This window comes from Pseudonocardia sp. ZF1, from assembly GCF_056835605.1.
On record NZ_JAJNBY010000001.1, the window covers coordinates 1,584,691 to 1,640,506 of the forward strand.

57 protein-coding genes (2 of these 57 running past the window's edge) are annotated in these 55,816 nt (G+C 75.3%); 48 read left to right on the top strand and 9 right to left on the bottom strand.

Annotated elements, in window-relative coordinates:
• Window positions 1-212, top strand: the final stretch of a protein-coding gene (locus ZF1_RS07855) for a DivIVA domain-containing protein (protein WP_062400965.1). It extends 541 nt beyond the left edge of the window; the window shows 212 of its 753 coding nt (coding positions 542-753); its start codon lies off the left edge, out of view; it ends in the stop codon at window positions 210-212.
• A gap of 46 nt (window positions 213-258) precedes the next feature.
• Here the strand turns inward: ZF1_RS07855 and ZF1_RS07860 are convergent, their stop codons facing one another.
• On the bottom strand, window positions 259-1,404 hold the full coding sequence (locus tag ZF1_RS07860; protein ID WP_482636884.1) for an MFS transporter: 1,146 nt from the start codon (window positions 1,402-1,404) through the stop codon (window positions 259-261).
• Window positions 1,405-1,597: 193 nt separating this feature from the next.
• Entirely contained in the window at window positions 1,598-2,095 is a 498-nt protein-coding gene (locus tag ZF1_RS07865) for a VOC family protein (RefSeq protein WP_062400968.1), read from the bottom strand.
• A 61-nt stretch (window positions 2,096-2,156) separates the two neighbouring features.
• On the opposite strand from ZF1_RS07865, the gene ZF1_RS07870 reads away from it, so the two are divergent.
• From ZF1_RS07870 to mutM, 6 genes are all read left to right on the top strand, one after another.
• Entirely contained in the window at window positions 2,157-2,924 is a 768-nt protein-coding gene (locus tag ZF1_RS07870; protein WP_482636885.1) for a helix-turn-helix domain-containing protein, read from the top strand.
• 105 nt (window positions 2,925-3,029) lie between these two features.
• Window positions 3,030-4,121 carry a MinD/ParA family ATP-binding protein gene (locus tag ZF1_RS07875; protein ID WP_482636886.1) on the top strand — a complete coding sequence of 364 codons (1,092 nt, stop codon included), beginning with the start codon at window positions 3,030-3,032 and terminating at the stop codon, window positions 4,119-4,121.
• 26 nt (window positions 4,122-4,147) lie between these two features.
• On the top strand, window positions 4,148-4,723 hold the full coding sequence (locus tag ZF1_RS07880) for a YceD family protein (RefSeq protein ID WP_062400972.1): 576 nt from the start codon (window positions 4,148-4,150) through the stop codon (window positions 4,721-4,723).
• Window positions 4,724-4,793: 70 nt separating this feature from the next.
• Window positions 4,794-4,976 (top strand): 50S ribosomal protein L32, encoded by a 183-nt coding sequence (gene rpmF, locus ZF1_RS07885; protein ID WP_020626225.1) that lies wholly within the window; start codon window positions 4,794-4,796, stop codon window positions 4,974-4,976.
• 8 nt (window positions 4,977-4,984) lie between these two features.
• Window positions 4,985-5,734 (top strand): ribonuclease III, encoded by a 750-nt coding sequence (gene rnc / locus ZF1_RS07890; protein WP_208821126.1) that lies wholly within the window; start codon window positions 4,985-4,987, stop codon window positions 5,732-5,734.
• A gap of 6 nt (window positions 5,735-5,740) precedes the next feature.
• Window positions 5,741-6,619, top strand: coding sequence for a bifunctional DNA-formamidopyrimidine glycosylase/DNA-(apurinic or apyrimidinic site) lyase (gene mutM, locus ZF1_RS07895; protein ID WP_482636887.1), 879 nt, complete (start codon window positions 5,741-5,743; stop codon window positions 6,617-6,619).
• Between the two features lie 12 nt (window positions 6,620-6,631).
• On the opposite strand, the gene lysA is transcribed toward mutM, so the two are convergent.
• Entirely contained in the window at window positions 6,632-7,966 is a 1,335-nt protein-coding gene (gene lysA, locus ZF1_RS07900; RefSeq protein WP_482636888.1) for a diaminopimelate decarboxylase, read from the bottom strand.
• Window positions 7,967-8,169: 203 nt separating this feature from the next.
• On the opposite strand from lysA, the gene ZF1_RS07905 reads away from it, so the two are divergent.
• A complete protein-coding gene (locus ZF1_RS07905; protein WP_178376874.1) occupies window positions 8,170-8,487 on the top strand; it encodes a PadR family transcriptional regulator in 318 nt (105 codons plus the stop codon).
• Window positions 8,484-9,671: an HAAS signaling domain-containing protein gene (locus ZF1_RS07910; protein ID WP_476654129.1), complete on the top strand. Its 1,188-nt coding sequence runs from the start codon at window positions 8,484-8,486 to the stop codon at window positions 9,669-9,671. Before ZF1_RS07905 ends, ZF1_RS07910 begins: the two co-directional genes overlap by 4 nt.
• A 41-nt stretch (window positions 9,672-9,712) precedes the next feature.
• Here ZF1_RS07910 and ZF1_RS07915 read toward each other — a convergent pair whose 3' ends face one another.
• On the bottom strand, window positions 9,713-10,759 hold the full coding sequence (locus ZF1_RS07915) for a magnesium and cobalt transport protein CorA (protein WP_062400981.1): 1,047 nt from the start codon (window positions 10,757-10,759) through the stop codon (window positions 9,713-9,715).
• 44 nt (window positions 10,760-10,803) lie between these two features.
• Complete coding sequence (locus ZF1_RS07920; RefSeq protein ID WP_482636889.1) at window positions 10,804-11,196, bottom strand: hypothetical protein; 393 nt, start codon at window positions 11,194-11,196, stop codon at window positions 10,804-10,806.
• Window positions 11,197-11,566: 370 nt separating this feature from the next.
• On the opposite strand from ZF1_RS07920, the gene kdpF reads away from it, so the two are divergent.
• The 6 genes from kdpF to ZF1_RS07950 all read left to right on the top strand — a co-directional run bounded on the left by kdpF (window position 11,567) and on the right by ZF1_RS07950 (window position 19,403).
• Window positions 11,567-11,629 carry a K(+)-transporting ATPase subunit F gene (kdpF, locus tag ZF1_RS07925; RefSeq protein WP_238590245.1) on the top strand — a complete coding sequence of 21 codons (63 nt, stop codon included), beginning with the start codon at window positions 11,567-11,569 and terminating at the stop codon, window positions 11,627-11,629.
• The gene (gene kdpA / locus ZF1_RS07930; protein WP_482636890.1) at window positions 11,629-13,299 is read left to right on the top strand and encodes a potassium-transporting ATPase subunit KdpA; all 1,671 of its coding nucleotides are present in this window, start codon (window positions 11,629-11,631) and stop codon (window positions 13,297-13,299) included. The genes kdpF and kdpA overlap by 1 nt, the downstream gene beginning before the upstream one ends.
• A 155-nt stretch (window positions 13,300-13,454) precedes the next feature.
• Window positions 13,455-15,557, top strand: a complete 2,103-nt coding sequence (gene kdpB / locus ZF1_RS07935) for a potassium-transporting ATPase subunit KdpB (RefSeq protein WP_482636891.1) — start codon at window positions 13,455-13,457, stop codon at window positions 15,555-15,557.
• Window positions 15,557-16,168: a potassium-transporting ATPase subunit C gene (locus tag ZF1_RS07940; RefSeq protein WP_482636892.1), complete on the top strand. Its 612-nt coding sequence runs from the start codon at window positions 15,557-15,559 to the stop codon at window positions 16,166-16,168. Before kdpB ends, ZF1_RS07940 begins: the two co-directional genes overlap by 1 nt.
• Before the next feature lie 20 nt (window positions 16,169-16,188).
• Window positions 16,189-18,693, top strand: a complete 2,505-nt coding sequence (locus tag ZF1_RS07945) for a sensor histidine kinase (RefSeq protein WP_482636893.1) — start codon at window positions 16,189-16,191, stop codon at window positions 18,691-18,693.
• Complete coding sequence (locus tag ZF1_RS07950; RefSeq protein ID WP_482636894.1) at window positions 18,690-19,403, top strand: response regulator; 714 nt, start codon at window positions 18,690-18,692, stop codon at window positions 19,401-19,403. The genes ZF1_RS07945 and ZF1_RS07950 overlap by 4 nt, the downstream gene beginning before the upstream one ends.
• 7 nt (window positions 19,404-19,410) lie before the next feature.
• On the opposite strand, the gene ZF1_RS07955 is transcribed toward ZF1_RS07950, so the two are convergent.
• Window positions 19,411-20,202, bottom strand: a complete 792-nt coding sequence (locus ZF1_RS07955) for a CAP domain-containing protein (RefSeq protein WP_476654134.1) — start codon at window positions 20,200-20,202, stop codon at window positions 19,411-19,413.
• A gap of 22 nt (window positions 20,203-20,224) precedes the next feature.
• Here ZF1_RS07955 and ZF1_RS07960 point away from each other — a divergent pair, with 22 nt between their 5' ends.
• The 3 genes from ZF1_RS07960 (at window position 20,225) to smc (ending at window position 24,679) form a co-directional block, all read left to right on the top strand.
• Window positions 20,225-20,515, top strand: coding sequence for an acylphosphatase (locus tag ZF1_RS07960; protein ID WP_482636895.1), 291 nt, complete (start codon window positions 20,225-20,227; stop codon window positions 20,513-20,515).
• Between the two features lie 62 nt (window positions 20,516-20,577).
• On the top strand, window positions 20,578-20,994 hold the full coding sequence (locus tag ZF1_RS07965; protein ID WP_062400995.1) for a VOC family protein: 417 nt from the start codon (window positions 20,578-20,580) through the stop codon (window positions 20,992-20,994).
• Window positions 20,995-21,073: 79 nt separating this feature from the next.
• Complete coding sequence (gene smc / locus ZF1_RS07970; RefSeq protein ID WP_482636896.1) at window positions 21,074-24,679, top strand: chromosome segregation protein SMC; 3,606 nt, start codon at window positions 21,074-21,076, stop codon at window positions 24,677-24,679.
• Here the strand turns inward: smc and ZF1_RS07975 are convergent.
• Window positions 24,610-25,281, bottom strand: a complete 672-nt coding sequence (locus tag ZF1_RS07975; protein ID WP_482636897.1) for a hypothetical protein — start codon at window positions 25,279-25,281, stop codon at window positions 24,610-24,612. The two genes, smc and ZF1_RS07975, sit on opposite strands and share 70 nt — an antisense overlap.
• A 46-nt stretch (window positions 25,282-25,327) precedes the next feature.
• On the opposite strand from ZF1_RS07975, the gene ftsY reads away from it, so the two are divergent.
• The 15 genes from ftsY to ZF1_RS08050 all read left to right on the top strand — a co-directional run bounded on the left by ftsY (window position 25,328) and on the right by ZF1_RS08050 (window position 39,548).
• A complete protein-coding gene (gene ftsY / locus ZF1_RS07980) occupies window positions 25,328-26,437 on the top strand; it encodes a signal recognition particle-docking protein FtsY (RefSeq protein WP_482636898.1) in 1,110 nt (369 codons plus the stop codon).
• Window positions 26,438-26,726: 289 nt separating this feature from the next.
• Window positions 26,727-27,986: an ammonium transporter gene (locus tag ZF1_RS07985; protein WP_237454072.1), complete on the top strand. Its 1,260-nt coding sequence runs from the start codon at window positions 26,727-26,729 to the stop codon at window positions 27,984-27,986.
• Between the two features lie 3 nt (window positions 27,987-27,989).
• Entirely contained in the window at window positions 27,990-28,328 is a 339-nt protein-coding gene (locus ZF1_RS07990) for a P-II family nitrogen regulator (protein WP_062401001.1), read from the top strand.
• Between the two features lie 138 nt (window positions 28,329-28,466).
• Window positions 28,467-30,866: a [protein-PII] uridylyltransferase gene (locus tag ZF1_RS07995; protein ID WP_405418625.1), complete on the top strand. Its 2,400-nt coding sequence runs from the start codon at window positions 28,467-28,469 to the stop codon at window positions 30,864-30,866.
• A 99-nt stretch (window positions 30,867-30,965) separates the two neighbouring features.
• A complete protein-coding gene (locus ZF1_RS08000; protein ID WP_482636899.1) occupies window positions 30,966-32,258 on the top strand; it encodes an ammonium transporter in 1,293 nt (430 codons plus the stop codon).
• Window positions 32,255-32,593 carry a P-II family nitrogen regulator gene (locus ZF1_RS08005; protein WP_251784847.1) on the top strand — a complete coding sequence of 113 codons (339 nt, stop codon included), beginning with the start codon at window positions 32,255-32,257 and terminating at the stop codon, window positions 32,591-32,593. The genes ZF1_RS08000 and ZF1_RS08005 overlap by 4 nt, the downstream gene beginning before the upstream one ends.
• A gap of 217 nt (window positions 32,594-32,810) precedes the next feature.
• Window positions 32,811-33,509 (top strand): AAA family ATPase, encoded by a 699-nt coding sequence (locus ZF1_RS08010; RefSeq protein ID WP_482636900.1) that lies wholly within the window; start codon window positions 32,811-32,813, stop codon window positions 33,507-33,509.
• A gap of 10 nt (window positions 33,510-33,519) precedes the next feature.
• Window positions 33,520-35,088: a signal recognition particle protein gene (ffh, locus tag ZF1_RS08015; RefSeq protein ID WP_062401008.1), complete on the top strand. Its 1,569-nt coding sequence runs from the start codon at window positions 33,520-33,522 to the stop codon at window positions 35,086-35,088.
• A gap of 15 nt (window positions 35,089-35,103) precedes the next feature.
• A complete protein-coding gene (locus ZF1_RS08020) occupies window positions 35,104-36,222 on the top strand; it encodes an amidohydrolase family protein (protein ID WP_405418622.1) in 1,119 nt (372 codons plus the stop codon).
• Window positions 36,219-37,244 (top strand): CPBP family intramembrane glutamic endopeptidase, encoded by a 1,026-nt coding sequence (locus tag ZF1_RS08025; RefSeq protein ID WP_482636901.1) that lies wholly within the window; start codon window positions 36,219-36,221, stop codon window positions 37,242-37,244. The genes ZF1_RS08020 and ZF1_RS08025 overlap by 4 nt, the downstream gene beginning before the upstream one ends.
• Window positions 37,245-37,391: 147 nt before the next feature.
• Window positions 37,392-37,895, top strand: a complete 504-nt coding sequence (rpsP, locus tag ZF1_RS08030) for a 30S ribosomal protein S16 (RefSeq protein WP_062401012.1) — start codon at window positions 37,392-37,394, stop codon at window positions 37,893-37,895.
• 5 nt (window positions 37,896-37,900) lie between these two features.
• A complete protein-coding gene (locus ZF1_RS08035) occupies window positions 37,901-38,131 on the top strand; it encodes an RNA-binding protein (protein ID WP_149663515.1) in 231 nt (76 codons plus the stop codon).
• Window positions 38,128-38,679 (top strand): ribosome maturation factor RimM, encoded by a 552-nt coding sequence (gene rimM, locus ZF1_RS08040; RefSeq protein WP_482636902.1) that lies wholly within the window; start codon window positions 38,128-38,130, stop codon window positions 38,677-38,679. The genes ZF1_RS08035 and rimM overlap by 4 nt, the downstream gene beginning before the upstream one ends.
• Window positions 38,680-38,773: 94 nt before the next feature.
• The gene (locus ZF1_RS08045; RefSeq protein ID WP_482636903.1) at window positions 38,774-38,989 is read left to right on the top strand and encodes a helix-turn-helix domain-containing protein; all 216 of its coding nucleotides are present in this window, start codon (window positions 38,774-38,776) and stop codon (window positions 38,987-38,989) included.
• A 13-nt stretch (window positions 38,990-39,002) separates the two neighbouring features.
• Window positions 39,003-39,548, top strand: coding sequence for a Clp protease N-terminal domain-containing protein (locus ZF1_RS08050; protein ID WP_405418616.1), 546 nt, complete (start codon window positions 39,003-39,005; stop codon window positions 39,546-39,548).
• Window positions 39,549-39,579: 31 nt separating this feature from the next.
• Here ZF1_RS08050 and ZF1_RS08055 read toward each other — a convergent pair whose 3' ends face one another.
• Entirely contained in the window at window positions 39,580-40,338 is a 759-nt protein-coding gene (locus ZF1_RS08055; protein ID WP_178376860.1) for an MgtC/SapB family protein, read from the bottom strand.
• A 51-nt stretch (window positions 40,339-40,389) separates the two neighbouring features.
• Between ZF1_RS08055 and trmD the strand changes: the two genes are divergently transcribed.
• From trmD to ZF1_RS08105, 10 genes are all read left to right on the top strand, one after another.
• Window positions 40,390-41,166 (top strand): tRNA (guanosine(37)-N1)-methyltransferase TrmD, encoded by a 777-nt coding sequence (trmD, locus tag ZF1_RS08060; RefSeq protein WP_482636904.1) that lies wholly within the window; start codon window positions 40,390-40,392, stop codon window positions 41,164-41,166.
• Between the two features lie 398 nt (window positions 41,167-41,564).
• Window positions 41,565-41,921 (top strand): 50S ribosomal protein L19, encoded by a 357-nt coding sequence (gene rplS, locus ZF1_RS08065; RefSeq protein WP_060714490.1) that lies wholly within the window; start codon window positions 41,565-41,567, stop codon window positions 41,919-41,921.
• A gap of 42 nt (window positions 41,922-41,963) precedes the next feature.
• On the top strand, window positions 41,964-44,225 hold the full coding sequence (lepB, locus tag ZF1_RS08070; RefSeq protein WP_482636905.1) for a signal peptidase I: 2,262 nt from the start codon (window positions 41,964-41,966) through the stop codon (window positions 44,223-44,225).
• 92 nt (window positions 44,226-44,317) lie between these two features.
• Window positions 44,318-45,088, top strand: coding sequence for a ribonuclease HII (locus ZF1_RS08075; protein ID WP_482638685.1), 771 nt, complete (start codon window positions 44,318-44,320; stop codon window positions 45,086-45,088).
• Complete coding sequence (locus tag ZF1_RS08080) at window positions 45,085-45,408, top strand: DUF2469 domain-containing protein (protein WP_020627284.1); 324 nt, start codon at window positions 45,085-45,087, stop codon at window positions 45,406-45,408. The genes ZF1_RS08075 and ZF1_RS08080 overlap by 4 nt, the downstream gene beginning before the upstream one ends.
• 134 nt (window positions 45,409-45,542) lie before the next feature.
• Entirely contained in the window at window positions 45,543-45,905 is a 363-nt protein-coding gene (locus tag ZF1_RS08085; protein ID WP_062401027.1) for a YraN family protein, read from the top strand.
• A complete protein-coding gene (locus tag ZF1_RS08090; protein WP_251784839.1) occupies window positions 45,905-47,419 on the top strand; it encodes a YifB family Mg chelatase-like AAA ATPase in 1,515 nt (504 codons plus the stop codon). The genes ZF1_RS08085 and ZF1_RS08090 overlap by 1 nt, the downstream gene beginning before the upstream one ends.
• The gene (locus ZF1_RS08095) at window positions 47,416-48,597 is read left to right on the top strand and encodes a DNA-processing protein DprA (RefSeq protein ID WP_482636906.1); all 1,182 of its coding nucleotides are present in this window, start codon (window positions 47,416-47,418) and stop codon (window positions 48,595-48,597) included. Before ZF1_RS08090 ends, ZF1_RS08095 begins: the two co-directional genes overlap by 4 nt.
• A 31-nt stretch (window positions 48,598-48,628) precedes the next feature.
• Entirely contained in the window at window positions 48,629-49,702 is a 1,074-nt protein-coding gene (locus ZF1_RS08100; RefSeq protein WP_482636907.1) for a tyrosine-type recombinase/integrase, read from the top strand.
• On the top strand, window positions 49,677-50,720 hold the full coding sequence (locus ZF1_RS08105; RefSeq protein ID WP_482636908.1) for a FliA/WhiG family RNA polymerase sigma factor: 1,044 nt from the start codon (window positions 49,677-49,679) through the stop codon (window positions 50,718-50,720). Before ZF1_RS08100 ends, ZF1_RS08105 begins: the two co-directional genes overlap by 26 nt.
• Here the strand turns inward: ZF1_RS08105 and ZF1_RS08110 are convergent.
• Window positions 50,677-51,381, bottom strand: a complete 705-nt coding sequence (locus ZF1_RS08110; protein WP_482636909.1) for a M23 family metallopeptidase — start codon at window positions 51,379-51,381, stop codon at window positions 50,677-50,679. The two genes, ZF1_RS08105 and ZF1_RS08110, sit on opposite strands and share 44 nt — an antisense overlap.
• A gap of 575 nt (window positions 51,382-51,956) precedes the next feature.
• Between ZF1_RS08110 and rpsB the strand changes: the two genes are divergently transcribed.
• The 5 genes from rpsB to ZF1_RS08135 all read left to right on the top strand — a co-directional run.
• Entirely contained in the window at window positions 51,957-52,820 is an 864-nt protein-coding gene (rpsB, locus tag ZF1_RS08115; protein ID WP_062401033.1) for a 30S ribosomal protein S2, read from the top strand.
• Between the two features lie 93 nt (window positions 52,821-52,913).
• On the top strand, window positions 52,914-53,729 hold the full coding sequence (gene tsf, locus ZF1_RS08120) for a translation elongation factor Ts (protein WP_062401035.1): 816 nt from the start codon (window positions 52,914-52,916) through the stop codon (window positions 53,727-53,729).
• 101 nt (window positions 53,730-53,830) lie between these two features.
• Window positions 53,831-54,388, top strand: coding sequence for a ribosome recycling factor (gene frr, locus ZF1_RS08125; RefSeq protein ID WP_020622047.1), 558 nt, complete (start codon window positions 53,831-53,833; stop codon window positions 54,386-54,388).
• Window positions 54,389-54,393: 5 nt separating this feature from the next.
• Complete coding sequence (locus tag ZF1_RS08130) at window positions 54,394-55,329, top strand: phosphatidate cytidylyltransferase (protein ID WP_308818468.1); 936 nt, start codon at window positions 54,394-54,396, stop codon at window positions 55,327-55,329.
• Window positions 55,326-55,816, top strand: the 5' portion of a protein-coding gene (locus tag ZF1_RS08135) for a class I SAM-dependent methyltransferase (RefSeq protein ID WP_482636910.1). 262 nt of this gene lie beyond the right edge of the window; only the first 491 of its 753 coding nucleotides appear in the window; the start codon lies at window positions 55,326-55,328; the stop codon falls past the right edge of the window. Before ZF1_RS08130 ends, ZF1_RS08135 begins: the two co-directional genes overlap by 4 nt.

The window sequence follows — 55,816 nt, forward strand, 5'->3', positions numbered from 1 at the left end:
GCGCACACGCCGAGGCCGACCGGCTGCGCCGGGAGTGCGACGACTACGTCGACACCACCCTGGGCGAGCTGGAGACCACCCTGAACAACGCGCTCGGCGTCGTCGGGCGCGGGCGCAGCCAGATCTGGCGCGGCCAGTACGGCCCGAACTACGGCGGCGGACGGCCCCCGGAGCCGGGCCGCACCGGCACCGGGATGGACCTGATCGACTGAGGGCCGCGGGGGCTCGGGCGGTCCCGGCCGGGCGCCGGCGCGGCACTCACCCCGGGTCCACCGCGCGGCGGAGCCGGAGCGCGGCCCCGGCGGCGCCCACGACCGACATCACCACGACCACGCCGCACAGGACCGAGGCCACCGGCGCCAGGCCCCACACGTCGACCGCGGCCCCCGCGAGCAGGCTCGCCACGGCGGCCGCGAGGTAGCAGTACAGGTAGACCGCGGCGAGGGTGCCGGCGCGCGTGCCCTCCGGGCTCCGGTCGAGCAGGACCCGGATCGCGCCGGCGAACGCGACACCGAACCCGGCCCCGGCCGCGACCGCGGCGACGAGGTAGGCGGCGAAGCTCCCGAGGGCGATCGCGCCGACGAACCCGGCGGTGCCGGCCGCCAGCACGACGGCCCCGCCGGTCAGTGCGCGGGCGGCGGGCAGCCGGGCGGCCGCGAGCCCCGCCGCCGGTCCCGCGAGGTGGTAGACGGCGACGGCCAGGGCGCCGCTGAACAGGTCGTCGCGGCCCAGTACGGAGGCCGCGAGCGACGGGGCCAGGGCCTGGGTGAACCCGCCGAGGACGTAGGTCGCCGCGACGACGACACACACCATCGGGAACAGTCGGCGCGCGGCGCGGGGCACCCGGACCTCCGGCCGCAGCGACCGCAGCGCCCCGGGCCGCCGGGCCGCGGTCTCCGGCAGCAGGGCGAGCGCCGCGGCGGCCACGACGAGCAGTCCCGCTGCGACGACGAAGGACCGGACGGGTGCGCCGTCCGGCGCGAGCTGCACCGCGGCTCCGGAGGCGAGCGCGCCGAGCGCGATGCCGCCCGGCGGCGCGCCGCTCGTGATCGCCCCGGCCAGCCCGGGACGCGCCGGAGGCGCCAGGTCGACGACGTAGCCGCCGAGCGCGGCCAGCGCGAGCCCCACCGACACCCCCTGGACCGCCCGCCCGATGATCAACGGTGCGGACGAGTCGACGGTGGCGAGGACCAGGCACGCCACCGCGCCGACGATCAGCGCGGGCACCGCCACCCGGCGCCGGCCCACGTGGTCGGACAGGCTGCCGCAGCACAGCAGGGCCACCAGCAGCGGCACGACGTAGACGGCGAACGCCCCGGTGAGCGCGACCGTCGAGATGCCGTAGGACCGCTGGTAGACGACGTAGAGCGGTGCCGGCACCCCGGCCGCGGCGGAGACCACCACGAAGGACACCGATGCCGTGGCGAAGGCCAGCGGGAGTGATCGGGGCCGGAGCACCGGTCTCAGGTCGCCGGGACGACGGACAGCGGAGCAGCGAGGATCACCGTCCGAGACTAGGCGTTCCGGATCGGCGTCCGGGACCGGAGGGCCCGCGGCACACCGTCCGGCGACGGGGTCGGTCCGGGCCGCCGTGCCCTCAGCCCTGCTGCGCCGCCCACTCCTCGACCCGGCGCCCGCTCTCCTCCGGCGACAGGTCCTCCACCCGGGTCATCACCGCCCACCGCACCCCGTACGGGTCGACGACCGAGCCGAACCGGTCCCCGGACACGAACGTCGAGACCGGCTCGCGCACCGTCGACCCGGCCTCGACCAGCGTCGCGACGGCCGCGTCCACGTCGGGTACGTACACCGCGAGCGACAGCGACACCGGGTGGTCGCCCGCCGGGGCGGCGACGAGGCCGTAGTCGGGCATCGCGTCGGAGACGGTGAACCGGCCGGCCGCCAGCTCCAGCTCGGCGTGCCCGACCATCCCGCCCATCTCGGTGACCGAGAGCACCCGGGCCCCGAAGGCGGCGCAGTAGAGTTCGATCGCCGCGCGGGCGGGCGATGCCACCAGGTGCGGGGTGAGTGAGGTGACCCCGTGCGGACGGCCGTCGGTGGTGTGGGCGCCGGTGACGCTGCTCGTGAGCTCCATACGACGAGCCTCCCCGCCCCGCGACGGCGCGGATTGAACATTGCCGACAGGGGGTTGGTCGATGGCCGTCGAGTCGCGCGGACACCTGAACCCGGGTGCCCCCGAGGTCGCGCTCGACCGGGTGCCCATCGGGCTCGACGACCTCGTCCGGTGGGTGTGGACCGCCCGCTGGGACGTCCCGCCGGGGCGCACGGTGCGCCAGCGGGTGCTGCAGTACCCGGCGTTCAACCTCGTCACCGACCCGGTCACCGCGACGCTGCACGGGCCGCGCACCGGCGTCGACGTCCGGGAGCTGGCCGGGCGGTCGTGGGTCGTCGGCGTCCTGCTGCGGCCCGGCGCGACCCCGCTGTTCACAGCCACCGCACCCGCCGCGCTGCGCGGGACCGCCGAGGAGGTCCGCGGCGCGCCGGTGGCGGAGCTCACCGCGGCCGTGGCGGGTGGCGACCCGGCCGCGACGGTGCGGGACTGGCTCGCCCCGCTGGCGGACCGGGTCACCGACGCCGGACGCCTGGTCAACCGGGCCTGCGCGTTGGCCGAGTCCCGCGCCGACGTCCTGCGCGCCGACCAGCTCGCCGAGCTCGTCGGTGTCGCACCGCGGACCCTGGAACGCCTGGTCCGCGGCCACGTCGGACTGACCCCGCTGTGGCTGATCGAGTGCCGTCGTCTGCAGCACGCCGCCGCGGTGCTCCGGACCGACCCGGGCACCGCACTGGCCGGGCTGGCCGCCGATCTCGGCTACGCCGACCAGGCCCACTTCACCCGTCGTTACCGGGCGGTGCTCGGCGAGACGCCCGGCGCGACCCGGCAGGCGGCCCGCGCGGCCGGGTGATCACGGGTACCGCTGCGACACAAGGTGCTTCACCACGCGCAGTCGCTGTGGTCGGATACGCCGGACGCAGGAATCCAGGTCACCCGCCGTACTACCCTCCCGCGCATGGCACGCCGGCCCGAACCCGACCCGACGACCTGGTGGGCACGCTACGGGCACCGGCTGGAAGGACCCCCTGTGACGAACCCGGCGCAGCCCCCGGCCGAGGTCCCGGCTCCCGACGCCCCGCGGCCCGAGCTCCCACGCTCCGAGGCCCCGCGCGGGACCCCCGGGGCGGCCGCGGCGGACCTGCGTGAGGACGCCATGCTGCGCGCGCGGCCCGACCGGCCGCGCACCGGATGGCGGCGCGCCCTCTACGACGTCACCGGCGGCCGTGTGAACCCCGGCCCGAGCGACGCCGAGGAGCTCCGCTCCGGGCTGCTGAACCGGGTCCGCGCGCCGCTGGCCGGGGCGCACCGGGTGGCGGTCATGTCGGTGAAGGGCGGCGTCGGCAAGACCACGGTCGCGGCCTGCCTCGGACAGGCGCTGGCCGAGCACCGCGGGGACCGGGCCGTCGTCCTCGACGCCAACCCCGACGCCGGGACGCTCGCCGACCGCCTCACCGGCGACTCCCGGATCACCGTCCGCGAGCTGCTGAACGATCTGGACTCGGTCGGCACCTGGACCGACGTGTCCCGCTACACCAGCCTCGCCGGGCGCCTGCAGGTCCTGGCCTCGGAGCAGGACCCCGCCTCGGGTGAGGCGTTCTCCCGCGACGAGTACGAGCGCGTGGTCGACCTCCTGGGCCGCTTCTTCAACATCATCATCACCGACTCCGGCACCGGGATGGTGCACTCCACGATGCAGGGCACCCTCGCGCGCGCCGACTCGGTCGTCGTGGTCGGGGCCCCGACCGTCGACGGCGCGGGCCGGGCCAGCAAGACGCTGGACTGGCTGGTCGCACACGGCCACGGCGACCTCGTCCGCGACGCGGTGGTCGTGCTGTCCTGCGACCGGCGCAGCGCCGAGGTCGACGCCGCGCGGATCCGCGAGCACTTCGCCCAGCGGGTGCGCGGCGTCGTCGAGGTCCCGCACGACCCGCACCTGGCCACCGGCGGCCGGGTCGACCCGGCCCGGCTCCGCCCGGCGACCGCGGACGCGTTCCTGGAGCTGGGCGCCCTGGTCGCCGACGCGTTCGACGTGCGACGACGCGACTGAACGGGCCGCGTACGCTGGTCCGCGAGATGAACACCGCGCGCAGCCAGAACCGTCCCGACGACAACCCCTGGGTCCTCTCCACCCGTGAGCTGGCCCGCCGCCCCGGTAACCAGCGCACCGTGGCCCGTACGGTCCCCGCGCCGTCGGGCGACGCCGAGATCGGCCTGACCGGGGTGATCACCGTCCCCGGCGGGTCCGACGTCGAGCTCGACGTGTCCCTGGAGTCGGTGACCGAGGGCGTCTACGTCTCCGGCACGGCCGATGCCCGGCTGGCGGGGGAGTGCTCGCGCTGCCTGGAGCCGATCGGTGAGGACGTGCAGGTCCGGATCGGCGAGCTGTTCGCCTACCCGGACTCGGTCACCGAGGAGACCACCGACGCCGACGAGATCCCGCGCCTGGTCGACGAGCGCATCGACCTCACCCAGACCGTGCGCGACGCGATCGTCACCGAGCTCCCGATGGCGCCCCTGTGCCGCGAGGACTGCCCCGGTCTGTGCGTCGAGTGCGGCGAGAGGTGGGCCGATCTCCCGTCGGATCACGGGCATGAGACACTGGATCCTCGTTGGGCGGCGCTCCGTGAGCGCCTGCCCTCCACCGACTGAGCGGCGGCTCCACATGAGCCCGCTCCCCGGTGGGCAGACCTGATCGTTCGAAGTACCGAGGAGTGTCATCATGGCCGTTCCCAAGCGCCGGATGTCGCGGTCGAACACGCGTGCGCGCCGGTCGCAGTGGAAGGCCACTGCGCCGACCCTGGTCGCCTGCTCGAACCGCGCCTGCCGTGAGCCGAAGCTGCAGCACATCGCCTGCCCGACCTGTGGGCAGTACGACGGCCGTCAGGTCACCAGCCCGGCCTGATCGCAGCAGTGGGCGACAAGAGCGTGACCGGTCCGGTGACGGACCGGTCACCTCTGCTGTCCGCACTCGGTGTGGACCTGGACGAGGCGCTGCTCACGCTGGCGCTCACCCACCGGTCCTACGCCTACGAGCACGGCGGTCTGCCGACCAACGAGCGCCTGGAGTTCCTGGGCGACTCGGTGCTGTCGATCGTGATCACCGAGCGGCTCTACCGGGACCACCCGGACCTGCCCGAGGGGCAGCTGGCGAAGCTGCGCGCGAGCGTGGTCAACATGCACGCGCTCGCCACCGTCGCGGTGGCGCTGCCGACGCCGGACGACGGGCCGCACGGCCTCGGCGCGTACCTGTACCTGGGGCGCGGTGAGGAGCTGACCGGTGGCCGGTCGAAGGCCAGCATCCTGGCCGACGCCACCGAGGCGCTGCTCGGCGCGGTGTACCTCGCGCACGGCCTCGAGCCGTCCCGCGAGCTGATCCACCGGCTGTTCGCGGACCTGCTGCACAGTGCCCCGCTGCTCGGCGCGGGCCTGGACTGGAAGACCAGCCTGCAGGAGCTCACCGCCGCCGGCGGGCACGGCGTGCCCGAGTACCGGATCGACGAGGAGGGCCCGGACCACCTGAAGGTGTTCACCGCGACGGCCGTCGTCGGGGGTCGTGACCTCGGCAGCGGTGCGGGGCGCACCAAGAAGGAGGCCGAGCAGAAGGCGGCCGAGATCGCCTGGCACGCGCTGTCCGACGAGAGTGCCGGCTCCGGGCGGTAGCCGTCGATGCCGGAACTGCCCGAGGTCGAGGTCGTCCGCCGCGGCCTCGCCGACCACGTGCTGGACCGGCGGATCGCCCGCGTCGAGGTGCTGCATCCGCGCGCGGTACGCCGGCACCCGACCGGCGCGGACGACTTCACCGGCCGGCTGACCGGGCGCACGCTGTCCGCGGCCGCGCGGCGCGGCAAGTACCTCTGGCTGGAGCTGGACACCGCGGGCACCGGCGACGACGCACTGCTCGCGCACCTGGGCATGTCCGGGCAGATGCTGGTGGAGCCCCCGGACGCGCCCGACGAGAAGCACCTGCGGGTCCGCGTCCGGTTCGACGACGACGGCCCCGAGCTCCGCTTCGTCGACCAGCGCACCTTCGGCGGGCTGTCGGTGCACCCGCTCGCCGCGGCCGCGGGCGGCGGCCTGGTGCCCGAGCCGGTCGCGCACATCGCGCGCGACCCGATGGACCCGGCGTTCTCGGCCGACGACGCCGTCGCGGCGCTGCGTCGCCGTCGCACCGAGGTCAAGCGTGCGCTGCTCGACCAGACCGTCGTCTCCGGGATCGGCAACATCTACGCCGACGAGGCGCTGTGGCGGGCCCGGCTGCACGGCACCCGGCCCACCGGGAAGCTCACCCGGGCCCAGGGTCACGCCGTCCTCGACGCCGCGACGACCGTCATGCACGAGGCGCTCGCCCAGGGCGGGACCTCCTTCGACGCGCTGTACGTCAACGTCAACGGCGCCTCGGGCTACTTCGACCGCTCCCTGAACGTCTACGGCCGGGCGGACCGGGCGTGCCGTCGCTGCGGCACCCCGATCCGCCGGGACGCGTTCATGAACCGCTCGTCGTTCACCTGCCCGCGGTGCCAGCCGGCGCCGCGGCCGCGTCGCTGAGCGGCGCGGGGGTCAGGAGCAGTCGCGGCGCAGCAGGTCCTCCGGGGTGTCGCGGCGCAGCAGCGGCAGCGACGCCCCCGCGGCGACGGCGATCACCGGCGGGCGCGGGACCTGGTTGTAGGTCGACGCCATCGACGCGTGGTACGCGCCGGACACCGGCACCGCCAGCAGGTCCCCGGGCGCGACGTCGGCGGGCAGCCGGACGCCGTCGGCGATCACGTCGGAGGACTCGCAGTGCCGCCCCGCCACGCGGACCGTCTCCAGCGGCGCCCGGGTGGCGCGCCCGACGAGCCGGACCGGGTAGCGGGCGCCGTAGAGGGCGGGGCGCGGGTCGTCGCTCATGCCGCCGTCGACCAGCACGGTGGTGCGGCCGTCGCCGCAGCGCTGCACGGCGCCGACCCGGTAGAGCGTCACCCCGGCCCGGGCGACGACCGCGCGTCCCGGCTCGACCAGCAGCCGCGGCTCGTCGATCCCGTGCGCCGCGCAGGTCCGGGCCAGGGTGCCCCGCACGGCCCGGCCGAACGTCGCCGGGGCCAGGCAGGGCTCGCCCTCGGCGTAGCCGACCGCGTGGCCGCCGCCCAGATCCAGCTCGGCGACGGTGATCCCGTACCGCGCGCGCAGCGCCGCGATCACACCCACCATCCGGACCGCGGCGCGCTCGTAGCGCGACACCGACGGCACCTGCGAGCCGAGGTGGCAGTGCAGCCCGGCCAGCTCCAGCTCGGGGCGGGCCAGCACCCGTCCGGCGACCTCGCACGCCTCGGCGGGCGGCATCCCGAACCACGACGACGCGGTGCCGGTCGTGAGCCCCGGGTGGGTGCCGGCGTCGACGTCCGGGCTGATCCGCAGCAGCACCTTCTGCCGGTGCGGCGCGAGCGTGGCGATCCGGTCGACCTCCGCCGCCGAGTCCAGCACGACCCGCCCGACGCCCGCGGCGAACGCCGCCTTGAGGTCCTCGTCGGTCTTGACGGTGCCGTGCAGCACGATCCGGTCGCCGGGCAGCCCCGCGGCCGCGGCCACCGCGACCTCACCGCCGGAGCAGGCGTCGACCGAACAGCCCTCGTCGGCGACCAGGCGGGCCATCCCGCGGCAGAGGAACGCCTTGCCGGCGTAGACGATCTCGGCGTCGGGCAGCGCGGCCCGGTAGGCGCGGCAGCGGGCGCGGACGTCGGCGGTGTCGAGCACCTGCACCGGGGTGCCGAAGCGGGCGGCGAGCCCGGCGAGGTCGACCCCGCCGATCTGCAGGGCGCCGTCGGAGGTGGCGCGGGTCGTGAGCGGCCACAGGCCCGGCTCGAGGCGGGCGGCCAGCGTCGGGCGGAGGGAGGGGAGCAGGTCGGCGAGGGTCACCGGGATGACTCCTTGGTGGCGGGCGCCCGGTGCGGGCGCCGTGCTCCTCCGTTGTCACCCCGCGGGCGCCTCCGTGCCCGTTCCCGCTACGCCGCCCTGACGGGGCCGGTGCCACCACTGGCGGCACCTTGACACGCACGGGGTGCAGTGGTGCGCGCACTACTGCGCACTGCGTAGTACTCTCCGGTGCGCAAGGAGGTGCGATGGACACCAGTCAGCTGCTCAAGGGAGTGCTCGACCTCGCGGTGCTCGCCGTGCTCGACCGCGGGGACGGCTACGGCTACGAGGTCGTCCGTGCGCTGCGCGCGGCCGGGCTCAGCGAGGTGGGGGACGCGTCGGTCTACGGCACGCTGCGCCGGCTCTACGGTGCGGGCCTGCTGACCTCCTACGTCGTCCCCAGCGAGGAGGGGCCGCACCGCAAGTACTACGCGATCAACGAGCCGGGCCGGGCCCGGCTGCGGGAGACGACCGACCGGTGGCGCGCGTTCGCCACCACGATGGAAGGCCTGGTGGGCACGTGAGCACCGACGGCACCGGCGGCCCCGACGGCGCCGCCACGACCCGGATCGGCGACCCGGTCGGCACCGAGTACCTGCTCGGGTTGCGGGAGGCGCTGTCCGACCTGCCCCCGGCGGAGGTCGAGGAGATCGTCGAGGACGCGCGGGGCCACCTCGCCGACCTCTCCGACGAGCTGGGCCCCGGCTTCGACCGGGCCGCGGTCCGCGAGCGCCTCGGCACGCCGGAGGCCTACGCAGCGGAGCTGCGCGCGGCCGCGGGCTATCCGGCCCCGCAGGCGCCCGCCGGACGCCCCCGCACGGGCGGGGCGTGGTTCGCGGTGGCCGCGCTCCTCGGCGCCACCGGCCTGATGGTCCTCGCGGGTCCCGCCGTGTGGCAGGTCGGGCCGTCGGCGTCGTTCCCGATGTTCCTCGCGGCCCTGGCCGCCGGGGCCGGTGTGCTCGCCGTGTGGACCGACGGGCCGGGACAGCCGTCGGTCGCGGCGCTGCCGTCGGTGGTGGCGCTGCGCGAGCGGATCGCTCGGACCCGGGCCGACGGCGGGGTCGGCGGGTTCGTCCTGACCCTCCAGCCCGGCTGGTGGGTGCTGCGCGGGCTGGTCGCGGCCGGGCTCGTCGGATGGGTGTTCGGCGGGGGCGGGTCCGCCGGGCTGCTGATCACCGTCGTCCTGGCCGTCGCCGCGGTGCCGCTGTCGGTGCTGCTCGGCCGCCGCAGCGCGGTCGACCGCCGGCTGCTGTGGGCCGTGGTGCCGCTGAACGCACTGGCCGCGGGCCTGCTGGTGGCCGGGGTGCCGGCCCAGGGGCAGGACCGCACCACCGACGTGTCGTCGTACTCGCCGCCGCCGGGGCTGACCCTGGACGGGAACACGGTGTCCGACGTGCGGCCCTTCGACGCGAACGGCAGGCCTCTGACCGGGGTCTACCTGTTCGACGAGAACGGCCGCCCGCTCGCCGTCGACGACGGTCACTGCCCCACCGACGGCTCCGCGGCCACCTCGACCGTCCCGGCGCCCGGGCCGTACCCGCAGGGTGTGCGCACGACCGACCCGTCGTCGGGGGAGTGCGTGACCGTGCCCCCGCCGCCGCTGGTCGTGACGATCCCGCAGACCACGGCGGCCCGTCCGGGTACGCAGGCGCCGCCGACCGCACCGCGGGCGACCCCGGCACCGGCCACGCCCGGAGCCGGCGGCTGAACCGGGGGGCCGGGCGTCCACGGGGGGTGGGCGCCCGACCCTCAGAGCCAGTCGTTGTGCTTGAACGCCAGGTACAGCCCCAGTCCGAGCAGCAGCATCAGCCCGATGGCCATCGGGTAGCCCAGCGCCCAGTGCAGCTCCGGCATCTCGTCGAAGTTCATGCCGTAGATGCCGGCGATCAGGGTCGGCGCGAACAGGATCGCCGCCCACGACGACACCCGCTTCATCTGCTCGTTCTGCGCGAAGCCCGCCTCGGTGAGCCGGGTCATCTCCTCGTTCTGCCGCTGCGCGACCAGGGTCGAGTTGACCGTCAGGATGTTGCCGAGCAGGTCGCGGAACCCCTCGACGCGCTCCCGCACCCGCGTGGCGTGGTCGATCACGTCGCGCATCGCCCGGCGCAGCTCCAGGTCCGGGGCGTCGCCGGACTTGGCGAACCGGGCCCGCAGCTCGACGAAGATCTCCTGCAGCGGCTCGACGGCCCGCTGGAACGCGATGACCTGCCGGGTCAGCTGGTAGATGCGCCGCGACACGTTCGGGTCGCCGCGGAAGACCTGCACCTCGATCTCGTCGATGTCGTCCTGCAGGCCGTCGAGGACGGGGAAGTAGTCGTCGACGACCCGGTCCAGCACCGCGTAGAGCACCGCCATCGGGCCGTGCGAGAGCAGGTCCGGGTCGCTCTCCAGCCGGTCGCGGACCTCACCGAGCTGCGGCTCGGCGGCGTGCCGGACGGTGATGACGAAGTCCGGTCCGAGGAACAGGTGCACCTCGCCGATCTCGACGACCTCGTCGGAGTCGACGTAGCGGGCCGGGCGCAGCACCACGAACTCGGTGCTGCCGTAGCGCTCCAGCTTGGGGCGCTGGTGGGCGTTGACGGTGTCCTCGATCGCCAGCGCGTGCAGCCCGAACTCCGCCGCGACCTGGTGGATCTCGTCGACGCCCGGCCGCAGCATGCCGATCCAGCAGAACGCGGGTGCCTCGCCGCCGTGGTCGGCACGGCAGCCCTGCAGCGCCTCGACCGCGCTGTCGACGGAGTCGGGCGCCGCCGCCCGCTTGCCGTCGACGTAGACCGCGTTGTCGATCACCGACATGCACAGACCTCCCCGCCGGGCCGGCCGGGCGGGTGCCCGGGCCGTCACCGAGCAGGGTAACCAGCGCTGTGCCGCGCAACCGCCGGGACGAGGAGGTGGGCCACCAGCGCGGTCGCCGGCAGCCCGGCCAGGAGCTCCAGGTCCCGCGCGCCGGTGTGCAGCTCGGCGAGGCGGTGCAGCCCGAAGCCGTCGGCGAACCCCCAGCAGACCGCCGCGGCGGCCAGCGCACCGGCCGCCGTCGTCGCGACGGCGAGCGCCGCCGTCCCCACCACCGCGACGGCGACCGCGACCGCGGCGACGAGGCCGGGCCCGGCACCGGCGGCCCCCGCGGCACCGGCGGCGAGCCCCGCGGCGACGCCGGTGGCGATCGCGGCGACGAACCCGGCGCCCCCGGGCAGGGGCGGCGGGACCGGACGGGCGGGGCGGCGCTGCAGCATGCGCGGGAGCGTGCGCCCCCGGCGGCGGACCGGCCCGGCCCCTGACGCGGTGTTGGCGTCGTCACGCGCGTGTGTTGACGGGTTCCTGAGACCGACCGCCCGTCCGGGGGACGTGATGGCCACCACCGGGCGTCAAGAACGCGTCAACGCGCGCCCCGGTGGGCGTCAATCCGCCGTCATCGCCGCGGGCACGACCCCCGGTGCGGCGCACGATCCCCGCAGCCCGCCGGACATGCCGGCGGGTGGGCACGACCGAGGAGAGTCCCGTGGCCGACCTGGCCTACACCGCGTTGCTGGTGGCGTCCTTCGCCGTCCTCGCGCTCACCCTGCGCGGGATGGAGAAGCTGTGATCGCGAACATCGCCGGGGGTGTGCTCGCCCTGGCCCTGCTGGTCTACCTGGTGATCGCGCTGCTCCGCCCGGAGCGGTTCTGATGGCGGGGCTCGCGCAGGCGGCGGCGCTGGTGGCGCTGCTCGCCGTGACCTGGAAGCCGCTGGGCGACTGGATGGCGCGGGTCTACACCGACACCCGGCACTGGCGGATCGAGCGGTTCGTCTACCGGGTCTGCCGGATCGACGCCGCGTCCCCGCAGCGCTGGACGACCTACGCCGCGGGTGTGCTGGGCTTCTCGTTCGTCTCGATCGCGCTGCTCTACCTGATGCAGCGGCTGCAGGCCTTCCTCCCGCTCGGGTTCGGCCGCGGCACCGACGGCGCCACCTCGGTGTCGCCCGCGATGGCGTTCAACACCGCGGTGTCGTTCGTGACCAACACGAACTGGCAGTCCTACGTGCCCGAGCAGGTGCTCGGTCACACCGTGCAGATGGCCGGCCTGACCGTGCAGAACGTCGTGTCCGCCGCCGTCGGCATGGCGGTCGCGGTCGCGCTGATCCGCGGGTTCGTCTCCCGCGGCGACGACGACGGCCGCATCGGCAACTTCTGGGTCGACCTCACCCGCGGCGTCACCCGGATCCTGCTGCCGGTCGCCGTCGTCGCCGCCGTCGCCCTCGTCGCGACCGGCGTCGTGCAGTCCCTGCGCTCCGGGGTGGAGATCACCGCCGTGGACGGCTCGGTGCACACCCTCCCGCTGGCCCCGGCCGCGTCGCAGGAGGCGATCAAGGAGCTCGGCACCAACGGCGGCGGGATCTTCAACGCGAACTCCGCGCACCCGTTCGAGAACCCGGGCCCGGTCGCGAACCTGCTGGAGATCTTCCTGCTGCTGGTGATCCCGGTCGCGCTGACCCGGACCTTCGGGGTCATGGTCGGCCGGGTCCGCCAGGGCGTCGTCCTGCTGTCGGTCATGGGCGGCCTGTGGGCGCTCATGCTCGCCGCCGCCTGGCTCGCCGAGACCCACCCCAACGGCCCCGCCGCGCTCGCCGCAGGTGGTGCGCTGGAGGGCAAGGAGGTGCGCTTCGGCATCCCCGGCTCGGTCCTGTTCGCGGTGTCGACGACCGGGACGTCCACCGGCGCGGTCAACTCGATGCACGACAGCTACTCCGGCGCCGCCGGCGGAGTGGCGCTGCTGAACATGCTGCTCGGCGAGGTCGCCCCCGGCGGGGTCGGAGCGGGCCTCTACGGCCTGCTCGTGCTCGCCGTCATCGCGGTGTTCCTCGCCGGACTGATGGTCGGCCGGACCCCGGAGTACCTCGGCAAGAAGCTCGGACGCCGCGAGATCACCTACGCCGCGGTGTCGATCCTGGTCATGCCGGCGTTCGTGCTGCTGGGGGCCGGTCTGGCGATCGCCCTGCCGGGCACCGCCGACGCCCTGAACAACGACGGGGCGCACGGCTTCTCCGAGGTCCTCTACGCCTGGGCCTCGGCCGCCAACAACAACGGCTCGGCGTTCGCCGGGATCACCGTGACCAGCGACTTGTTCCAGGCCGGGCTGGGGACGGCGACGCTCTTCGGGCGCTTCGTGCCGATCCTCGCCGTCCTCGCGCTGGCGGGTGCCCTGGCCCGCCAGCGCCGCGTCCCGGCCGGGGCGGGGACGCTCCCGACCGACGGCCCGCTGTTCGCCGGCCTGGTCGGCGGCACCGTCCTGCTCGTGTCCGCGCTGACCTTCTTCCCGGCGCTCGCGCTCGGCCCGATCGCCGAGGCCCTCTCGTGAGCCGGCGCCCCACCCCGCCCCCGCCCCCCACCCCGACCCCGACCCCGTCGTCCGCCTCCGGCGGTGCCCCCAGGGGAACCTTCGTGGCTTACAGCGCTACGAAAGTGACCCTCGGAGCGGACGGCGGTGGGGGGACCCCTCGACCGGAGGAGACCGTGTCCGTGTCCACCGAGCGACCCACCGGGCCGCAGACGTCCGGCCCGGCGCCCGCGCCCGTCGCCGGAGGGGCCTTCGCCCCACGCCAGCTGCTGGCGGCGCTGCCCGAGGCGCTGCGCAAGCTCGATCCGCGCGTGCAGGCCCGCAACCCGGTCATGTTCGTCGTCTGGGTCGGGTCCGTGCTGGTCACGGTGCTCGCCGTCGCGGACCCGAGCGTGTTCGCGGTGCTCGTCGCGGTGTGGCTGTGGTTCACCGTGCTGTTCGCCAACCTCGCCGAGGCCGTCGCCGAGGGGCGCGGCAAGGCCCAGGCCGCCTCGCTGCGCGCCACCCAGCGCGACACCGTCGCCCGCAGGCTGGTCACCGACTCGCCCGCCGACCGCGACGCCGCCGAGGAGCAGGTCCCCGGCGCGCAGCTGCGCCTCGGCGACCTCGTCGTCGTCGAGGCGGGGGAGACGATCCCCGGCGACGGCGATGTCGTCCACGGCATCGCCTCGGTCGACGAGTCCGCGATCACCGGCGAGTCCGCGCCCGTCATCCGGGAGGCCGGCGGCGACCGCTGCGCCGTCACCGGCGGCACCACGGTGCTGTCGGACCGGATCGTCGTGCGCATCACCACCCGGCCCGGGGAGTCCTTCGTCGACCGGATGATCGCGCTCGTCGAGGGCGCGGCCCGGCAGAAGACGCCGAACGAGATCGCCCTGACGATCCTGCTCTCGGCCCTGACGATCATCTTCCTGCTCGCGGTCGTCGCGATCGCCCCGATGAGCGCCTACGCCGGCACGCAGGTCCCGCTGCTCGTGCTCACCGCGCTGCTGGTCTGCCTGATCCCGACCACCATCGGCGCGCTGCTGTCCGCGATCGGCATCGCCGGCATGGACCGGCTGGTGCAGCGCAACGTGCTCGCCACCTCCGGCCGCGCCGTCGAGGCCGCCGGTGACGTCGACACGCTGCTGCTCGACAAGACCGGCACCATCACCTTCGGCAACCGTCGCGCCACGGCGCTGCACGGCGTGGGCGGCACGGGGACCGACGAGCTCGCCCGCGCGGCCCGGTTGTCGAGCCTGGCCGACCAGACGCCCGAGGGTCGCAGCATCGTCGAGCTCTGCGCGTCCGAGCACGGGCTCGCCCCCGAGGCCGACGCCGCGGAGGCCGTCGCGGAGTTCGTGCCGTTCACCGCGCAGACCCGGATGTCGGGTATCGACCTCGACGGCGAGGTCGTCCGCAAGGGCGCCGCGGCCGCGGTCCTGGAGTGGGCTCAGGCCGCCGACCGGGCCGAGGTCGACCGCATCGTCGAGACCGTGTCCGACGCCGGCGGGACCCCGCTGGTCGTCGCGGCCGCCGACGCCCCGGACGGGCGCGGTGCCCGCGTGCTCGGCGTCATCGAGCTGTCCGACGTCGTCAAGCCCGGCATGGCCGAGCGCTTCGCCGAGCTGCGCACGATGGGCATCCGCACGGTGATGGTCACCGGCGACAACCCGCGCACCGCGGCCGCGATCGCCGCCCGGGCCGGCGTCGACGACCACATCGCCGAGGCCACACCGGAGGACAAGCTCGCCTACATCCGCCGCGAGCAGGAGGGCGGTCGGCTGGTCGCGATGACCGGCGACGGCACCAACGACGCGCCCGCGCTCGCCCAGGCCGACGTCGGCGTCGCCATGAACACCGGCACCTCCGCCGCCAAGGAGGCCGGGAACATGGTGGACCTGGACTCCGACCCGACCAAGCTCATCGAGATCGTCGAGATCGGCAAGCAGCTGCTGATCACCCGCGGCGCGCTGACGACGTTCTCCGTCGCCAACGACCTGGCGAAGTACTTCGCGATCCTGCCCGCGATGTTCGTCGCGCTGTACCCGTCGCTGGGGCTGCTCAACGTCATGGGCCTGGCGACGCCGGAGTCCGCGATCCTCTCCGCGGTGATCTTCAACGCGCTGGTGATCGTCGCGCTGATCCCGCTCGCCCTGCGCGGGGTGCGGTACCGGCCGTCGTCGGCGGCGTCGCTGCTGCGCCGCAACCTGCTCGTCTACGGCCTCGGCGGGGTCGTCACCCCGTTCGCCGGGATCGCGTTCATCGACCTGCTCGTCCGTCTCGTCCCGGGGATCTGATGCTCACCACCCTGCGCCGCCAGACCGCCACCGGTCTGCGCGTGCTCCTCGTCATGACGGTCCTGTGCGGGATCGTCTACCCGCTCGCGATCTGGGGCGTCGCCCGGATCCCGGGCCTGGAGGCCCGGGCCGAGGGCTCGGTGCTGCCGGGCGGCACCGGGTCGTCGCTGCTCGGGATCGACCCGGTCGCGCCCGACCCGTCCGCCGACCCGTTCTTCCACACCCGGCCCGCGGCGTCGGCGGAGGCCGAGGACGGTCTCGGCCCGGCCGACACCGCCACCTCCGGCGGGTCGAACAAGGGCGGCTTCGACGACGGGCTGCTGGCCGCCGTGCAGCAGCGCCGCGCGGTGATCGCCGCCCGCGAGGGCGTCGCGCCGCAGGCGGTCCCGGCCGACGCGGTGACCGCGTCGGCGTCCGGGCTCGACCCGGACATCAGCCCGGAGTACGCGGCCCTGCAGGTGCGCCGCGTCGCGCGGGTCACCGGACTGCCCGTCGCGCGCGTCGGCGAGCTCGTCGCCGCCGCGACGTCCGGGCGCAGCCTCGGGTTCCTCGGGGAGCCGCGGGTGAACGTCACCGAACTCAACCTGTCCGTGCGGGACGCGCGCGGGTGAGCAGGGCCGACAATGGCCGGATGAGGGGTGAGCTCCGCATCCATCTCGGCGCTGCGCCCGGGGTCGGCAAGACCTTCGCCATGCTCGGCGAGGCCCACCGCCGCCTCGGGCGCGGCACCGACGTCGTCGTCGGTGTCGTGGAGACCCACGGCCGCGACCGCACCGCCGCGCTGCTCGACGGGCTGGAGGTCGTCCCGCGCCGGGTCGTGGAGCACCACGGCACCCGGCTGGAGGAGATGGACCTCGACGCCGTCCTGGCGCGCCGCCCTCAGGTCGCGCTGGTCGACGAGCTGGCCCACACCAACGCGCCCGGCTCGCGCAACGCCAAGCGCTGGCAGGACGTGCAGGAGCTGCTCGCCGCGGGCATCGACGTCATCTCCACGGTCAACGTGCAGCACCTGGAGTCGCTCGGCGACGTCGTCGCGACGATCACCGGGGCCCGGCAGCAGGAGACCGTGCCCGACGACGTCGTGCGCGCCGCCGAGCAGATCGAGATCGTCGACATCACCCCGGAGGCGCTACGCCGCAGACTCGCCCACGGCAACATCTACGCCGCGGAGAGGGTCGACGCCGCCCTCGCCCACTACTTCCGGGTCCCCAACCTGGTCGCGCTGCGCGAGCTGGCCCTGCTGTGGATCGCCGACGAGGTGGACACCGCGCTGCGCCGCTACCGCAGCGAGAAGCAGGTGGACGAGATCTGGGAGACCCGCGAGCGCGTCGTCGTCGCGCTGACCGGCGGACGGGAGTCGGAGACGGTGCTGCGGCGCGCGGCGCGGATCGCGAAACGGTCCGGCGGCGCGGACCTGATGGCCGTGCACGTGCTGCGCGGCGACGGCCTGTCCGGCGGCCAGGTCGGCGCCGCCGACCGGGTGCGCCGGATGGCCGAGGGCGTCGGTGCGTCGTTCCACACCGTCGTCGGCGAGTCGGTCGGGGACGCCCTGCTCGACTTCGCCCGCGGCACCAACGCCACCCAGGTGGTGCTCGGCACGTCGCGTCGCTCGCGCCTGGCGCGGGTGTTCGACCCGGGCATCGGCGCGCGCGTCGTGCAGGAGTCCGGGCCGATCGACGTGCACATGGTCACCCACCGTGAGGCCGGTCGTGCGCTGCGCCTGCCGCGACTGCGCACCGCTCTGCCCGCGTCCCGCCAGGCGCTCGGCTGGGTCGTCGCCGTCGCGGGCCCGGCCGTCGCGACGGTGCTGGGCGTCGTCCTGTCACCGTGGGTGGACCTGTCCACCGACGTCGTCCTCTACTTCCTCGCCACCGTGCTCGCCGCTCTCGCCGGCGGGCTCGGCCCGGCCCTGCTCGCCGCCCTGCTCGGCGGGCTGCTGCTGAACTTCTTCCTCTCCCTGCCGCTGTACTCCCTGGTCATCGCCGACCCGGGCAACGTCCTCACCGTCGCGACGATGCTGCTGGTCGGTGTGCTCGTCGCGCTGGTCGTCGACCGGGCGGCGCGGCGCGCCGAGCAGGCCGCGCGGGCCCGGGCGGAGGCGGCGCTGCTGGCGTCGTTCGCGCGGACCGTGCTGACCCGCTCCGACCCGTTGCCGCGGCTGCTGGACAAGGTCCGCGAGAGGTGGGCGCTGCGGTCGGTCGCGCTGCTCGAACGCGGCGAGGACCGGGTGTGGCGCCGGGTCGCCTGCACCGGCGACGCCGGGGACTGCGCGCGGCCCGACCAGGCCGACGTCGACGTCGTCGTCGCCGAGGGGCTGCACCTGGTCGGGACCGGCCGTACCCTCGCCGCCGCGGATCGCAGGCTGCTGGAGGTCGTCGGCGGGCAGGCGCTGCTGGCGCTGCGCGGGCAGCGTGCCGAGGCCGGCGCCGCCGACGCCGAGCGGCGCGCGGCGGCCAACGAGACCCGCGGGGCGCTGCTGTCGGCCGTCGGGCACGACCTCCGTAGCCCGCTGACCTCGATCAAGGCGGCCGCGGGCAGCCTGCGCGACGAGCACCTGCCCCTCGACGACGCCGACCGCGCCGAGCTGCTCGCCACCGTCGAGGAGTCCGCGGACCGGCTCACCGCGCTGGTGGACAACCTGCTCGACTCCTCGCGGCTCGCCGCGGGCGCGGTGACCCCGCTGCTCGCCCCGGTCGGCTACGACGAGGTCGCCGCGACCGCGTTGCTCGGCCTGGAGGGCGCCGACCGGGTCCGGCTGGAGATCGGCGAGGACGTGCCCGACGTGCTCGCCGACGCCGGGCTCCTGGACCGGGTCGTCGCCAACGTCGTGGACAATGCCCTGCGCCACGGCGGCGGGTCCGAGGTCGTGTTGCGGGCCAGCGCCTACGCCGACCGGGTGGAGCTGCGGGTGGTCGACCACGGCCGCGGGGTGGCTCCCCGCGAGCGGGACGCGCTGTTCGCGGCGTTCCAGCGGCTCGGCGACCGCGACGCCGTGGCCGGGCTCGGGCTGGGACTGTCGGTCGCCCGCGGGCTGACCGCGGTGATGGACGGAGAGCTCACCGCCGAGGACACGCCCGGCGGGGGCCTCACCGTCGTCGTGTCGCTGCCCGCCGCGGCCGTCGTGGTGGCGTCGTGAACGCGCCCGCGCGCGGCGCCGCGAACGGGGTGCGGGTGCTCGTCGTCGACGACGACCCGCAGATCCTGCGGGCGCTGCGGATCAACCTCACCGCGCACGGCTACACGGTGCTCGTCGCCGCCGACGGCTCGGCCGCGCTGCGGGCGGCCGCGGACGGGCATCCGGACGTCGTCGTCCTCGACCTGGGGCTGCCCGACCTCGACGGCACCGAGGTCGTCGAGGGGCTGCGCGGCTGGAGCACGGTGCCGGTGATCGTCCTGTCCGCGCGCACCGACTCCACCGACAAGGTCCGGGCGCTCGACGCCGGCGCCGACGACTACGTCACCAAGCCGTTCGGGATGTCCGAGCTGCTGGCCCGGCTCCGGGCCGCGGTGCGCCGCGCCGCCGTGTCGACCGTCGACGGCGAGGCCGTCGTGACCACCGCGGACTTCACCGTCGACCTGGCCGCCAAGACGGTCGCACGCACCGACGGCGCCGAGGTGCACCTGACCCCGACCGAGTGGGGGATCCTGGAGCTGCTGGTGCGCCACCGCGGCAAGCTCGTCGAGCAGAAGCGGCTGCTGCGCGAGGTCTGGGGCCCGCAGTACGGCACCGAGACCCACTACCTGCGGGTCTACCTCGCCCAGCTGCGCCGCAAGCTGGAGCCGGTGCCGTCGCGGCCGAAGTACCTGATCACCGAGGCGGGGATGGGGTACCGGTTCGACGACTGAGCAGGCCTCAGCGGCCGAAGTCCTGGGTCCAGTACCCGTCGGCCAGCCCGACGCCGATCGTGGTCAGCGAGCAGTCCAGGATGTTCTTCCGGTGCCCGGGGGACTCCATCCAGTCCTGCACGACGGTCGCCGCGTCCGGCTGGCCCATCGCGATGTTCTCCGCACCGGGGGAGCCGTAGCCCGCCGCGGTGATGCGGTCGGCGAAGTCCCGGCCGTCGCGGCTGTCGTGGGCGAAGTAGCCCTGGGCGGCCATGTCCTCGCTGTGGCCCTGGGCGGCCGCGCTGATCCGCGGGTCGGCCCGCAGCGCACCGCAGCCCGCGGCGGCCCGCTCGGCGTTGGTCAGCTCCACGACCCGGGCGAGCTCGCCGGACAACCCGGCCACCGCGCCCCTCGCCGACGGGACCGCCGGCCGGGCCGCGGGGCCCGGCCCGGAGGCGCGGCCGGTGACGGGCTCGGCGGTGGCGGCCGCGGCGGTGGCCGCCTCGTGCGCGGAGAGCGCGTCGAGCGCGGTCCGGGCGGAGGAACCCGGGTCGGCCGGGGCGGCGGCGAGCGCACCGCGGACGAGCGCGGCGCCGTCGACCGGGGCGCCGTCACCGGCCGGGGCCGTCGTCGCGTAGGCGGCGCCGACCGCCCGGAGCGGCCGGGTGTCGGAGACCGGTCCACCGGGCCGTTCGGCGTCGGGCGAGCCCACTGCCGTGAGCGCCGGTGCGGCGAGCGGGGCGGCCATGGCCAGCACGGCGCCGGCCCCCACCCCGCCGAGCACGGCGCTCGCGGCGCGCGGTGTGCGTCGTCGGGTCACGGCCGCGTAACGTATCAGCACTGTGAGTGGCAACACGGATTCGACCGTTCGGCTGATCGCATGGGTCCAGGGGGAGGTGCAGGGCGTCGGTTTCCGCTGGTGGACGCGGTCGCGGGCGCTCGAGCTCGGCCTCGTCGGCCAGGCCCGCAACCTGTCCGACGGCCGGGTCGCGGTGACCGCGGAGGGTGACCGCTCCGCCTGTGACCGTCTGCTGGACCTGCTGCGCGGCGGGGACACCCCGGGGCGGGTGACGTCGGTGTCGGAGCAGTGGGCTGAGCCGTCCGGCGCATTCTCCGGGTTCGTCGAGGCCTGACCGCTCAGTTCCGTCGGTGCGGGGGTCTACACCTGTGCCCACACCGACACCGGGAGGTCGCGATGCCCGTCCAGATGAACCCCTACCTGCACTTCGAGAACCGGGCGCGGGAGGCGATGGAGTTCTACCGCTCCGTGCTCGGCGGAGAGCTGCAGGTCATGACCTTCGGCGACATGGGCGCCGAGGGCCCCGTCCCCCCGCCGGACGGCGTCATGCACGCCTACCTCGGCACCCCCGACGGCTTCGCCCTGATGGCCTCCGACGGTGACCCGCAGCGCCCGGTGGGGCCGCCGTCGGGCATCTCGGTCAGCCTGTCCGGCGACGACCCGGACAAGCTGCGTGGCTTCTTCGCCGGGCTCGCCGAGGGCGGCGTCGTCGACGTCCCGATGGAGAAGCAGATGTGGGGAGACGAGTTCGGCCAGCTCACCGACCGTTTCGGCGTCCGCTGGCTGGTCAACGCCTCCGCCCCCACCACCTGAGGGTGCGCGGGCGGGCCGTCGGGCACGGCGGCCCGCCCGGCTACCCTGGTCGCCCCCGCGCACCTGGAGATCCCCGCCCGTGCACCTCAAGACGCTGACGATGAAGGGCTTCAAGTCCTTCGCCTCGGCCACCACGCTGCGCCTGGAGCCCGGGATCACCTGCGTCGTCGGGCCGAACGGCTCGGGCAAGTCCAACGTCGTCGACGCGATCAGCTGGGTGCTCGGCGAGCAGGGCGCCAAGGCGCTGCGCGGCGGCAAGATGGAGGACGTGATCTTCGCGGGCACGTCCGGCCGGGCGGCGCTGGGCCGCGCCGAGGTCACCCTCACCATCGACAACTCCGACGGCGCCCTGCCGATCGACTACTCCGAGGTCTCGGTGACCCGCCGGATGTTCCGCGACGGCGCCGGCGAGTACGAGATCAACGGCTCCCGCGCCCGGCTGCTCGACGTGCAGGAGCTGCTCAGCGACTCGGGCATCGGCCGGGAGATGCACGTCATCGTCGGGCAGGGCCAGCTCGACGGGGTGCTGCAGTCCAAGCCGGAGGACCGCCGCTCCTACATCGAGGAGGCCGCCGGGGTCCTCAAGCACCGCAAGCGCAAGGAGAAGGCCCTCCGCAAGCTCGACGCGATGCAGGCCAACCTCACCCGGCTCACCGACCTCACCGCCGAGCTGCGCCGCCAGCTCAAGCCGCTGGGCCGCCAGGCCGAGATCGCCCGCCGCGCCCAGGCCGTGCAGACCGAGCTGCGCGACGCCCGGCTCCGCCTGGCCGCCGACGACTACGTGACCCTGTCCGAGGAGACCCTGCGGGAGGAGGCGTCCCAGGAGCAGGCCCGGCGCCGCCGCGCCGAGGTCGAGGAGCAGCTCGACGTCGCCCGCGGACGACAGGACGAGCTGGAGACCGCGCTCGCCGCGGACGCGCCGCGGCTGCAGGTCGCCCAGGACACCTGGTACCAGCTCTCCGCACTGGCCGAGCGGCTGCGCGGCACCGTGCGCCTCGCCGAGGAACGCGTCCGCCACCTCACCTCCTCGGCCGAGGCGGGGCGCACCCCCGGCCGCGACCCGGACGAGACCGAGGCCGAGGCCGACGCGGTCGCCGAGCAGGAGGACGAGCTGGTGGCCGCCGTCGCCGACGCCCGGCGCCTGCTCGACGAGGCCGTCACCGAGAAGGCCGAGCGCGAGCGGACCCTCGCCGCCGCCGAACGCGAGCACCTGGCCGCCGTGCGTGCCATCGCCGACCGTCGCGCGGGGATCGCCACCCTCGCCGGGAAGGCCGACGCGCTGCGCTCCGGCGTCGCCGCGACCGCGGAGGAGATCGAGCGGCTGTCCGAGGCGCTCGCCGAGGCGGGCGCCCGCACCGCCGAGGCCGAGGCCGAGCTGGAGACCGCGCGGGAGTCCCTCGGCGTGTCCGGGGACGACGCGGACGCCGACGCGCTCGCCGCCCGGGTCGAGCAGGCCGAGGCCGCGCACCGCAGCGCGGCCGAGCGGGTCGCCGAGCTGGTCGCCGCCGAACGCGACGCCGAGCAGCGCCGCGCGCACTGGCGCGCCCGGGTCGACGCCCTACAGGTCGGCCTGGTCCGCCGTGACGGCACCGGCGCCCTGCTCGACTCCGGCGACGACGGGGTGCTCGGCGCCGTCGCCGAGCTCGTCGAGGTCGAGCCGTCCGGGCGGGCCGCGGTCGCCGCGGCGCTGGGCGAGCTCGCCGAAGGCGTCGCCGTCGCCTCCATGGTGTCCGCGGCCGACGCGCTGCGGTCCCTGCGCCGTGGTGACGCGGGCCGGGCCGCGCTGCTCGTCGGCGCCGGGGCCGCGGGGGCCGACCGCTCCGCCGGGCGGGTGCCGGTCCCGGTCCCCGAGGGCGCCCCGCCCGCCGGGCGCTGGGCGGCCGCGCTCGTCACCGCCCCGCCCGCGCTCGCCCCGGCGCTGGGGGAGCTGCTGGCCGGGGTGGTCGTCGTCGACGGCCTGGACGCGGCGGCCACCGCCGTCGGGGCCCGGCCGGGGCTGACCGCGGTCACGACCGAGGGGGACCTGCTCACCGCGCACGCCGCCCGCGGCGGCACCGGTGCCGGGGAGGGCGCGCTGCAGCTGCAGGCCGCCGTCGACGACGCGGTCACCGCCCGCGACGCCGTCGACGCCGAGCTGGAGTCGCTGCGCCCCACCTGCGAGGGTGCCCGCGCCGAGGAGACCGCCCGCGGGGCCGACCTGACCGCGGCCCGCGCCGCCGTCGCCGACGCCGACCGGCGCCGCTCGGCCGCCGCCGCCCAGCTCGGGCGGCTCGAACAGGTCGTCACCTCCGCCCGCGCCGAGGCCGAGCGGCTGCGCGACCGCCGCGACACCGTCGAACGGCGGCGGTCGGACTCACTGATCGAGCTGGAGGCCGCCGAGCACCAGCTGTCGCTGGCCTCCGACGCCCCGGTCGACGACGAGCCCGACACCGAGCTGCGTGACGAGGCCGCCGAGCGGGTCGAACAGGTCCGCTCCGATGAGGTCGAGTGCCGTCTCGCGCTGCGCACCGCCGAGGAGCGGGCCCGCGCCATCGCCGGGCGCGCCGAGACCCTGCGCCGCCAGGCGCACGGTGAGCGCCTCGCCCGGTCCCGGGCCGCCGCCGCGGCCGCGGAACGGGAGCGGGCCTCCGAGGTCGCCCGGCTCGTCGTCGACGCCGGGCACGTCGCCGCCGGGCGGATCGAACGCTCCCTGGCCGCCGCGGCCGCCGAGCGCGACGAGATCCAGGCCGCCCGCGCCGAACGCGAGCGGGCCCACACCGAGGCCCGCGACACCACGACGAAGCTCACCGCGCTGCTGGAGAAGCTCACCGACGCCGTCCACCGCGACGAGATGGTGCGCCAGCAGACCCGGATGCGCCTGGAGCAGCTGACCGAGAAGATCCTGGGTGACCACGGCATCGGCGTCGACGACCTCGTCGCCGAGTACGGGCCCGAGGTCCCGGTGCCGCCGTCGGCCGCCGAGACCGCCGAGTACGAGGCCGCACGCGAGCGCGGCGAGCAGGTCTCCGCGCCGCCGCCGGTCCCGTTCGACCGGCCCACCCAGGAGCGCCGCCTCAAGCGGGCCGAGAAGGACCTGTCGCTGCTCGGCAAGGTCAACCCGCTCGCGCTGGAGGAGTTCGCGGCGCTGGAGGAGCGCTACAAGTTCCTGTCCACCCAGCTCGAGGACCTGAAGAACACCCGGCGTGACCTGCTCACCGTCGTCCGCGAGGTCGACGACAAGATCCTCGAGGTCTTCACCACCGCCTACCACGACGTCGCCGCCGAGTTCGAGACCGTGTTCGCGACGCTGTTCCCCGGAGGCGACGGCAGGCTCGTGCTCACCGACCCCGACGACATGCTCACCACCGGCATCGAGGTCGAGGCCCGCCCGCCGGGCAAGAAGGTCAAGCGGCTCTCGCTGCTGTCCGGCGGGGAGCGCTCACTGACCGCGATGGCGCTGCTCGTCGCGATCTTCCGGGCCCGGCCCTCGCCGTTCTACGTTCTCGACGAGATCGAGGCCGCCCTCGACGACGTCAACCTGCGCCGGCTCATCTCGCTGATGGAGGAGCTGCGCACCACCAGCCAGCTCATCGTCATCACCCATCAGAAGCCGACGATGGAGGTCGCCGACGCCCTCTACGGTGTCTCGATGCGCGGCGACGGCATCACCCAGGTCATCTCCCAGCGCCTGCGCCCCGCCTCCTGACCGGCTGACCGGCCCGTCCTGCACGGCGGGCCGGCCGGGCGTGGCAGGGTGGCGTTGTGACCACGCAGACCCTCTGGATCGTCGTCGCGATCGTCGTGGCGGTGTTGCTGATCGCCGTCGTCGCCGGGCTGGTGATCGCCCGCCGACGGCGCATCAGCCTGCGGTCCGACGAGCAGCAGCGCGAGCTCGGGACCGGTACGGACGAGCCACCGCGCACCGGCGGCAGCTACCAGGCCGGGGGCGGGTTCGCGTTCTCCTCCGGGACGGCCACCGCGCCCGAGCGCCCGCGCGCCCCCGGCGACGACGCCCCGACCGCCGCCACACCGGCCCCGCCACCCCCGCCGCGCTGGGCCGCCCGCCGAGGCCGCCGACGCGCCGACCGCCGACGAGGTCCGGACCCCGCCCGGCGGCACACCCGTCGTCGACGGGGCGACCGAGGCCCGCACCCCGCCCGGGGGCATCCCGGTCAGCACCGCCCCGCCGGTCCCGTCGACCGCGCCGCCCAGCAGCCCGACCGTCCCCACCGAGCAGACCGGGACCGTCACCGGCACCCCGGACGCCCGCGTCATCGACACGGCCGAGGCCAGCAAGGACCCGGCCACCCGCCAGCTCCGCCGCCCCGAGGGCCCCTCCGGGGACGCCGGGACCGTGGCGACGCCCGACGGCGGCACCACCGAGCAGATCCCGGCCCCGCCCGCCGCACCCGCCGCGAGTGCCCCGACCGAGCCGGTCGCACGCCCGGAGCTCGCACCGAGCGCCCCGACCGAGCCGGTCGCGCGTCCGGCGACGGTGGACCCGCAGGCGCCGGTCGCCCCGGGCGCGCCCACCGAGGAGATCGCCCCGGCCGAGGGCCGGATCGGCCGGTTGCGCGGGCGGCTGTCGCGCTCGCGCTCCGGGCTCGGCCAGAGCCTGCTGGGCCTGCTCGGCGCCGGCGACCTCGACGAGGAGTCCTGGGAGGACGTCGAGGCCACCCTGCTGCAGGCCGACCTCGGCCCCGAGACGACCGCCGAGATCGTCGAGAAGCTGCGCGAGCAGATCGCGACCCGCGGCGTCCGCACCGCCGAGCAGGCCCGCGCCGCACTGCGCGACGTGCTCGTCGAGGCCCTCGGCACCGGCCAGGACCGCTCGGTGCACGCGCTGCCGCACGACGGGCGGCCCGCGGTGCTGCTGGTCGTCGGCGTCAACGGCACCGGCAAGACCACCACCACCGGCAAGCTCGCGCGGGTGCTGGTCGCGGGCGGGCACCGGGTGACCCTCGGCGCGGCCGACACCTTCCGGGCCGCCGCCGCCGAGCAGCTCGTCACCTGGGGCGAGCGCTCCGGTGCGGGTGTCGTCCGCGGGCCCGAGGGCGCCGACCCGGCCTCGGTCGCCTTCGACGCCGTCAAGCGCGGCACCGACGACGGGGTCGACGCCGTCCTGCTCGACACCGCGGGCCGGCTGCACACCAAGACCGGCCTGATGGACGAGCTGGGCAAGGTCAAGCGCGTCGTCGAGAAGCAGGCCCGGGTCGACGAGGTCCTGCTCGTCCTCGACGCCACCACCGGCCAGAACGGGCTGACCCAGGCGCGGGTGTTCGGTGAGGTCGTGGACGTCACCGGGGTGGTGCTCACCAAGCTCGACGGCACCGCCAAGGGCGGCATCGTGTTCCGCGTGCAGCGCGAGCTGGGGGTGCCGGTCAAGCTCGTCGGGCTCGGTGAGGGCCCCGACGACCTGGCCCCGTTCGAGCCCACCGCGTTCGTCGAGGCACTGCTCGACTGAGGTCACGGTGCGGGCCGTCGCGGACGGCCCGCACCGTGCGCCATGTCACGAACCGGACCATCCGGATGACCGTCGATCCTCCGGATCCGGTTGGGTAACCCAACCGTCATCCGTCGCGGCTGCCTGTTAACCGTTACGAAACGGACAGGCGCCGAATGCGAAACACGCGATCACCATTCTTCCTCCCCAGTCAGCCAGATGGACGGACATGGGAGGAACAGTGCCTGCAGAGGCCCTCAACGGCGGCGACACCGCCTGGATCCTGGCGAGCGCCGCGCTCGTACTGCTCATGACACCGGGGGTCGCGCTGTTCTACGGCGGCCAGGCCCGGTCCAAGAGCGTGCTGAACATGATGATGATGTGCTTCAGCTCGCTGGGCCTCGTCGGAGTCCTCTGGATCCTGTTCGGCTACTCGATGACCTTCGGCCCGGACCTCGGCGGCGGCCTGCTGGGCGACCCGTTCGCCTACTTCGGCCTCACCGCGATCCTGGCGAACGACCAGGCCGCCGAGACGCTGCCGCAGCTGGCCTTCGTCAGCTTCCAGGCGATGTTCGCGATCCTGACGGTCGCGCTGATCGCCGGTGCCGCCGCCGACCGCATGAAGTTCGGCGCGTGGATGCTCTTCTCCGGCCTGTGGGCCGTCCTGGTCTACTTCCCGATCGCGCACTGGGTCTTCGACCTGGAGCAGGGCTGGATCGCCACCTCGCTGGGCGCGCTCGACTTCGCCGGTGGTACCGCCGTCCACATCAACGCCGGTATGGCCGCCCTGGTCCTCTGCATCATCCTGGGCAAGCGCCGCGGCTGGCCGCGTGAGGCCATGCGCCCGCACAACCTCACCATGGTCATGCTCGGCGCCGGTCTGCTCTGGTTCGGCTGGTTCGGCTTCAACGCCGGGTCGTCCGGTGCCGCCGACTGGGCCGCCGCCTACGCCTTCACCAACACCATCGCCGCCACCGCCGCCGCCATCCTCGGCTGGCTGCTGATCGAGAAGATCCGCTACGGCAAGGCCACCTCGCTCGGCGCCGCCTCCGGCATCGTCGCGGGTCTGGTCGCGATCACCCCGGCCTGCGCCTCGGTCTCCCCGCTGGGCGCGCTCGCCATCGGTGTCCTCGCCGGTGCGCTGTCGGCCTACGCGGTCGGCTGGAAGTACAAGCTCGGCTACGACGACTCGTTCGACGTCGTCGGCGTCCACCTCGTCGCCGGCCTCTGGGGCACCCTGGCCATCGGGTTCTTCGCCACCGACATCGCCCCCGACGAGACCAACGGTCTGTTCTACGGCGGCGGCGTCGACCAGCTCTGGCGCCAGGCCGTGGCCGCGCTCGCCACGCTGGTCTACTGCGGCATCGTGACCGCGATCATCGCCTTCATCGTCAAGGCCACCCTGGGCCTGCGCGTCGAGGACGAGGCCGAGCAGGCCGGCATCGACGAGGCGGAGCACGCCGAGACCGGCTACGAGTTCTCCGGCCTGCGCGGCGGCAGCGGTCTCGGCTCCTCGCCGAAGCCGGCCACCGAGGCGAAGGCCACCCCCGTCGCGAAGCAGGAGGTCTGACCCGTGAAGCTCGTGACCGCCATCGTCAAGCCGTTCGTCCTGGAGGACGTCAAGGGCGCCCTGGAGCAGATCGGCGTGCTCGGTCTGACCATCAGCGAGGTCCAGGGCTACGGCCGCCAGAAGGGCCACACCGAGGTCTACCGGGGCGCGGAGTACTCGGTCGACTTCGTGCCGAAGGTCCGCGTCGAGGTCGTGGTCGACGACGCGCTGCAGGACAAGGTCGTCGACGCGGTCGTCGAGGCCGCCCGCACCGGCAAGATCGGTGACGGGAAGGTCTGGGTGACCCCGGTCGAGACCGTGGTCCGCGTCCGTACCGGAGAACGCGGCGCCGACGCCATCTGACCGACGGTCCCTCGCGACGGCCCGTCGTGCTCCCTTCCCGGAGTGCGGCGGGCCGTCCGCCGTCCGGACTGGAATCGGACATCACGGCATGCATGCGGTCGACTACTCGAACGAACAGGAAGCGGGTGGCGCGGGGCGATGACGGTCCTCGGGTCGGGCGAAGCGGCGGACCTGGTCAAGGCGAAATCGGTCCTCCTGGAATCCAACGGCCGGCACCACCACGGCCCGGAGGCGTTGCGGGCCGCGCTGGTCGACCTGCACGACTTCTGGCTCTCCTCCCGGTGCGCGGCACTCGGGGTCGGCGGTGAGGGCAGCGGGACGGCGCTGGCGGCCGTCGGTGCGCTCGGCCGGCGCGAGCTGTGCCCCTGGTCCGACCTCGACCTCGTGCTCCTGCACGACGGCCGGACCGACGTCGACGCGCTCGCGGAGAAGCTCTGGTACCCGCTCTGGGACGCCGGGATCGGGCTCGACCACTCGGTGCGCACCCCCGGACAGGCCGTGCAGATCGCGGCGACCGACCTGCGGGCGGCCCTCGGGCTGCTGGAGCTGCGGCACGTCGCCGGGGACGCGACGCTCACCGCGAAGGTCCGCGACGCCGTCCGCGCGGCCTGGCGGGCCGGGATGCGCAGCCGCTTCGACGAGATCGTCGACACCACCACCGACCGCTGGCGGCGCAACGGCGACGTCGCCCACCGCATCGAGCCGGACCTGAAGAACGGCCACGGCGGCCTGCGGGACGTGCAGCTGCTCGACGCCCTGGCCACCGCCCAGCTCGTCGACCGGCCGGGGCCCGACGTCGTCGCCGCCCGTGCGCTGCTGCTGGACGTGCGCACCGAGCTGCACCGGCTCTCCGGCCGGGCCCGCGACGTCCTGCGCGCCCAGGAGGCCGACGACATCGCCACGATCCTCGACGTCGGGGACCGTTTCGACCTGGCCCGCGCCCTGTCGGGTGCGGCCCGCGCGGTCGCCTTCGCGGCCGAGGTCGGGCTGCGCCAGGCCCGCAACGCGCTGCCCCGCCGGGGGCTCGCCGCGCTCCGCCGCCCGCCGGTGCGCAGGCCGCTGGACTCCGGCGTCGTCGAGCACGCGGGGGAGGTCGGGCTCGCCCGCGACGCGTCCGCGGCGAAGGACCCGGCCCTGGTGCTGCGGGTCGCCGCCACCGCCGCCCGCACCGGGCTGCCGATCTCCGCGGGCACTCTGTCCCGGCTCGCCGACACCGCCCCGGAGCTGCGCGCACCGTGGCCGCGGACCGCGCTGGCCGAGCTGCTCGCCCTGCTCGGGACCGGCAAGGCCGCCGTCGCGGTGATCGAGTCGCTGGACCGCACCGGGCTGTGGGGGCGGCTGTTCCCCGAGTGGGGCGCCGTCCGCGACCTGCCGCCCCGGGACCGCACGCACGTCTGGACCGTCGACCGCCACCTCGTCGAGGTCTGTGCCGAGGCCGCCCGGCTCACCACCCGGGTCGCGCGCCCGGACCTGCTGCTGGTCGGCGCGCTGCTGCACGACATCGGCAAGGGCCGCGGCGGTGACCACTCGGTGGTGGGGGAGTCGCTGGTCCGCCAGATCGGCGAGCGGCTCGGGCTGCGCGAGGGCGACCTCGTGCTGCTCGCGGCGATGGTGCGTCACCACCTGCTGCTGCCGCACACCGCGACCCGTCGCGACCCGGAGGACCCGGCGACGGTGTCGCGGGTGCTCGAGACGCTGCGCGAGGCGGTCGCCCCGACCGGCCGGGGCGACGCCGACGTGGCGCTGCTCCTCGAGCTGCTCGGCGCGCTGGCCGAGGCCGACTCGCTCGGCACCGGGCCCGGCGTCTGGAGCCCGTGGCGGCGCACCCTGATCCAGGGGCTGGCCGGGCGCTGCCTGTCCGCGCTCGACGGCCGTCCGTTCGTCGAGCCCGGCCCGCCGGACCCGGCCCACCGGGAGATGGTCGACGCCGTCACGGTGGCGGGGGAGCCGCAGGTCCGCTTCGCGGGCGACGGCGACGTCGCGTCGGTCACCGTCGCGCTGCCGGACGGGCGCGGGGTGCTGTCGGCCGTCGCCGGGGTGCTCGCCCTGCACTCGCTGCAGGTGCACACCGCCGACGTGAACGTGTCCGACGGGGTCGCGGTCGAGACGTTCGCGGTGACCCCGCGGTTCGGCGGCCTGCCCGACCCGGCGCTGGTCCGCTCCGACCTGGTGCGGGTGCGCGCCGGGTCGCTGGACCTGGTGCAGGCGCTGGCCCGCAAGGAACGCGACTACGCGCCGTCGACGCCGGAGGTGGAACGGACCGCCCCGCCGCGGGTGCTGTGGTTCGACGACGAGGCCACCGGCGCGGTCGTGCTGGAGCTGCGCGGCACCGACCGCATCGGGCTGCTCCACCACGTCACCGCCGCGCTCGAACGGACCGGGGTCGACCTCGTCTGGGCCCGGGTCGAGACCCTCGGCGCCTCGGTCGTCGACTCCTTCGGCATCGGCGGGTCCCCGGACCTGTCGGCCCGCAGCGAGATCGAGAAGGCGGTCCTCACGGTGGCCGCCGGGCGCGGGGAGGCCCGACCGACGACGTGACGCAGGTCGTGTCGCCTTGCAACAGCGGCGGCCCGGCGACGATCATGCTCGTCGCCGGTGCGGGCCCGCCCGGTGCGGCGTGCGACGAGGAGTGTCGACGTGGACACCGGGAACACCGCCTACCTGCTCGGCTGTGCCTCCCTGGTCATGCTCATGACCCCGGGTCTGGCGCTGTTCTACGGCGGCATGGTCCGTGCCAAGAGCGTGCTCAACATGATGATGATGAGCATCGTCTGCCTCGGCGTGATCGGGCTCGTCTGGGTCGTGTTCGGGTTCTCGCTGGCCTTCGGTGACTCGCACGGCGGGGTGATCGGCGGGTTCGAGCTGGCCGGGATCACCGACCCGGACGCGCTGGTCGGCGACGTGCCGGTGCAGGCGTTCGCGATGTTCCAGCTGATGTTCGCCGTGATCACCGGGGCACTGGTGTCCGGCGCCGTCGCCGACCGGGCCCGGTTCCGGGCGTGGACGCTGTTCGTCGCGGTCTGGGTGGTCGTGGTCTACATCCCGCTGGCGCACTGGACCTTCGCCGTCGACGGAGCGGTGTCGCAGCGTGGCGGCTGGCTGGTCAACACCGTCGGCGCCCTCGACTTCGCGGGCGGCGCCGCGGTCGAGGTGAACTCCGGCGCCTCGGCGCTCGCGCTCGCGCTGGTCCTCGGCGCCCGCCGTGGCTGGCCGCGTGAGCCGATGCGCCCGCACAACCTGCCGCTGGTGCTGCTCGGGGCGGGCCTGCTGTGGTTCGGCTGGTTCGGGTTCAACGCCGGGTCCGCGCTCGCCGCCGGGGCCACCGCGGCCAACGCCTTCGTCACCACGATGACCGCCGCGTCCGCCGCCGTCGTCGCGTGGCTGCTCCTGGAGGACCGGCTCGACGGCCGTCCGACCAGCCTGGGGGCCGCCTCGGCCGCCGTCGCCGGGCTGGTCGCGATCACCCCGGCCTGCGGCTACGTCGACACCTGGGGCGCCCTGGCGATCGGCGTGCTCGCGGGGCTGCTGTGCCAGCTCGCGATCCGGTTGAAGTACCGGTTCGGTTACGACGACTCGCTCGACGTCGTCGCGATCCACGGGATCGGCGGAGTCATCGGCATGCTGATGCTGGGTCTCGTCGCGACCGACGCGGTCAACCCGGCGGGCGCCGACGGCCTGTTCTACGGCGGCGGCCCCGCCCAGCTCGGCAGGCAGGCCCTGTCGGTGCTGGTCGCGGCGGTCTGGGCGTTCGGGATGACGGCGCTGATCGCCTGGGTGGTGTCGCGGACGATCGGCTTCCGCGCCGCCCCCGACGACGAGCACGGCGGCATCGACGAGGCCGAGCACGCCGAGACCGCGTACGAGTTCAGCACGATGCGCACGGCGGGCCGCGGGCCGGCCGGGCGGATCACCGAGGAGGGGGACCGATGAAGCTGGTGACCGCGATCGTCAAGCCGTTCGTCCTGGGCGACGTCAAGGACGCGCTCGAGGGGCTCGGGGTGCTGGGCCTGACGACCTCGGAGGTCCAGGGCTTCGGCCGCCAGAAGGGCCACACCGAGGTCTACCGGGGCGCGGAGTACTCGGTCGACTTCGTCCCGAAGGTCAAGGTCGAGGTCGTCGTCGACGACGAGCAGGCCGACCGGGTCGTGCAGGCGGTCGTCGACGCCGCGCACACCGGCCGGATCGGCGACGGCAAGGTCTGGGTCGTCCCGGTGGAGAACGTCGTCCGCGTCCGCACCGGGGAGCGCGGCACCGACGCCCTGTAGCCCTGCGGCCGACCGGGTGATCGTCACCGGCCCCGCCGCCCCGGCCCACCCGGCGCCCGCCCCACCCGCACCGGGGCGTTGATCAGCGCGTTCGCGCCCCGCGGAGGGCGGGAACGTGCGTCTCGCGGCCTGGCGGACCGGGCCGGGGACGGTCCGCGGCGGGCCGGACACACCGGGTGATCGGAACGATCCGGGCGACCGGACCGTTTCACCACACATGACCACCGCCCGTGCCGTGCCGACCGGCGCCGTCCCGCCGACCCGCGACACCGAGCACCGCCCCACCGAGCACCGCCCCACCGAGCACCGCCGCACCGATCCCGACGGCACCGGCGTGCCCGTTCGCCCCGGCCCTCCGTCCGACGACGGCCCGGCGGCGCCGCTGGTCGTCGTCCTGCCGGGACGGTCGCTGCTGCTGGTCGCGGGCCTGCCGGGGGCGGGCAAGTCCACGCTGCTCGCCGGGCTCGACGCCCCGGCGGGCACCCGGGTCCTCGACTCCGGGGCCACCCGGGCCGTGCTCGCACGGCTGCTCCCCGCCGCGACGCCGTACCCGGCCTACCGGTGGCTGACCCACCTGACCCACCGGGCGTCGGTGGTCACCGCGGCCCTCGGCCCCGCGGACACCGTCGTGGTCCACCTGCCCGCGACCGCGCCCCGGGTGCGCGCCGCGGTCCGCGCGCTGGCCCGCCTCGGCGGCCGCGCACCGCACCTGCTGTGGCTCGACACCGCCCCCGACCAGGCACTCGACGGCCAGCACGCCCGCGGACGGGTGGTCCGGTCGCGGCCGTTCGCGGCGCACGCGCGGCGCGCCCGGGACACCGCCGACGCCCTGCGGGCGGGCACCGAGACCGGCTGGTCCTCGGTCCGTCGCACCGATCGCTCCGGTGCCCGTGGGGGACTGGCGCTGGCCAAGTAGGCTGGTAAGGGTGTTCGACTCCCTCTCCGAGCGGCTCGGATCCACGCTGCGCGACCTGCGCGGCAAGGGCCGGCTCTCCGACGCCGACATCGACGCCACCGCGCGCGAGATCCGGATCGCGCTGCTGGAGGCGGACGTCGCCCTGCCGGTGGTGCGCGGGTTCATCACGCGTATCAAGGACCGGGCCAAGGGGACGGAGGTCTCCCAGGCCCTGAACCCGGCCCAGCAGGTCGTCAAGATCGTCAACGAGGAGCTCGTCGCGATCCTCGGCGGCGAGACGCGGCGGCTGCACCTGGCCAAGGAACCGCCGACGGTCATCATGCTGGCGGGTCTGCAGGGTGCCGGTAAGACGACCCTGGCCGGCAAGCTCGCGCGCTGGCTCCGGGGGCAGGGGCACACCCCGCTGCTCGTGGCCTGTGACCTGCAGCGTCCCAACGCGGTCAACCAGCTGCAGATCGTCGGAGAGCGCGCCGGCGTCCCGACCTACGCGCCGCACCCCGGGGCCACCGGCTCCGGCGAGCTCCCCGAGGGCCCCGGCGACCCGGTCGGCGTCGCCCGCGACGGCATCGCGCACGCCCGCGACAAGCAGTACGACGTGGTCGTCGTCGACACCGCGGGCCGTCTCGGCGTCGACGAGGAGCTGATGCGCCAGGCGTCCGACATCCGGGACGCGGTGCAGCCCGACGAGGTCCTGTTCGTCGTCGACGCGATGATCGGTCAGGACGCCGTGGCCACGGCCGAGGCGTTCCGCGACGGCGTCGGCTTCACCGGTGTCGTGCTCACCAAGCTCGACGGCGACGCCCGCGGTGGTGCCGCGCTGAGCGTCCGCGAGGTCACCGGCCAGCCGATCCTCTTCGCCTCCAACGGCGAGAAGCTCGAGGACTTCGACGTCTTCCACCCCGACCGGATGTCCTCGCGCATCCTCGGGATGGGCGACCTGCTCACCCTCATCGAGCAGGCCGAGCAGGTCTTCGACGCCGAGCAGTCCGCGGCCGCCGCCGCGAAGATCAGCTCCGGTGAGCTGTCCCTGGAGGACTTCCTCCAGCAGATGCTGCAGCTGCGCAAGATGGGGCCGATCGGCAACATCCTGAACATGCTCCCGGGGATGAACTCCGGGCAGGCGAAGGCCGCGCTCGAGCAGGTCGACGACCGTCAGATCGACCGCCTGCAGGCCATCATCCGCGGTATGACCCCCGCCGAGCGGGAGGACCCGAAGATCATCAACGCGTCGCGCCGCCAGCGCATCGCGACCGGGTCCGGTGTGTCGGTCTCCGACGTGAACGACCTGGTCAACCGCTTCTTCGAGGCCCGCAAGATGATGAAGCAGATGGCCGGCCAGTTCGGCTTCGGCGGCGGCGGGCGCAGCGCGACCAAGAAGGTCCCGAAGAACCCGCGCAAGGCCCGGCAGGCCAAGAAGGGCCGGCGCAGCGGCAACCCCGCGAACCGTGCCGCGGCCGGTGCGCCGGACCTGTCGAACCTGCCGCCGAGCCTGCAGCAGCTCCCGCCCGGACTGGGCAACCTCGACCAGCTGCCGCCCGGGTTCGACCCGTCGAAGCTGAACTTCGGGAAGAAGAAGTAGCTAGGGTCGCCACCCATGACCGATCTTCCGGCCGCGGGGTGGCGGCTCCGCGGAACGCTGCTGGGCCCCGACGGTGCCGCGGGCGCCGACCTGTACGTCGACGGCTCCGGGCGGGTCAGCCCGGAGCCGCTGCCCGGCGCGGAGGACCTGGTCACCGACGGCTGGATCGTCCCCGGCCTGGTCGACGCGCACTGCCACGTCGGGCTCGGCCCGGACGGCCCGGTCACCGACCTGGAGGAGTGCGCGGCGCAGGCCCGCACCGACCGCGACGCGGGCACCCTGCTGCTGCGCGACTGCGGGTCCCCGGTCGACACCTCGCCGCTGCAGGCCCGCGAGGACCTGCCCGAGATCATCCGGGCCGGGCGGCACGTCGCCCGCCCGAAGCGCTACATCCCCGGGCTCGCCGCCGAGCTCGACGACCCGCGCCTGCTCGTCGACGAGGTCCGGGCCCAGGCCGCCCGCGGCGACGGCTGGGTGAAGCTCGTGGGGGACTGGATCGACCGCGCGGCGGGCCCCGACGACGCCGACCTCGCCCCGCTCTGGCCGGACGAGGTGCTCGCCGAGGCCGTCGACGCGGCGCACGGGGCCGGCGCCCGCGTCACCGCGCACGTCTTCGGCACCGAGGCGCTGCCCGGGCTGATCCGGGCCGGGATCGACTGCATCGAGCACGGCACCGGGCTCTCCGACGAGCTCATCGAGGAGATGGCCGCCCGTGGCACCGCCCTGGTGCCGACCCTGATCAACGTCGAGACCTTCCCCGGGATCGCCGAGAAGGCGACGCGCTACCCCCGCTACGCCGCCCACATGCGCGACCTGCACGCCCACGCCTGGGAGACCGTCGGGCGCGCGATCGAGGCCGGGGTCCCGGTCTACGCGGGCACCGACGCCGGCGGCGGCATCCGGCACGGCCGCATCGCCGACGAGATCGCCGAGCTGGCCCGCGCCGGGCACCCGGACCCGATCGGCGCCGCGAGCTGGGCCGCGCGGTCCTGGCTGGGCCGCCCGGCGGGTCCGCTGCCCGGTGCGCCGGCCGACCTGGTCGTGTACGACCGCGACCCGCGGGGGGATCTCGGCGTGCTGCGGGCCCCGTCGGTGGTCCTGATCCGCGGACGTCGGGTATCAACGGGGGCATGAGCAGTTCGCCCGGTTCGCCGCCGGGACCGCCCGGAGCCTCCGCCGACGACCCGGCCGGCTCCACCCCGTCCGCCGCCGGTCCGTCGCCCGCCGGTCCGCCGCCCGCCGGGTGGCCGCCGGCGGGGTGGCAGGGCGGGCCGGCGCAGTACGGCTCCGCCGGGCCCGGGCAGTACGGCTCCGCCGGGCCCGGGCAGTACGGCTCCGCCGGGCCCGGGCAGTACGGCCCCACCGGGCCCGGGCAGTACGGCCCGGGTGGTCCGTCGCCCCACGGTCCTGGCGGGCCGTACGGTCCGCCGCCCCGGCGCGGGCTGTTCGGGATCGAGCCGTCGCCGCCCCCGCCGCGACCGTTCCGCGGACTGCTGGCCTTCCTGGTCGTCGAGATCGTGTTCCTCGGCTCGTCGTTCCTGCTGGCGCTGGGCCTGGGGGAGGTCGACTCCGCGCAGGAGGTCCTGCTCGCGATCGTCGTCCCGACGATCCTGGCCGCGCTCACCTGCGTCGTCTGGACCCGGGTGTTCGGCAGCGGGCCTCTGGCCGACCTAGGCCTGCGGTTCCGCTGGGAGGACGTCGGCATCGGGCTGCTGATCGGCGTCGCCGGGCTGTTCGTGACGATCCCGGCCGCGCTGGCCTACCTCTACCTGGTCGGCCCGGACCTGACGACCTCGGTCGGCGTCGCCTTCGAGGGCATCCGCACGACGTGGCCGGTCGCGCTGGCCGTGATGGTCGGCGTCGTGGTGGTCGCCCCGGTCTGCGAGGAGATCGTCTACCGCGGCCTGCTGTGGAACGCCATCGCGCACTGGGTCGGCAACCGGTGGGTCGTGTTCGTGCTGACCACGGCGGTGTTCGCGCTGGCCCACCTGGAGTTCCTGCGCGCGCCGCTGCTGTTCGTCGTCGCCCTGCCGCTGGGGGTCGCACGGCTGCTGACCGGCCGCGTCACCGCCGGGATCGTGGCGCACGCGGTCAACAACTTCCTGCCCGGGCTGGCCCTGGCCCTCATGCTGGTCGGGGCCTTTCCCGCGGTCTGAACGACGTCTGGCAGAATGGCCGATCGGGTCCGTGGCCGGCCCTCTACCTGCCACGGCCGACACCTACGAGTGAGCGAGCCCGTAACCCCACGCGAGGCCGGCTGACTCATCGCAGCACGAATCGACATTCGCGAGGAGCACCACAGCGTGGCCGTCAAGATCAAGCTGATGCGTCTGGGCAAGATCCGTCAGCCGTACTACCGCGTCGTCGTCGCGGACTCCCGTACGCGCCGCAACGGCCGGGCCATCGAGACGATCGGCAAGTACCACCCGAAGAACGAGCCGAGCCTGATCGAGATCGACTCGGACCGTGCGCAGTACTGGCTGGGTGTCGGCGCGCAGCCGACCGAGTCGGTGCAGAACCTGCTCGAGATCACCGGCGACTGGCAGAAGTTCAAGGGTCTGCCGGGCACCGAGGGCACCCTGAAGCCGCAGGTCGAGAAGGTCGACAAGCTGGCCCGCTTCAACGAGGCGCTGGCGGCGGCGAACGAGGAGCCGACCACCGCGGCCACCACCCCGAAGAAGAAGGGTGGGGACCGCGTCGGCAAGACCGCTGACGCCGCCCCGGCCGAGGCCGCGACGAAGAGCGACGACGTCGCCGACGCGACCAAGGACGCGGCCGAGCCGGCCACCGAGTCGACCCAGTCGTGACTCTCATGGCGGACGCGCTCGAGCACCTCGTGCGCGGCATCGTCGACCACCCCGACGACGTCCGGGTGGACCTGGTCACCGGTCGTCGTGGTCGGATCCTCGAGGTCCGGGTGCACCCCGACGACCTCGGCAAGGTGATCGGCCGGGGTGGCCGCACCGCCACCGCCCTGCGCAACGTCATCGGTGGTGTGGGCGGTCGCGGCGTGCGCGTCGACGTCGTCGACACCGACCGGTGACGAGCTCCGCACCCGACGACGCCGGCCAGGTCCTGGTCGGCGTCGTCGTACGTGTGCACGGTCTGCGCGGCGAGGTCGTCGTCGAGCCCCGCACCGACGCACCGGCGGAGCGGTTCGCGCCCGGTGCCGTCCTGCAGGGCCACCGGCCCCGCGCCGCGGGCCCCGGGCCGCTCACCGTCACCGGTGCGCGCGCCCACTCGGGCCGCTGGCTCGTACTCTTCGAGGGCGTCGCCGACCGCGACGCCGCCGAGGCCCTGCGCGGGGTCCAGCTCCGGCTGTCGACCTTCGCGCTCGCCGAGCCGGAGGACCCGGAGGAGTTCCACGTCCACCAGCTGACCGGTCTGCGGGCCGAGCTGGTCGACGGGACCGAGGCGGGCACCGTCACCGACGTCGTCCACGGCCCCGGCGGGTCCCTGCTGGTCGTCCGGCGGCCGGCCGGGCACGAGGTACTCGTCCCGTTCGTCGGGGCGATCGTGCCCACCGTCGATGTGGCGGGTGGGCGCGTGGTCCTCGACCCGCCCGACGGTCTGCTCGACCCGGAGGACTGATCCCGGCCCGGCACCCTGTGGTGCCGGGCCGTTCTCGTGGTCGCAGTGTCAACCAGGGTTGACATTCTCGGAGTGTCAACCTATGTTGACGGTCATGAGCGATGCGACGGCGGTGGCCGCGGCGGCGTCCAGCACGGACCCGGCCGTGGGGCTGCGGGCGGTGGTGGCCCTGCGCGAGCTGCAGGAGTCCCTGGAGGAGCTGCAGGTCACCAGCGCCCGCAACCAGGGCTGGTCCTGGCAGCAGATCGCCGACGCACTGCGGATCAGCCGGCAGGCGGTGCACAAGAAGTACCGCAGGCTCGGCGTGTAGAGGGGAGACGCACGTGTTCGAACGGTTCACCGGCGAGGCCCGCAGGGTCGTCGTCCTGGCCCAGGAGATCGCACGGATGAGGCACGCGGGGCGGATCGGGACGGAGCACCTGCTGCTCGGGATCCTGCGCAGCCCCGGCACACCGGGGGAGGAGCTCCTCGCCGCGGCCGGGATCGACGCCCGCGCCGTCGTCGAGGAGCTCGACCGGGCGGACGGCGTGCCCGATCGCGACGCCGACGCCCTCGCCACCCTGGGCATCGACCTCGACGCCGTCCGGAGCGCGGTGGAGGCGGGCTTCGGGCCCGGCGCGCTCGACCGTCCGCGGCGCGGACGGTGGTGGGCCGGGCACATCCCGTTCGCGCGGTCCTCGAAGAAGGCCCTCGAGCTGGCGCTGCGCGAGGCGATCCGGCTCGGCGACCGGTCGATCGGGACCGAGCACGTCCTGCTCGGGCTGCTGCACCCGGACACCGCGGCCTCGCAGGTGCTCGACCGGCACGGGATGACGCTGTACGGGACCCGGCGCGCCGCCGAGCGACGGCGGCCCCGCCGGGCGGGCTGAGCCGGGCCCGCTCGTCGGCTCAGTCGTCGGCTCAGTCGTCGGCGCGGTCCGGGTCGTCCGGGTCCTCGGTCGGGTCGACCCGGGTCTCCGCCGAGCGCACCCCGTCGGTCTCCGACAGCGCGGCGGCCAGGCCGGGCAGGTCGCCCCGGCCGTCGAGACGCAGGGTCAGCGCCGCGACCCGGACGCCGTCGGCGGCCACCGAGCCGCGGTGCACGGCCACCCCCGCCACCGAGAACCCGGCCGCGGTGCAGCGCTCCAGGACCCCGCGCAGGACGCCGTAGCCGTCGTCGTAGCGGATCCGCAGCACCGGGGGTCGGCGACGGTGCCGCCGCACCACCCGCGCGACCGGCTGCAGGCCCCGGGTCACCAGGAAGTGCGCCGCCGTCGCCAGGACGGCCAGCGGGGCCAGGCCCGCACCGCACGCCGTCCCGACCGCGGCGGCCAGCCAGATCGTGGCCGCGGTGGTGAGCCCGCGCACGACGTCCTGCCGGACGAAGATCAGCCCGGCACCGATGAACCCGATCCCCGACACGATCTGGGCCGCGATCCGGGACGGGTCCAGCGCGACGTGCTCGGTCGCGAGCAGGTCGGCGAAGCCGTACTTCGAGATGACCATGAACACCGCCGCGCCGACGCCGACCAGCACGTGCGTGCGCAGACCGGCGCTCTTCGCGCCGGCCTCGCGCTCCAGGCCGATCGCCGTCGTCAGGAGCAGGGCGAGCAGCACCGGCGGCAGCAGGCTCCACTGCGCCGCCGTCGACCAGAGTGGCTCGGCCCAGGACTCCGACATCGCATGACCTCCTTCTGCACGGGGGGACGGGCGCCTGCGACGATCCGCGCCGTGCGGATCGACGTCGTCACCATCTTCCCGTCCTACCTGCAGCCGTTGCGCGAGGCACTGCTGGGGCGGGCGATCGACCGCGGGCTGCTCGAGGTCGCCGTGCACGACCTGCGGGACTGGACCCACGACGTGCACCAGGCCGTCGACGACTCCCCGTACGGCGGCGGGCCGGGCATGGTGATGCGCCCCCAGGTGTGGGGCGAGGCCCTCGACGACGTGCTGGCCACCCCCGACCCGCCCGCCCGGCTGGTCGTCCCGACCCCGGCAGGGCGGCCGTTCACCCAGGCCACCGCGCACGCCTGGGCGGCCGAGGAGCGGCTGGTCTTCGCCTGCGGCCGCTACGAGGGCATCGACGAGCGCGTGCTGCTCGACGCCCGGGCCCGCGGCACCACCGTCGACGAGGTGTCGATCGGCGACTACGTGCTCGTCGGCGGGGAGGTCGCCGTGCTCGTGATGGTCGAGGCCGTCGCCCGGCTGCTGCCCGGGGTGCTGGGCAACCCGCGCTCGGCCGCCGAGGACTCCTTCTCCGACGGGCTGCTGGAGGGCCCGTCCTACACCCGTCCCGAGGTGTGGCGGGACCTGGCCGTGCCGGACGTGCTCCGCGGCGGCAACCACGCCGCGATCGCCCGCTGGCGGCGCGACCGGGCCCTGGAACGGACCCGGGACCGGCGCCCCGACCTGCTCGACGCGCTCGGGCCGGACGCCTTGGACGCCGCCGACCGCGCCGTGCTCGCCGCCCGGCGCCCCGACGACGACGCCGACGCCCCCACCACCTGAGCGTTCCCGCCGGTGGGCGTCCGCGGCCCGGCTCCGGGGCCGGCGCGGGGGGCCGTTCCGCCGTCGCCCGGCGGGCCTCCACCGGCGACCGGCGGTGCCCGGTCCGTCCGGTACGACCGGGCCCGCGGAGCCGCTCCGGACGCCCTCGCACCACCGGGTGTCCGGAGCGATCTGCCCGTCTGGCACTATGGACGGGTTGCCAGCGCCGCGTGTGGTGCCCGGTGACGGTCACGTGTGCCCCCGGTCCCGCCGGTGGCGCCGGCCGTACCGAGCCCGCCACGTGAGGAGCGTCGTCGCCGTACGGCACGACCGCCCCGTGGCCCGGGCGCGATCCCGGATCGACCCGGGACCGGCACCGCACGACCCGCACGAACGACACACGAGGACGGACCGTCGACATGAACACCCTGGACGCACTGGACGCGGAGACCCTGCGCTCCGACATCCCGAACTTCCGGCCCGGGGACACCCTCAAGGTGCACGTGAAGGTCATCGAGGGCAACCGCACCCGTACCCAGATCTTCCAGGGCGTCGTCATCCGCCGCCACGGCTCGGGTGCCCGCGAGACCTTCACCGTCCGCAAGATCTCGTTCGGCGTCGGCGTCGAGCGCACCTTCCCGGTGCACACGCCGAACATCGAGAAGATCGAGGTCGCCACCCGCGGCGACGTCCGCCGGGCGAAGCTGTACTACCTCCGCGACCTCCGCGGCAAGGCCGCGAAGATCAAGGAGCGCCGGGAGACCACCGCGTCCTGACCGTCACCCTGTCGTGACGGACCGGTGACGTAATCTCGACGCGTGGCCTTCCCCGAGCTCCCCGACGACCGCCGGGCCCGCCCCCGGCGGTATCGCGGCAGCGATGTTCCCGAGCGCCCCGGTCGGCGGCGGGCCCCCGAGGACCCGCCGCCCGCCGGTGGTGAGCCGGACGGTGACGAGCAGCAGTGGCTGCTCGGCACCGCGCTGCAGCACGGAGTGCCGGCCCGGGACGGCTCCGCGGACGGTGAGCCCGAGGGCGCACCGCGCGGGGTCCGTACCCGGCACGCGGGCCCGGAGGACGGCGCCGACGAGGCCCGTCCCCGCGGGCGTCGCTACCGCAACGGTTTCGACGAGCTCGCCGCCGGACGTTCCGGGCGGCACGGCGTCGACGCGGGCGGCCCGCTCCCCGAGGAGCGGCCCGCCCCGGCCACCGAGGGCCCGGACACGCTGCGGGCCCGCTACGCGGCCCGGCTGAACCGGCCCGACGGCCCCGGGCCCGGCGCCGCACCGAACGGCAGGCCGTGGCCGCCGTCCGGCAGCCGTCCGGAGCAGGCCCCGGACCCCCGTCATCCGGCGCCGCCGGCCGGGCGCCCCGAGGGCACCGGACGTCACGGCGTCCGCCCGGGCCCCGACCAGCCCGCCCCCGACGGCAGGCCCGGTCGCCGGGCCTCCGGGTTCGACCCGTCCGCCGCACCGCCCCTGCGCGGCCCCGACGCGCCCCGGCGCAACGGCTCGGCCCCCGCCGCCCCCGGCTTCGGCCCCTCCGGTCCCGCGCCCGGCGCCCCCGACGGTCGCACCCCCCGCGGCCACGGTGTCGACGGCTACCCGGCGGACGGTCGTGCGCCCGAGGGCCGCGGGCCCGACGGGTACGCGACCGAGGGCTACGGCCGCCCCGACCCGCGCGGTCGTGTCTCCGGCCGTCCGCCCGTCCGCGGCCCGTCCGCCGACTACTCCGACGGCGCCCGCCCGGAGCCCCGCCCCGACGGTGGTGTCCCCGATCGCCGGCCCGTCGGCCCGCCCGTCGACGGTTCCGCACCGACGACCCGCCGTCCCGTCCCACCGGACGCCGACGGGGCCCCGACCACCCGTCGCCCGGCCCCGCCGGACCCCGACGCCGCCGCGACCACGCGTCGCCGGGTGCCTCCGGAGGCCGACCCGCGGCGCGCCCGCGCGGCCGCCGCCCCGGTCGGCGACGACGTCGACGCCGACCCCGGGACCGTCGCCGTCCCGTACCCCGGCGCCGACGCGCCGGCGCGGCCCCCGCGCCGCCGTCGCCCGGCCGCCGCCCCGGCGGAACCGGCAGAGGACCCCGACGACATCCCCGCCGACCCGCAGGACGCGACGGACGAGCCGGAGCGCGCCACCGGTGGCCGCGCCGCGCGCCGCAGCGGCCCCGTCGGCGTCGGCGGCCGGATCGCCGCCCTGACCGGGCGCGGCTCCGCCGCGGCCGCGGCGGGCGAGGAGAAGCCCAAGACGGCGTTCTGGAAGGAGATCCTGCTCCTGGCCGGGGTCGCCATCCTGCTGACGGTCCTCATCCAGACCTTCCTCGCGAAGGTCTATGTCATCCCGTCGGGCTCGATGGAGACGACGCTGCACGGCTGCACCGGCTGCAACAACGACCGCGTGCTCGTCGACAAGGTCACCTACAACTTCACCGACATCACCCCGGGCGACATCGTCGTGTTCCGCGGCACCGACGGCTGGGCCAGCGAGACCTACAGCGGCGAGGGCAGCGAGAACCCGCTGCTCAAGGGCCTGCAGTCGCTCGGCTCGCTGGTCGGCATCGCCCCGCCCGACGAGAAGGACTTCGTCAAGCGGGTGATCGCCGTCGGCGGCCAGACCGTCTCCTGCTGCGACGCGCTGAACCAGGTCGTCGTCGACGGGCAGCCGCTGGAGGAGCCCTACATCTACTACCTGCCCGAGGCGGGTCCGGCCCGGCAGATCCCGTTCGGCCCGATCACCGTCCCCGAGGGCCAGTACTGGATGATGGGCGACTCACGGAACAACTCCGCGGACTCCCGGGCGGCCGGGCACGGCCCCATCCCCGAGGCCAACATCATCGGCAAGGTCCGGCTGATCGTGCTGCCCTTCGACCGGTTCGGCTGGGTCAGCGCGGTCGACCCGCAGACCACCGCCGAGGCGGCCGGCCTCCCGGGGCTGCCCGCCGGGCTGCCGCTGGCGCTGGGCATCCTGGGGACCCTGCCGCTCGCGGCCGGCCGGCGACGCGCTCTGCTCGCCCGGGCCGAGGCCGAGCGGTTCCTGCCCGCGACGCGCCCCCCGCACGGGTGGCGCCGGAGAGCCTGACCGGGAGCACCGTGCCGGTTCCGCCCAGCCGCGCCCGTCCCACCGGACGGCCGCGCGCCCGCCGACGGCCCGTACGGGTCCTGCCCGACGGGCTGCGTCCGCCGCGTGCCGTCGTCCGCGACGGCGGCACCTGGACCCTGCAGACGGTCCTGCAGCGCCACGGGCTCGGCCCGGTCGCCGGCGTCGACGAGGCCGGTCGCGGTGCGAGTGCCGGACCGCTGGTCGTCGCCGCGGCGGTGCTGCGGCCCGCGGACGCGAAGGCCCTCGACGGGTTGACCGACTCCAAGCTGCTGACCCCGGCCGCCCGCGACCACTGGTACGACCGCATCCGCGCCCGGGCGCTGGACCACGCCGTCGTCGTGATCCCGGCGGCCGAGGTCGACCGCCGTGGGGTGCACGTGGCCAACATCGAGGGCATGCGTCGCGCGGTGGCCGCGCTGAGCGCGGTCCCGCCCGGCTACGTCCTGACCGACGGCTTCCCGGTCCGCGGCTTCGGCCGCCCCGCCCTCGCCGTGCCGAAGGGGGACCGGGTGGCGGCCTGCATCGCGGCGGCGTCGGTGCTGGCCAAGGTCACCCGGGATCGCATCATGACCGCGCTCGACGCCGAGCACGACCGCTACGGCTTCGCCGTGCACAAGGGCTACAGCACCCCGGACCACGAGGCCGCGCTGCGCGCACACGGGCCCTGCCCGGAGCACCGGTTCTCCTTCGCGAACGTCGCCGCGGTGGCCGGGCGCGAGGCCCCGGCGGGGCTGGTCCACAATGGGGCGCTCCCCGAGCAGGAACCCGACCCCGGAGACCCGGAGGACACGGTCGGGGCGTGGGAGTCGTTGGAGATCGTCACAGGAGGAGCGGGCCGGTGAGCGCCGAGGATCTCGAGAAGTACGAGACCGAGATGGAGCTCACGCTCTACAAGGAGTACCGCGACATCGTCGCCCAGTTCTCCTACGTCGTGGAGACGGAGCGTCGGTTCTACCTGGCCAACTCCGTCGACGTCGCCCCGCGCAACGCCGACGGCGAGGTCTACTTCGAGGTCCGCATGTCCGACGCGTGGGTGTGGGACATGTACCGCCCGGCGCGGTTCGTCAAGAACGTGCGGGTGGTGACGTTCAAGGACGTCAACATCGAGGAGCTCGACACCCCTGACCTGCGGCTCCCCGACGACGACCAGTTCCCGGGCTGAGCGCGTAGCAGACCCCACCGACGGTTCCGCCGCCCCGGCGGCGCGGCCGGCGGTGCCCGTCCCCAACCGGCGGATCCGTCCACAGCCTGCCGATCCACCCCCGCGACGGGCCCGTCCGGCCCGATCGTGGACCCATGGCAGCGAAGGACGAGCTCGGCCGCCGCGGTGAGGACACCGCCGCCGAGTACCTCGAGCGGGCACACGGGATGGTCGTGCTCAGCCGCAACTGGCGGTGCACGCACGGCGAGATCGACATCGTCGCGGTCGACCCGCAGCAACGGCTGGTGTTCTGCGAGGTCAAGACCCGTTCCGGGCTCCGCTACGGCGAGCCCGCCGAGGCGGTGACCCGCCGCAAGACACGCCGGATCCGGTTGCTGGCGAAGGCGTTCATGGCCGCCCACCGGGTGAGCTGGGTGGAGATCAGGTTCGACGTCGTGGCGGTCCTGATCCGGCCCGGCCGGCCGGTCACGCTCACCCACTACCCGGCGGCGTTCTGATGCGGCCCCCGGCACGGATCTGGTCGGTGGCGCTGCACGGCGTCGACGGCGTCCCCGTCGAGATCGAGGCGGTCATCGGCGGCGGGATGCCCGGCGTGCACCTCGTGGGCCTGCCCGACGCCGCCCTCAACGAGTCCAAGGACCGGGTCCGGTCCGCGATCGTGCACTCCGGCCGCACCTGGCCCAACGAGCGGATCGTGCTCGCCCTCTCCCCGGCGACCCTGCGCAAGACCGGCAGCCGGTTCGACCTCGCCCTGGCGCTGGGTGTCCTCGTCGCCGCGGACGCGGTGCCGCCCGACCGGCTGCGCGGCACCGCGCTGCTCGGCGAGCTCGCCCTCGACGGCAGGCTGCGGCCGGTGCTCGGCGTGCTGCCCTGTCTGCTCGCCGCGCGCGACGCCGGGATGGTCCGCGCCGTCGTGCCCCGAGCCGCGCTCGCCGAGGCCGCGCTGGTCGACGGGATCGAGGCGTTCGGTGCCGACAGCCTCGGCGACGTCCTGGACTGGGCGTCGGGCAACCGGCTGCTGCACCGGCACGACGGCGGGCAGGAGGAGGCCCCGGCCGTCGCGGCACCCGAGCTGGCCGACGTGCTCGGCCAGCACGACGCCCGGCGCGCCCTGGAGATCGCCGCCGCCGGCGGGCACCACCTGCTGATGGTCGGCCCACCCGGCACCGGCAAGACGATGCTGGCCCAGCGCGTGGTGGGGCTGCTGCCCGAGCTCGATCGCGCCGAGGCGCTGCAGCTCGCCGCGATCCGCTCGGTGGCCGGCCGGCTCGGCGACAGCGGGGCGCTCAGTACGTGCGCGCCGTTCGTGGCGCCGCACCACTCGGCGTCGACCGCGGCGCTGCTCGGCGGGGGCAGCGGCGTCGCCCGGCCCGGTGCGGTGTCGCTGGCCCACCGCGGTGTGCTCTTCCTCGACGAGTGCCCGCACTGGCCGGCCTCGGTCCTCGACGGGCTGCGCACTCCTCTGGAGGAGGGCGAGGTCCGGCTGTCCCGCGCCGACGGCACCGTGCGCTACCCGGCCCGGTTCCAGCTCGTGCTCGCGGCGAACCCGTGCCCGTGCGCACCGCCGATCGACCGCGACTGCACCTGCCGCCCCGACGTCCGCCGCCGCTACATGTCCCGGCTGTCCGGCCCCCTGCTCGACCGGGTCGACCTGCGGGTGGCGATGGAGCCGGTGACCGCGCTGCGGGTGACCGAGAAGCGGGGCGAGGACACCGCGACCGTCCGCCGCCGGGTGCTCGACGCCCGCGCCGCCGCCGTCGCGCGCTGGTCGGAGCACGGGTGGCGGTGCAACGCCGAGGTGCCCGGCCCCGCCCTGCGGACCCGCTTCCCACTGCCCGCCCGGGTGATCGCACCGCTGGAGGCCCGGCTGCGGGCCGGGGACCTCAGTGCCCGCGGCGCGGACCGCGCGCTGCGGGTCGCGTGGACGCTCAGCGACCTCGCCGGGGCCGAACGGCCCGACCGCGGCCTGGTCGACGCGGCGCTGTACTTCCGCGAGCGGGGTGCCGCGTGAGCGCCCCGGTCCCGGCCGTCCGCCCGGGTACCGACGCCGGCACGGTGCCCGAGGAGGTCCTGCGCGCCCGCGCCTACCTGCTGCGCTGCGTCGAACCCCCGAACCGGCACCTCGTCGCCCTGGTCGACCGGTACGGGCCGGTCGAGGCGGCCGACCGGCTGCGTCGCGGTGCCGTCCCCGACGAGCTGCTGCGCGCCGCGGCGGCCAGGCGGGGTACCGACCGCTCCGAGGCCGACCTGGAGGCGGCCGCGGCAGCCGGGGCCCGGCTGCTCGTGCCGGAGGACCGGGGCTGGCCGTCGTGGCCGTTCCGGTCGTTCGCCGAGGCCCCGCGGGCCGACCTCGCGCCCCCGATCGCGCTGTGGGCCCGCGGGCCGGGGGAGATCGCGACGCTCGCCGACCGGTCGGTCACCGTCGTCGGGTCGCGTGCCGCGACCCCGTACGGGCTGAACGTGGCCGCGGACTTCTCCGCGACGCTGGCCCGGCGCGGCGTCGCGGTCCTCTCCGGCGCCGCGTTCGGGATCGACGCCGCCGCGCACCGCGGAGCGCTCGCCGTCGACGGCGCGACGGTCGCGGTGCTGGCCTGCGGCCCGGACCGCGTCTACCCGGCCGCGCACACCGGTCTCCTGGAGCGGATCGCCGCGACCGGACTGGTGCTCACCGAGTACCCGCCCGGCACGATCCCCGGGCGGCTGCGGTTCCTCGTCCGCAACCGGCTGCTGGCCGCACTCGGTGTCGGGACCCTGGTCGTCGAGGCAGGGGCACGCAGCGGGACGAAGCGCACCGCCGCCGACGCGACCGCGCTCGGGCGCCCGCTGATGGCGGTGCCGGGCCCGGTGACCTCGGGGATGTCGGTCGGCTGCCACGAGCTGGTCCGCTCCCACCAGGCGGGTCTCGTCGGACGTCCTGAGGACGTCCTGGAGGTCGTCGGCCGGCTGGGTGTGGACCTCGCCCTGCCGCCGCAGGGGGAGTCCCGCCCGACCGACGGGCTCGACCCGCGGGTGCTGGCGGTCCACGACGCGCTGCCCGCCCGGGCCGCGTGGCCGCCGGGACGGATCGGGGAGGCAGCGGGCGTCGGACCCGACGAGCTGCGCGCGGCACTGACCGAACTGGAGGACCGTGGGCTCGCCGAGTACCACCAGGGACTGTGGCAGCGTCCGGCACGCCGCGCGGGTCCTTGACCGGGGCCCCGCGGCGGCGGACCGTCCGGGCATGGCGCGCACAGAGTCCCCCGGTCCCGCGGGGTCGTCCGGTCCCGCGGCCACCGAGCCGGTCCCCGGCGCGGTCGACGGGCCGGCCGTGGGCCCGGCGGGCGCCCGTGCCGCGGGCGCCGGGTCCGCAGGGAGCGCCGGGCCGGCGGGCAGCGACGGGGCCGCCGCCGGTGACGGGCTCGCGCCGGACGTCGCCACCGCCGTCGAGGAGTTCACCGGGCACCTGAGTCACGAGCGGAACCGTTCGCCGCACACCGTCCGCGGCTACCGCTCGGACCTCACCGACCTGCTCCGCGGGCTCCCCGGCCTCGGTGCGCTCGACCTGGACCACCTGCGTCGGCGGCTCGGCGCGACGCACGCCGCAGGCGCCGGGCGGGCCACCGTCGCCCGGCGCACCGCCGCGGCCCGCACGTTCTGCGCCTGGGCGGTGCGCACCGGGCGGCTCGACCACGACCCGGCCGCCCGGCTCGGGTCGCCGCGCGCGGGCACCGTCCTGCCGGAGGTGCCTGCCGCGGCGGAGACCGCGGCGGTGCTGGCCGCCGTGACCTCCGGCGCGGCCGAGGACGCCCCGGAGGCGCTGCGCGACCTGCTGGTCCTCGAACTGCTCTACGCGACCGGGATCCGGGTCGCGGAGCTGTGCGGGCTGGACGTCGGGGCGGTCGACGAGTCCGCCCGTACGCTGCGGGTCCGGGGCAAGGGCGACCGGGAACGGACCGTCGTGTTCGGGGTGCCCGCCGCGCGCGCCCTGCGCCGCTGGCTCGACCACGGCCGACCGGCGCTGGCGACCCCGTCGTCGCCGCCGGCGCTGCTGCTGGGCGTGCGGGGCGGGCGGCTGGACCCGCGCGTCGCCCGGACCGTCGTGCACCGCGCGATCCGGTCGGTACCGGGCGTCCCCGACGTCGGACCGCACGGTCTGCGGCACGCCGCGGCGACCCATCTGCTCGAGGGCGGAGCCGACCTTCGTTACGTACAGGAGTTACTCGGTCACGCTACGCTGTCGACGACACAGCTCTACACGCATGTGACCGTCGACCGGTTGAAGGTGGTTCATGACCAGGCGCACCCTCGGGCCTGAGGCGTCCCCCACGACGCCCCGCCGTCCCGATGCGTTCCCCACCGCCCTGGCCACGGCCCTCGACCGGAGGGCCGCGGGGGCCGACGTGCCCCGCGCGGCCGTCCTCGGACCGGTCCCCGACCCACCCGGGCACCCGCGCGGCGGCCCCCTCGACGCCACCACCGGACGACCGCCGGCGGGCGCGGCCCCCGCGTGCATCGCCCTCGTCCCGGCGACGGGCCGGGCGCCCCGCGACACGCCCGACGCCACACCGGGTCACCTGAACGAGACCGTCGAGCCGGCCGTCGTGCCGCTGTGGCGCGAGTTCCTCGCCACCCGGGGCGCCGCCACGCGACGACGCCTGGTCGAGCACCACGCCCCGCTCGTGCGCGGTGTGGGGACGAAGCTGGCGGTGCGGCTGCCGTCGTCGATCGAGCTCGCCGACCTGCTGCAGTCCGGGACGTTCGGCCTGATGGAGGCCGTCGACCGGTTCGACCCCGCCCGCGGGATCCGCTTCGAGGCCTACGCGGCCCAGCGGGTCCGGGGCGCCATGCTCGACGAGCTGCGTGCCCAGGACTGGGTGCCCCGCACCGTGCGGGCGCGCAGCCGCGAGGTCGAACGGGCCCGTGAGGCGGTGCAGTTCCGCGCCGGGCGCCCCGCGACCGACGGCGAGCTGGCCGCGGAGCTGGGCGTCGCGGTGCGCGACCTCCGTCAGGCCCGGCGGCCGATGTACCTGGTCAGCGCCGAGGACCTCGGCGCGGTCGGCCCGGCGGGCTCGCCGCTGTCGACGCTCCCGGCCGACGACTCGGTGGACCCGGTGACCGCGGCGGTCCGGAGGGAGACCGGGGCGGAGCTGCGTGCCGCGATCGGGCTGCTGGGGGAGCGGGACCGGCTGGTCCTGCATCTCTACTACGTCGAGAACCGGACGCTGGCCGAGATCGGCGGGGTCCTCGGGGTCACCGAGTCCCGGGTCTGCCAGCTGCACGCCCGGGTGATCACCCGGCTGCGGGCGTCGATGCGGCCGGCGCTGGCGGGCTGACCCGGCCCGGAGCGTCCTCCGCGGGTTCCGGCGCCCCCTCCCAGGGGAGCAGCCGCACCCGGGGAGGCCGCAGCAGCACCAGTGGGTCCAGGTGGTCGAGCCGCTCCCGGCGCACGCCCCAGTGCAGGCAGGCCGCGACCGGGCACCCGATGTGCCCGGGTTCCAGCGTCCCCACCGGGTCGCCCCCGGCGAGCCGCGCCCCGGCGACGACGACGGCGGTCACCGGCTCGTAGGTGCTCCGCAGCCCGTCGGGGTGGTCGACGGAGACGACGCCGCGCCCGGCGATCCGCCCGGCGAACACCACTACCCCCTCCCGTGCGACGAGCACCGCCTGCCCGGGGGAGCCGCCGAGGTCGGCGCCGCGGTGCCCGCGGCCGTAGCGGAACGCGGGCTTGCGGAACACCGCGGTGACCGCCGGGGGCGGGAGCAGCGGCCAGGCGTAGTCCGCCCCCGGGGCCGGGATCCCCGCTCCGGGCGGCCGCGGCGGCGCGGGCGCCGGGCCCGCTCCGTCCGGGGGCCCGCCCGGAGCGGGCCCGGCGCCGGGCGGGGGCGGGACGCCGTCGGCCCCGGGAGGTGGCCCCGGAGCCGGGACGGCGGTCCCCGACGCCGCGACCGCCGGCGCGGTGACCGCCGCTGCTGCGACCGCCGGTGCCGCGACCACCGGTGAAGGGACCGCCGGTGCCGGGACCACCGGTGAAGGGACCGCCGGTGCGGCGACCGCCGCCCCCGGCGGCACGAGCGCCGCTCCGGTCACGACCACGGCGAGCAGCACCGCCCCCGCCCGTAGCCCGGTCCGCCATCCGGGAAGGGACGCGTGACGCGGGTCCCGGGGCGGGGGAGCGGACGGCGAGGGGAGAGGCACTCGTCCAGCCTGCGACGACGACCGCTCGTCGCCGGGGTGGATCGTCGTCCTGGGGACGTACCGGCCGGTTGTGGACTGCCGCCGCCGGAACCGGGCTCCGCCGCGATCGGCCCGGAGGCCCCGGCGTACACTGGAGCCCGCACCACGTCCGTCGTGGTGACTTCGCGCGCCCGCTCGCCCGTTGCGCCGTCCCCCCAGGGTACGGCGTCGGGAGCGGAGGCCGGGCGGTCCTGCGATCCCGACGTCACGCTCACGTGTGACCAGGGGGAGCGGGTCCGGCTCCGCCGCGGGCGCCAGGGTGGTCCACCGACCGGTGGGCCCACGAACCGCCTGCGCGGCATCCGCCGCGCCCGACCGAGAGGTGATCGCAGGCCATGGCCGTCGTCACCATGAAGCAGCTGCTCGACAGCGGCGTGCACTTCGGGCACCAGACCCGTCGCTGGAACCCGAAGATGAAGCGCTACATCCTCACCGAGCGCAACGGCATTTACATCATCGACCTCCAGCAGACGCTGTCGTACATCGACCGCGCCTACGAGTTCGTGCGCGAGACCGTCGCGCACGGCGGGACGATCATGTTCGTCGGTACCAAGAAGCAGGCCCAGGAGGTCATCGCCGAGGAGGCGGCCCGGGTCAACATGCCGTACGTCAACCAGCGCTGGCTGGGCGGCATGCTCACCAACTTCCAGACCGTCCACCGTCGCCTGCAGCGCCTCAAGGAGCTCGAGGCGATGGAGCAGAACGGTGGCTTCGAGGGCCGTTCGAAGCGCGAGATCCTCACGCTGACCCGTGAGAAGGACAAGCTCGAGAAGACCCTCGGCGGTATTCGCGACATGTCCAAGGTCCCGTCCGCCGTCTGGATCGTGGACACCAAGAAGGAGCACATCGCCGTCGGCGAGGCCCGGAAGCTCAAGATCCCGGTCGTCTCCATCCTGGACACGAACTGCGACCCGGACGAGGTCGACTTCCCGATCCCGGGCAACGACGACGCGATCCGCTCGGCCGCGCTGCTGACCAAGGTCATCGCCAAGGCCGCCGCCGACGGTCTGGTCTCCCGTGGCCAGCGCCGGGGCGAGGGTGGCGAGGCCGCCGCCGAGCAGCCGCTCGCCGAGTGGGAGCAGGACGTCCTGGCGGGCAACGAGGTCGGCTCCGACGGTGCCAGCCTCTCCGCCGCCGGTGGCGACGGGGCGGCGGCCGCGGCCGCCCCCGCCTCCACCAGCAACGGCACCCAGAACTGAGTGCGCGCGTCCGGCGGGCCCACGCACCGTGGGCCCGCCGGACGCGACCCGGTGATCCATTCCCGTCACGACCCAGAGGACGAGAGACACCCGATGGCGAACTACACCGCCGCCGACGTCAAGCGGCTCCGTGAGCTCACCGGCTCCGGGATGATGGACTGCAAGAAGGCGCTCGAGGAGTCCGAGGGCGACTTCGACAAGGCCGTCGAGCTCCTCCGCATCAAGGGCGCGAAGGACGTGGGCAAGCGCGCCGAGCGCGCCACCGCCAACGGCCTGGTCGTCGCCGACGGCGGCACCCTGGTCGAGCTGGACTGCGAGACCGACTTCGTCGCGAAGTCCGACGACTTCATCGCGCTGGCCGAGAAGATCCTGGCCACCGCGGTCGCCGAGAAGCCGGCCGACCTCGACGCCCTGCGCGAGACCAAGCTCGAGGACGGCACCGTGGGCGAGGCCGTGCAGGCCCTGTCCGCCCGCATCGGCGAGAAGTTCGAGCTGAAGCGCTACGCCCGGGTCGACGGCCAGGCTGCCGTCTACTTGCACAAGCGCGCCACCGACCTGCCCCCGCAGATCGGTGTCCTGCTCGCCTACGACGGCGGCGACGCCGAGGCCGCCCGCGGTCTCGCGATGCAGGTCGCGGCGGCCCGGCCGGAGTACCTGACCCGTGAGCAGGTCCCCGCCGAGATCGTCGAGAACGAGAAGAAGATCGCGGAGGCGACCGCCCGCGAGGAGGGCAAGCCCGAGCAGGTCCTGCCCCGCATCGTCGAGGGCCGGGTCAACGGCTACTACAAGGACGTCGTGCTCCTGGAGCAGGCCTCCGTCGTCGACCCGAAGAAGTCGGTCAAGGCCGTCGCCGACGAGGCGGGTCTGACCATCACCGACTTCGTGCGCTTCGAGGTCGGCCAGAACTGATCCTTCCCACCCCCGCCCGGGTGGTGCTCCGCGCACCGCCCGGGCGGAGGGTGAGAGGATCGTGACCGCCAGCGAGTACGACCAGGCCGGGGGATGCAACCGTGATCGAGGAAACCCTCTTCGACGTCGAGGAGAAGATGGAGAAGGCCGTCACGGTCGCCCGTGACGATCTGGCGTCGGTGCGTACCGGCCGGGCCACTCCGAACATGTTCTCCCGGATCGTCGTGGACTACTACGGCGCGTGGACCCCGCTGAACCAGCTCGCCTCGGTGTCGATCCCCGAGGCGCGGATGGCGGTCATCAAGCCCTACGACGCCAGCCAGCTCAAGCAGCTCGAGAAGGCCATCGCCGACTCGGACCTCGGGGTCAACCCGTCCAACGACGGGCAGATCATCCGCGTGATCATCCCGCAGCTCTCCGAGGAGCGGCGCCGGGACATGGTCAAGGTCGCCCGCGGCAAGGGCGAGGACGCGCGTGTCGTGCTCCGCGGCCTGCGCCGCAAGGCGATGGACGAGCTGCACCGCATCCAGCGTGACGGTGAGGCCGGCGAGGACGAGGTCGCCCGCGCCGAGAAGGAGCTGCAGGGCGTCACGGACCGCTACGTCGCGCAGATCGACGAGCTGGTCAAGAACAAGGAATCCGAGCTCCTCGAGGTCTGAGCCCGGTGCCCTCCTCCTTCGACGCCGCCGTCCCCGTGACCTCCGACCTCCCCGGTGACGGGCCGGCCGGCGTGTCGGCGACTCCGGATGTGCCGAAGCCCGTCCGGGGGCAGAAGGGGTACAAGCGGTCCCGGCTGGGCCGCAACCTCGTCGCGGCGATCGCGGTCGGCGTCGGGCTCGGCGTCATCATCCTGCTGAGCCTGCTGATCCAGCGTCAGGGCTTCGTCCTGGTGCTCGCCTGCGTCACCGCGGTGGGTACCTGGGAGCTCGCGGGCGCGCTGCGCCGGGGTGCCGACATCCGGGTCTCGCTGCCGGTGCTGCTGGTCGGCGGCCAGGCCGTCGTCTGGCTGTCCTGGCCGTTCGGCCTCTACGGGGCCGCGGTCGCCCTCGCCGCGACGGTGCTGGGCTGCCTGCTGTGGCGGATGCGGACCGGCGCCGCGCACTTCGTGCGCGACATCAGCGCCTCGCTGTTCGTCGCGGTCTACGTCCCGCTGCTCGTGGCCTTCGCCGTGCAGCTGACCGTCGCCCCGGACGGCGTGGGCCGGGTCCTGACCTTCCTGCTCTGCGTGGTCGCCTCCGACGTCGGCGGGTACGCGGCGGGCGTCGTCGCGGGCCGGCACCCGATGGCCCCCACGATCAGCCCGAAGAAGTCCTGGGAGGGCTTCGCCGGTTCGCTGGTCGCCGGGATGGCCGCGGGCTCGCTCTGCATCGGTCTGATGCTGGACGCGCCCTGGTACTGGGGGCCGCTCGTCGGTGCACTGCTCGTCGCGACGGCCACCCTGGGCGACCTGGTCGAGTCGCTGGTGAAGCGCGACATCGGCGTCAAGGACATGGGCAACCTGCTGCCCGGGCACGGCGGTCTGATGGACCGTCTGGACTCGCTGCTGCCGACCGCGTTCGTCGCCTGGGCGATCCTCGGGATCGTCGTCCCGATCGCGTGAAGCGCACCTACCAGGGGTTCGGCGGTCAGCCGAAGCCCGGCCCGGCCATCCCCAGCCCGAACATCTGGAACTGGCCCGAGGTCTACGAGACCGAGAACCGCGCCCAGGACGCCGACGGCGAGCTCTGGGCCGCGCTGTGGGCCGAGACCGGCGGCTGGGCGGGGGCCGACGTCGTCGACGTCGGCTGCGGGGACGGCTTCCACCTGCCGCGCTTGGCCGAGCAGGCCGCCACCGTCACCGGTGTCGAGCCGCACCCGCCGCTGGTCGAACGGGCACGACGGCGCGTGGCCGGAGACGACCGCATCACCGTGCACGCCGCGGGCGCCGAGCGGCTCCCGCTGCCCGATGCCTGCGCGGACCTGGTCCACGCCCGCACCGCGTACTTCTTCGGGCCGGGCTGTGAACCGGGGCTCGCCGAGGCCGAGCGGGTACTGCGCCCGGGCGGGGTGCTCGCCGTCGTCGACCTGGACTTCACGGTGCGGCCGTA

What these genes read in the sequence shown, in the direction of transcription:
- ZF1_RS07865 (WP_062400968.1), bottom strand. Translation starts at nt 2,095, where the DNA reads ATGGAGCTCACGAGCAGCGTCACCGGCGCCCACACCACCGACGGCCGT.
- ZF1_RS07870 (WP_482636885.1), top strand. Translation starts at nt 2,157, where the DNA reads ATGGCCGTCGAGTCGCGCGGACACCTGAACCCGGGTGCCCCCGAGGTC.
- ZF1_RS07875 (WP_482636886.1), top strand. Translation starts at nt 3,030, where the DNA reads ATGGCACGCCGGCCCGAACCCGACCCGACGACCTGGTGGGCACGCTAC.
- ZF1_RS07880 (WP_062400972.1), top strand. Translation starts at nt 4,148, where the DNA reads ATGAACACCGCGCGCAGCCAGAACCGTCCCGACGACAACCCCTGGGTC.
- rpmF (WP_020626225.1), top strand. Translation starts at nt 4,794, where the DNA reads ATGGCCGTTCCCAAGCGCCGGATGTCGCGGTCGAACACGCGTGCGCGC.
- mutM (WP_482636887.1), top strand. Translation starts at nt 5,741, where the DNA reads ATGCCGGAACTGCCCGAGGTCGAGGTCGTCCGCCGCGGCCTCGCCGAC.
- ZF1_RS07905 (WP_178376874.1), top strand. Translation starts at nt 8,170, where the DNA reads ATGGACACCAGTCAGCTGCTCAAGGGAGTGCTCGACCTCGCGGTGCTC.
- ZF1_RS07915 (WP_062400981.1), bottom strand. Translation starts at nt 10,759, where the DNA reads ATGTCGGTGATCGACAACGCGGTCTACGTCGACGGCAAGCGGGCGGCG.
- ZF1_RS07920 (WP_482636889.1), bottom strand. Translation starts at nt 11,196, where the DNA reads ATGCTGCAGCGCCGCCCCGCCCGTCCGGTCCCGCCGCCCCTGCCCGGG.
- kdpA (WP_482636890.1), top strand. Translation starts at nt 11,629, where the DNA reads ATGGCGGGGCTCGCGCAGGCGGCGGCGCTGGTGGCGCTGCTCGCCGTG.
- ZF1_RS07940 (WP_482636892.1), top strand. Translation starts at nt 15,557, where the DNA reads ATGCTCACCACCCTGCGCCGCCAGACCGCCACCGGTCTGCGCGTGCTC.
- ZF1_RS07945 (WP_482636893.1), top strand. Translation starts at nt 16,189, where the DNA reads ATGAGGGGTGAGCTCCGCATCCATCTCGGCGCTGCGCCCGGGGTCGGC.
- ZF1_RS07965 (WP_062400995.1), top strand. Translation starts at nt 20,578, where the DNA reads ATGCCCGTCCAGATGAACCCCTACCTGCACTTCGAGAACCGGGCGCGG.
- ZF1_RS07985 (WP_237454072.1), top strand. Translation starts at nt 26,727, where the DNA reads ATGACACCGGGGGTCGCGCTGTTCTACGGCGGCCAGGCCCGGTCCAAG.
- ZF1_RS07995 (WP_405418625.1), top strand. Translation starts at nt 28,467, where the DNA reads ATGACGGTCCTCGGGTCGGGCGAAGCGGCGGACCTGGTCAAGGCGAAA.
- ZF1_RS08005 (WP_251784847.1), top strand. Translation starts at nt 32,255, where the DNA reads ATGAAGCTGGTGACCGCGATCGTCAAGCCGTTCGTCCTGGGCGACGTC.
- ZF1_RS08010 (WP_482636900.1), top strand. Translation starts at nt 32,811, where the DNA reads ATGACCACCGCCCGTGCCGTGCCGACCGGCGCCGTCCCGCCGACCCGC.
- ZF1_RS08020 (WP_405418622.1), top strand. Translation starts at nt 35,104, where the DNA reads ATGACCGATCTTCCGGCCGCGGGGTGGCGGCTCCGCGGAACGCTGCTG.
- ZF1_RS08025 (WP_482636901.1), top strand. Translation starts at nt 36,219, where the DNA reads ATGAGCAGTTCGCCCGGTTCGCCGCCGGGACCGCCCGGAGCCTCCGCC.
- ZF1_RS08035 (WP_149663515.1), top strand. Translation starts at nt 37,901, where the DNA reads ATGGCGGACGCGCTCGAGCACCTCGTGCGCGGCATCGTCGACCACCCC.
- ZF1_RS08045 (WP_482636903.1), top strand. Translation starts at nt 38,774, where the DNA reads ATGAGCGATGCGACGGCGGTGGCCGCGGCGGCGTCCAGCACGGACCCG.
- ZF1_RS08055 (WP_178376860.1), bottom strand. Translation starts at nt 40,338, where the DNA reads ATGTCGGAGTCCTGGGCCGAGCCACTCTGGTCGACGGCGGCGCAGTGG.
- rplS (WP_060714490.1), top strand. Translation starts at nt 41,565, where the DNA reads ATGAACACCCTGGACGCACTGGACGCGGAGACCCTGCGCTCCGACATC.
- ZF1_RS08085 (WP_062401027.1), top strand. Translation starts at nt 45,543, where the DNA reads ATGGCAGCGAAGGACGAGCTCGGCCGCCGCGGTGAGGACACCGCCGCC.
- ZF1_RS08090 (WP_251784839.1), top strand. Translation starts at nt 45,905, where the DNA reads ATGCGGCCCCCGGCACGGATCTGGTCGGTGGCGCTGCACGGCGTCGAC.
- ZF1_RS08100 (WP_482636907.1), top strand. Translation starts at nt 48,629, where the DNA reads ATGGCGCGCACAGAGTCCCCCGGTCCCGCGGGGTCGTCCGGTCCCGCG.
- ZF1_RS08105 (WP_482636908.1), top strand. Translation starts at nt 49,677, where the DNA reads ATGACCAGGCGCACCCTCGGGCCTGAGGCGTCCCCCACGACGCCCCGC.
- rpsB (WP_062401033.1), top strand. Translation starts at nt 51,957, where the DNA reads ATGGCCGTCGTCACCATGAAGCAGCTGCTCGACAGCGGCGTGCACTTC.
- tsf (WP_062401035.1), top strand. Translation starts at nt 52,914, where the DNA reads ATGGCGAACTACACCGCCGCCGACGTCAAGCGGCTCCGTGAGCTCACC.